The 56,761-nt window shown below is 48.6% G+C and carries 53 protein-coding genes and 7 pseudogenes (1 of these 60 cut by a window edge); 48 read left to right on the top strand and 12 right to left on the bottom strand.

Features of this window, described 5'->3' with window-relative positions; genetic code table 11:
- Window positions 1-439 carry the final stretch of an alpha/beta fold hydrolase gene (locus O9H85_RS20460; protein ID WP_269883273.1) on the top strand. The gene continues 590 nt to the left of window position 1, outside the view, so 439 of the gene's 1,029 nt are visible here — the last part of the coding sequence; the start codon falls outside the window, past its left edge; its stop codon occupies window positions 437-439.
- Between the two features lie 177 nt (window positions 440-616).
- On the opposite strand, the gene O9H85_RS20465 is transcribed toward O9H85_RS20460, so the two are convergent.
- A complete protein-coding gene (locus tag O9H85_RS20465) occupies window positions 617-1,264 on the bottom strand; it encodes an efflux RND transporter permease subunit (protein ID WP_269883274.1) in 648 nt (215 codons plus the stop codon).
- 106 nt (window positions 1,265-1,370) lie between these two features.
- Here O9H85_RS20465 and O9H85_RS37820 point away from each other — a divergent pair, with 106 nt between their 5' ends.
- Window positions 1,371-1,541 carry a DUF3973 domain-containing protein gene (locus O9H85_RS37820; protein WP_409348172.1) on the top strand — a complete coding sequence of 57 codons (171 nt, stop codon included), beginning with the start codon at window positions 1,371-1,373 and terminating at the stop codon, window positions 1,539-1,541.
- Window positions 1,542-1,671: 130 nt separating this feature from the next.
- On the opposite strand, the gene O9H85_RS20470 is transcribed toward O9H85_RS37820, so the two are convergent.
- Window positions 1,672-1,887, bottom strand: a complete 216-nt coding sequence (locus tag O9H85_RS20470) for a hypothetical protein (RefSeq protein ID WP_269883275.1) — start codon at window positions 1,885-1,887, stop codon at window positions 1,672-1,674.
- 265 nt (window positions 1,888-2,152) lie between these two features.
- Here O9H85_RS20470 and O9H85_RS20475 point away from each other — a divergent pair, with 265 nt between their 5' ends.
- Window positions 2,153-2,581 carry a hypothetical protein gene (locus tag O9H85_RS20475; protein WP_269883276.1) on the top strand — a complete coding sequence of 143 codons (429 nt, stop codon included), beginning with the start codon at window positions 2,153-2,155 and terminating at the stop codon, window positions 2,579-2,581.
- Window positions 2,582-2,984: 403 nt separating this feature from the next.
- Window positions 2,985-3,464: pseudogene (locus tag O9H85_RS20480) on the top strand (transposase); the annotation flags it as partial.
- A 183-nt stretch (window positions 3,465-3,647) separates the two neighbouring features.
- On the opposite strand, the gene O9H85_RS20485 reads toward O9H85_RS20480, so the two are convergent.
- Window positions 3,648-4,868, bottom strand: a complete 1,221-nt coding sequence (locus O9H85_RS20485) for an ROK family transcriptional regulator (protein WP_269883277.1) — start codon at window positions 4,866-4,868, stop codon at window positions 3,648-3,650.
- Between the two features lie 406 nt (window positions 4,869-5,274).
- Between O9H85_RS20485 and O9H85_RS20490 the strand changes: the two genes are divergently transcribed.
- The 19 genes and pseudogenes from O9H85_RS20490 to O9H85_RS20580 all read left to right on the top strand — a co-directional run bounded on the left by O9H85_RS20490 (window position 5,275) and on the right by O9H85_RS20580 (window position 24,698).
- On the top strand, window positions 5,275-6,999 hold the full coding sequence (locus tag O9H85_RS20490) for a type 2 periplasmic-binding domain-containing protein (protein ID WP_269883278.1): 1,725 nt from the start codon (window positions 5,275-5,277) through the stop codon (window positions 6,997-6,999).
- An 85-nt stretch (window positions 7,000-7,084) separates the two neighbouring features.
- The gene (locus O9H85_RS20495; protein ID WP_269883279.1) at window positions 7,085-8,047 is read left to right on the top strand and encodes an ABC transporter permease; all 963 of its coding nucleotides are present in this window, start codon (window positions 7,085-7,087) and stop codon (window positions 8,045-8,047) included.
- 18 nt (window positions 8,048-8,065) lie between these two features.
- Window positions 8,066-8,965 (top strand): carbohydrate ABC transporter permease, encoded by a 900-nt coding sequence (locus O9H85_RS20500; RefSeq protein ID WP_269883324.1) that lies wholly within the window; start codon window positions 8,066-8,068, stop codon window positions 8,963-8,965.
- Between the two features lie 35 nt (window positions 8,966-9,000).
- Window positions 9,001-10,332 carry a carbon-nitrogen hydrolase family protein gene (locus O9H85_RS20505; protein WP_269883280.1) on the top strand — a complete coding sequence of 444 codons (1,332 nt, stop codon included), beginning with the start codon at window positions 9,001-9,003 and terminating at the stop codon, window positions 10,330-10,332.
- Window positions 10,333-10,391: 59 nt separating this feature from the next.
- The gene (locus O9H85_RS20510) at window positions 10,392-10,826 is read left to right on the top strand and encodes an RbsD/FucU family protein (RefSeq protein WP_269883281.1); all 435 of its coding nucleotides are present in this window, start codon (window positions 10,392-10,394) and stop codon (window positions 10,824-10,826) included.
- Window positions 10,827-10,856: 30 nt separating this feature from the next.
- The gene (locus tag O9H85_RS20515; RefSeq protein ID WP_269883282.1) at window positions 10,857-11,906 is read left to right on the top strand and encodes an aldo/keto reductase; all 1,050 of its coding nucleotides are present in this window, start codon (window positions 10,857-10,859) and stop codon (window positions 11,904-11,906) included.
- 212 nt (window positions 11,907-12,118) lie between these two features.
- Window positions 12,119-12,910, top strand: coding sequence for a sugar phosphate isomerase/epimerase family protein (locus tag O9H85_RS20520; protein WP_269883283.1), 792 nt, complete (start codon window positions 12,119-12,121; stop codon window positions 12,908-12,910).
- Window positions 12,911-12,925: 15 nt separating this feature from the next.
- Window positions 12,926-13,894: a Gfo/Idh/MocA family protein gene (locus tag O9H85_RS20525; protein ID WP_269883284.1), complete on the top strand. Its 969-nt coding sequence runs from the start codon at window positions 12,926-12,928 to the stop codon at window positions 13,892-13,894.
- Window positions 13,895-13,933: 39 nt separating this feature from the next.
- Window positions 13,934-14,896, top strand: a complete 963-nt coding sequence (locus tag O9H85_RS20530; RefSeq protein ID WP_269883285.1) for an ABC transporter permease — start codon at window positions 13,934-13,936, stop codon at window positions 14,894-14,896.
- Window positions 14,897-14,911: 15 nt separating this feature from the next.
- Window positions 14,912-15,805 (top strand): carbohydrate ABC transporter permease, encoded by an 894-nt coding sequence (locus O9H85_RS20535; protein ID WP_269883286.1) that lies wholly within the window; start codon window positions 14,912-14,914, stop codon window positions 15,803-15,805.
- Window positions 15,806-15,862: 57 nt separating this feature from the next.
- Window positions 15,863-17,524 (top strand): ABC transporter substrate-binding protein, encoded by a 1,662-nt coding sequence (locus tag O9H85_RS20540; RefSeq protein ID WP_269883287.1) that lies wholly within the window; start codon window positions 15,863-15,865, stop codon window positions 17,522-17,524.
- A gap of 77 nt (window positions 17,525-17,601) precedes the next feature.
- Window positions 17,602-18,600 (top strand): hydroxyacid dehydrogenase, encoded by a 999-nt coding sequence (locus tag O9H85_RS20545; RefSeq protein ID WP_269883288.1) that lies wholly within the window; start codon window positions 17,602-17,604, stop codon window positions 18,598-18,600.
- 40 nt (window positions 18,601-18,640) lie between these two features.
- Window positions 18,641-19,438 (top strand): cysteine hydrolase family protein, encoded by a 798-nt coding sequence (locus O9H85_RS20550; RefSeq protein ID WP_269883289.1) that lies wholly within the window; start codon window positions 18,641-18,643, stop codon window positions 19,436-19,438.
- 108 nt (window positions 19,439-19,546) lie between these two features.
- Window positions 19,547-20,488 (top strand): aldo/keto reductase family protein, encoded by a 942-nt coding sequence (locus tag O9H85_RS20555; RefSeq protein WP_269883290.1) that lies wholly within the window; start codon window positions 19,547-19,549, stop codon window positions 20,486-20,488.
- Window positions 20,489-20,737: 249 nt separating this feature from the next.
- Window positions 20,738-20,972 (top strand): annotated as a pseudogene (locus O9H85_RS20560) (beta-methylgalactoside transporter); the annotation flags it as partial.
- An 18-nt stretch (window positions 20,973-20,990) separates the two neighbouring features.
- On the top strand, window positions 20,991-22,031 hold the full coding sequence (locus O9H85_RS20565; RefSeq protein WP_269883291.1) for a zinc-binding dehydrogenase: 1,041 nt from the start codon (window positions 20,991-20,993) through the stop codon (window positions 22,029-22,031).
- Window positions 22,032-22,058: 27 nt separating this feature from the next.
- Complete coding sequence (locus O9H85_RS20570) at window positions 22,059-22,736, top strand: orotidine 5'-phosphate decarboxylase / HUMPS family protein (protein WP_269883292.1); 678 nt, start codon at window positions 22,059-22,061, stop codon at window positions 22,734-22,736.
- 18 nt (window positions 22,737-22,754) lie between these two features.
- Complete coding sequence (locus O9H85_RS20575) at window positions 22,755-23,663, top strand: sugar phosphate isomerase/epimerase family protein (protein ID WP_269883293.1); 909 nt, start codon at window positions 22,755-22,757, stop codon at window positions 23,661-23,663.
- A gap of 3 nt (window positions 23,664-23,666) precedes the next feature.
- Window positions 23,667-24,698, top strand: a complete 1,032-nt coding sequence (locus O9H85_RS20580) for a zinc-dependent alcohol dehydrogenase (RefSeq protein WP_269883294.1) — start codon at window positions 23,667-23,669, stop codon at window positions 24,696-24,698.
- A gap of 765 nt (window positions 24,699-25,463) precedes the next feature.
- On the opposite strand, the gene O9H85_RS20590 is transcribed toward O9H85_RS20580, so the two are convergent.
- On the bottom strand, window positions 25,464-26,288 hold the full coding sequence (locus tag O9H85_RS20590; protein ID WP_409348173.1) for a peptidoglycan-binding protein: 825 nt from the start codon (window positions 26,286-26,288) through the stop codon (window positions 25,464-25,466).
- 526 nt (window positions 26,289-26,814) lie between these two features.
- Here O9H85_RS20590 and sigK point away from each other — a divergent pair.
- The 6 genes and pseudogenes from sigK (at window position 26,815) to O9H85_RS20620 (ending at window position 35,402) form a co-directional block, all read left to right on the top strand.
- Complete coding sequence (gene sigK / locus O9H85_RS20595) at window positions 26,815-27,516, top strand: RNA polymerase sporulation sigma factor SigK (RefSeq protein ID WP_269883295.1); 702 nt, start codon at window positions 26,815-26,817, stop codon at window positions 27,514-27,516.
- 398 nt (window positions 27,517-27,914) lie between these two features.
- Window positions 27,915-28,576: pseudogene (locus O9H85_RS20600) on the top strand (IS6 family transposase).
- Window positions 28,577-28,762: 186 nt separating this feature from the next.
- Entirely contained in the window at window positions 28,763-30,160 is a 1,398-nt protein-coding gene (locus tag O9H85_RS20605) for a cytochrome ubiquinol oxidase subunit I (protein ID WP_269883296.1), read from the top strand.
- Window positions 30,161-30,260: 100 nt separating this feature from the next.
- Window positions 30,261-31,271: a cytochrome d ubiquinol oxidase subunit II gene (cydB, locus tag O9H85_RS20610; protein WP_269883297.1), complete on the top strand. Its 1,011-nt coding sequence runs from the start codon at window positions 30,261-30,263 to the stop codon at window positions 31,269-31,271.
- Between the two features lie 12 nt (window positions 31,272-31,283).
- Window positions 31,284-34,934, top strand: a complete 3,651-nt coding sequence (gene cydD, locus O9H85_RS20615; protein WP_269883298.1) for a thiol reductant ABC exporter subunit CydD — start codon at window positions 31,284-31,286, stop codon at window positions 34,932-34,934.
- 111 nt (window positions 34,935-35,045) lie between these two features.
- Window positions 35,046-35,402 carry a hypothetical protein gene (locus O9H85_RS20620; protein WP_269883299.1) on the top strand — a complete coding sequence of 119 codons (357 nt, stop codon included), beginning with the start codon at window positions 35,046-35,048 and terminating at the stop codon, window positions 35,400-35,402.
- Between the two features lie 649 nt (window positions 35,403-36,051).
- On the opposite strand, the gene O9H85_RS20625 is transcribed toward O9H85_RS20620, so the two are convergent.
- On the bottom strand, window positions 36,052-36,810 hold the full coding sequence (locus O9H85_RS20625) for a Crp/Fnr family transcriptional regulator (protein WP_269883300.1): 759 nt from the start codon (window positions 36,808-36,810) through the stop codon (window positions 36,052-36,054).
- A 293-nt stretch (window positions 36,811-37,103) separates the two neighbouring features.
- Here O9H85_RS20625 and O9H85_RS20630 point away from each other — a divergent pair, with 293 nt between their 5' ends.
- From O9H85_RS20630 to O9H85_RS20640, 3 genes are all read left to right on the top strand, one after another.
- Window positions 37,104-37,544 carry a GAF domain-containing protein gene (locus O9H85_RS20630; protein WP_269883301.1) on the top strand — a complete coding sequence of 147 codons (441 nt, stop codon included), beginning with the start codon at window positions 37,104-37,106 and terminating at the stop codon, window positions 37,542-37,544.
- An 85-nt stretch (window positions 37,545-37,629) separates the two neighbouring features.
- Window positions 37,630-38,280, top strand: coding sequence for a response regulator transcription factor (locus O9H85_RS20635; RefSeq protein ID WP_269883302.1), 651 nt, complete (start codon window positions 37,630-37,632; stop codon window positions 38,278-38,280).
- Window positions 38,273-39,388 (top strand): PAS domain-containing sensor histidine kinase, encoded by a 1,116-nt coding sequence (locus O9H85_RS20640; RefSeq protein WP_409348174.1) that lies wholly within the window; start codon window positions 38,273-38,275, stop codon window positions 39,386-39,388. Before O9H85_RS20635 ends, O9H85_RS20640 begins: the two co-directional genes overlap by 8 nt.
- A 7-nt stretch (window positions 39,389-39,395) precedes the next feature.
- On the opposite strand, the gene O9H85_RS20645 is transcribed toward O9H85_RS20640, so the two are convergent.
- A complete protein-coding gene (locus tag O9H85_RS20645) occupies window positions 39,396-40,316 on the bottom strand; it encodes a sensor domain-containing diguanylate cyclase (protein ID WP_269883303.1) in 921 nt (306 codons plus the stop codon).
- 195 nt (window positions 40,317-40,511) lie between these two features.
- Between O9H85_RS20645 and O9H85_RS20650 the strand changes: the two are divergent.
- Window positions 40,512-40,891: pseudogene (locus O9H85_RS20650) on the top strand (globin domain-containing protein).
- A gap of 46 nt (window positions 40,892-40,937) precedes the next feature.
- Here O9H85_RS20650 and O9H85_RS20655 read toward each other — a convergent pair.
- Entirely contained in the window at window positions 40,938-41,954 is a 1,017-nt protein-coding gene (locus O9H85_RS20655; RefSeq protein WP_269883304.1) for an acyltransferase family protein, read from the bottom strand.
- Between the two features lie 171 nt (window positions 41,955-42,125).
- On the opposite strand from O9H85_RS20655, the pseudogene O9H85_RS37825 reads away from it, so the two are divergent.
- The 6 genes and pseudogenes from O9H85_RS37825 to hpf all read left to right on the top strand — a co-directional run.
- Window positions 42,126-42,314: pseudogene (locus tag O9H85_RS37825) on the top strand (universal stress protein); the annotation flags it as partial.
- A 34-nt stretch (window positions 42,315-42,348) separates the two neighbouring features.
- Window positions 42,349-42,579, top strand: a complete 231-nt coding sequence (locus O9H85_RS20660; protein ID WP_269883305.1) for a universal stress protein — start codon at window positions 42,349-42,351, stop codon at window positions 42,577-42,579.
- A 12-nt stretch (window positions 42,580-42,591) separates the two neighbouring features.
- A complete protein-coding gene (locus O9H85_RS20665) occupies window positions 42,592-43,062 on the top strand; it encodes a universal stress protein (RefSeq protein WP_269883306.1) in 471 nt (156 codons plus the stop codon).
- On the top strand, window positions 43,059-43,301 hold the full coding sequence (locus tag O9H85_RS20670) for a hypothetical protein (RefSeq protein WP_269883307.1): 243 nt from the start codon (window positions 43,059-43,061) through the stop codon (window positions 43,299-43,301). The genes O9H85_RS20665 and O9H85_RS20670 overlap by 4 nt, the downstream gene beginning before the upstream one ends.
- Before the next feature lie 12 nt (window positions 43,302-43,313).
- The gene (locus tag O9H85_RS20675; protein WP_269883308.1) at window positions 43,314-43,859 is read left to right on the top strand and encodes a hemerythrin domain-containing protein; all 546 of its coding nucleotides are present in this window, start codon (window positions 43,314-43,316) and stop codon (window positions 43,857-43,859) included.
- A gap of 16 nt (window positions 43,860-43,875) precedes the next feature.
- Complete coding sequence (hpf, locus tag O9H85_RS20680; protein ID WP_269883309.1) at window positions 43,876-44,403, top strand: ribosome hibernation-promoting factor, HPF/YfiA family; 528 nt, start codon at window positions 43,876-43,878, stop codon at window positions 44,401-44,403.
- Between the two features lie 45 nt (window positions 44,404-44,448).
- Here hpf and O9H85_RS37830 read toward each other — a convergent pair whose 3' ends face one another.
- From O9H85_RS37830 to O9H85_RS20685, 3 genes are all read right to left on the bottom strand, one after another.
- Window positions 44,449-44,640, bottom strand: coding sequence for a c-type cytochrome (locus tag O9H85_RS37830; protein WP_409348175.1), 192 nt, complete (start codon window positions 44,638-44,640; stop codon window positions 44,449-44,451).
- A gap of 254 nt (window positions 44,641-44,894) precedes the next feature.
- Window positions 44,895-45,164 (bottom strand): helix-turn-helix domain-containing protein, encoded by a 270-nt coding sequence (locus tag O9H85_RS37490; RefSeq protein ID WP_333474237.1) that lies wholly within the window; start codon window positions 45,162-45,164, stop codon window positions 44,895-44,897.
- Window positions 45,127-45,615: a Crp/Fnr family transcriptional regulator gene (locus O9H85_RS20685; protein WP_333474233.1), complete on the bottom strand. Its 489-nt coding sequence runs from the start codon at window positions 45,613-45,615 to the stop codon at window positions 45,127-45,129. Before O9H85_RS20685 ends, O9H85_RS37490 begins: the two co-directional genes overlap by 38 nt.
- Window positions 45,616-46,070: 455 nt before the next feature.
- Here O9H85_RS20685 and O9H85_RS37495 point away from each other — a divergent pair, with 455 nt between their 5' ends.
- The 9 genes and pseudogenes from O9H85_RS37495 to O9H85_RS20725 form a co-directional block, all read left to right on the top strand.
- Window positions 46,071-46,358: a hypothetical protein gene (locus O9H85_RS37495; RefSeq protein ID WP_333474234.1), complete on the top strand. Its 288-nt coding sequence runs from the start codon at window positions 46,071-46,073 to the stop codon at window positions 46,356-46,358.
- Window positions 46,359-46,371: 13 nt separating this feature from the next.
- Window positions 46,372-47,178: an acetate/propionate family kinase gene (locus tag O9H85_RS20690; RefSeq protein ID WP_333474235.1), complete on the top strand. Its 807-nt coding sequence runs from the start codon at window positions 46,372-46,374 to the stop codon at window positions 47,176-47,178.
- Between the two features lie 226 nt (window positions 47,179-47,404).
- The gene (locus O9H85_RS20695; protein WP_269883310.1) at window positions 47,405-47,575 is read left to right on the top strand and encodes a hypothetical protein; all 171 of its coding nucleotides are present in this window, start codon (window positions 47,405-47,407) and stop codon (window positions 47,573-47,575) included.
- Between the two features lie 53 nt (window positions 47,576-47,628).
- The gene (gene mobA / locus O9H85_RS20700) at window positions 47,629-48,285 is read left to right on the top strand and encodes a molybdenum cofactor guanylyltransferase (protein WP_269883311.1); all 657 of its coding nucleotides are present in this window, start codon (window positions 47,629-47,631) and stop codon (window positions 48,283-48,285) included.
- Window positions 48,286-48,358: 73 nt separating this feature from the next.
- The gene (gene adhE / locus O9H85_RS20705) at window positions 48,359-50,968 is read left to right on the top strand and encodes a bifunctional acetaldehyde-CoA/alcohol dehydrogenase (protein ID WP_409348176.1); all 2,610 of its coding nucleotides are present in this window, start codon (window positions 48,359-48,361) and stop codon (window positions 50,966-50,968) included.
- Between the two features lie 81 nt (window positions 50,969-51,049).
- Complete coding sequence (gene pflB / locus O9H85_RS20710) at window positions 51,050-53,296, top strand: formate C-acetyltransferase (protein ID WP_269883328.1); 2,247 nt, start codon at window positions 51,050-51,052, stop codon at window positions 53,294-53,296.
- Between the two features lie 48 nt (window positions 53,297-53,344).
- Window positions 53,345-54,118 (top strand): pyruvate formate-lyase-activating protein, encoded by a 774-nt coding sequence (gene pflA, locus O9H85_RS20715; protein WP_269883312.1) that lies wholly within the window; start codon window positions 53,345-53,347, stop codon window positions 54,116-54,118.
- A 632-nt stretch (window positions 54,119-54,750) separates the two neighbouring features.
- Window positions 54,751-54,978, top strand: a complete 228-nt coding sequence (locus O9H85_RS20720) for an SHOCT domain-containing protein (RefSeq protein ID WP_269883313.1) — start codon at window positions 54,751-54,753, stop codon at window positions 54,976-54,978.
- Window positions 54,979-55,103: 125 nt separating this feature from the next.
- Window positions 55,104-55,405, top strand: a pseudogene (locus O9H85_RS20725) (P-type ATPase); the annotation flags it as partial.
- 168 nt (window positions 55,406-55,573) lie between these two features.
- Here the strand turns inward: O9H85_RS20725 and O9H85_RS20730 are convergent.
- Window positions 55,574-55,950 (bottom strand): annotated as a pseudogene (locus tag O9H85_RS20730) (Crp/Fnr family transcriptional regulator); the annotation flags it as partial.
- 625 nt (window positions 55,951-56,575) lie between these two features.
- On the bottom strand, window positions 56,576-56,761 hold a 186-nt coding region (locus O9H85_RS20735; protein ID WP_269883329.1), incomplete at its 5' end, for a hypothetical protein.

Consider the following 56,761-nt stretch of genomic DNA (forward strand, 5'->3'; position numbering starts at 1 on the left):
GGTTCGGGCATTGGCTCGGGTTTATGCCGGTTGGGGACTATCACAAGCTTTTTATTACCAAAAACTTTATCTCGAGCATGGATATTCATCTCTTGAGGATTTCCTTATCAGTTTTTGGGAAGGGGCTTTCTTGAATAAGGATGCAAATAATTTATTATCCATGGCTTGGACCTGGCAGTATGGCGATATTGGCATGACACCCGGTTGTGACGGTAACCGCGAGAAAGCTTTAAGCCGCATAAAGGCAAAAGCAATGATTTTACCTGGGCTAACCGATCTTTATTTTCCACCAGAAGATATTCAATATGAAGCGAAATTTATTCCAAACGCAGAGGTTCGTGTCATTTCAAGTATTTACGGTCATTATGCCGGAGGAAGCTTTAACCAAACAGATATAAACTTCATCGATGAAGCCGTTAAAGAACTATTAAACGCATAAAAATCGGTTCAAGGGAGAACTTTTCTCCTTTCTGTTGTGACCCTTTTTTATCTTGAAACTTTGAATTATCTATGGCTAGAATTATGCTTGTTGCGGTTATGTTTTGTATCTCCATGTGTATGCTCTTTATTTCGGGCTGCGGTAAAAATCCATGCGGCGTTGAAATGAAAATCGCTCTTAAAATTTTTTTTTCAGTTTCCCAAACCTCGGGGTCATCGCCGTAAAAACTCGATGATATACGGGTTCGAAGGAAAGCGCGGAATGGTTCATTCGTCCCCGCCGCCAAAGATGGTAGAGCGCCGGCACTACAAACACGGCCACCAGCAGCGACGTCAGGAGCGCAATGGCGACAGACCAAGCAAATCCGGAAAAAGCGGAGCTGATCATGCCTCCAACCAAAGCGATCGGCAAGAAAACGGCGACCGTCGTCGCTGTGGAGGATACGATCGCGGGTATCATTTCCTTGACGGCTTCGACTAAAAGCGCCAAATGTACTTTTTCTCCGGCCTCTTGGGCTTTGCGGTACATGTTGTCGAGAATGACGATTGTATCGTCAATGACTCTTCCCATCGCCACGATCAGGCCGGATACGGTCAGGATGTTCAGGCTGACGCCCAGCGTTTTCAGCAGCCCGATTGTAGTCATGAGACAAATGGGAAGCGACAGGGCAATGAGCAGGGTGGATCGTATATTGCGAAAGAAGAGGAAGACGCACACCATCGAAAGAAGGCACCCCAGCAGCCCTTCTTCCCACAGACCGTTCAAAGCGGACTGTACCTGGCTGCCCTGGTCGAACAGAATGGACACCGGGACCAAGACGTTCATTTGCCGAAAATAGGATAAAAATCTCTTGAGAAATGGCATATTTCGTGAATAATAAAATATAATGAGACAAGAATCGCCCAAAAACTAAATGAAAAGTAGTCGAATCATGTATTATTGTATACAGTGTCAGACTCTCCACCCTGAAAATTACAGTATAAAAGAGAAAATATTTGTTTCCGGATATCGGTATGAAAAAGATACTCTTTACAATGTGGGGTTGTGTGAGGTACATAAATGTAACGGCCAGGCTAAAGAAAAGAAAGCGGTATCAGCTTAATTCTAGGGAAGGAAGAGGGAGGTTGTAGGAAACAACGCGATTGGGTGTAGCTTCATTCGTTTAACTTCTTTGCGTATTGATACCTATAAAGTTCAAATACTCCGCGCTTTCTTAGACTCAATACTCTCTTTCAGCAGGCCTGTTCTGTTTTGCCCAGGGCAAAAGCTAAGGTTCGGGCATCATCATAGTCCCAAAAGAAACATAGATATTCCATCTCTTCATCCGTAAAAGGTATACCATGCTTCGGGTGAAACACGGGATGGTATTTTATTCCACCACTTTGATCGTATTCAATTCCGTCCAATATATCGTCTTCTGTAAGTGTCCTCGATTTTCTATTGCTCATATCCTAATCACCCATAATGAAAAATGCTATAACCTATTATAATTCATAGGTCATTTTGGTTAAACTGGGAATAGGAGTTATTTAAACAGGTAATGACTTTCCTAATCATTATTTTACAGCGGGCTACCAGCTCCAGGCGGCGGAAGCGATCGTCAGCGGTCTGAAGGATTATTTCGGTGATTAGGCCATATGCCCGAGCCCTCACTAATAAGCCAACCCCCGAATAAAATTATTTAAAATCATTTTTAGGGGGATGCATTCATCCGTGAACAAGCATGTCTTAAAGATGAAAGACAGGAAGGTCATAGGAGAAGGCAGGGGAAGGATCGTGTTTCATCACGGCAAACGTCATGTGATGAAGATTGCCAAGAATGGATACGGCGTTCGAAGCAATAGGACCGAGATCTATCTCTATAATCACTGCCCGGCCAGCATCAGGAAATATCTTGGCCGCATTTTTGAATACGGTCAAGGCTGGGTTGTCATGAAAAAATATACCCGAAAATTCCCCGATTCCAAAAAGTACCGAAAAAAACTGTACCGCATCAAACGTAAATTTAAAAAATACGGGATTCTGCCCTTCGAAATTTATTCAGCCCGTTACAAAACGCCGAATTTAAGCAACCTGAGGCTCAACCGCAAGGGAAGAATCAAAGTCATCGATTTCGGGAATTTTCATATCCAACGGCATTAAGCTGGAATACCAGGCAAGTCAAGGAAGGGTATTTGGCTCAAGGCAATAGACGCTTTAACTGAAAGCGGCTACCAAACCCCCTTGAAAATTTTCAAAAAGACGTATTGACGGATGCTTGAACTTTTGGCGGTGTAGATAAACGCGATGGCTACGAATTCGCAAGGTTCAACATTACGGGAAAGGAATTAATGTTCCGAAAGATAGACCGGGGCTCGGCATGGATGTCACGACGGTGAATGCGGTGCTGCGCAGAGCTTACCGCGTGTGAGGATCGGCATCGGAGGCGGGTTCAAAGTTACTCCATCGCAAACAAAGAGACCGCCGGGGATGGCAGATCCCCGGCGGCATTCTTTGTCTTCCCCTTCACATAGCCGATAACGAAAAATCGGAGAATTGCTCTTTTCCAACGAAGGCGATTGAAACATTCCTGCGATTGATGTATCTCAAACGTCGCTATCATTTGGGCTATGAAACGCTTGTGCAAGAAGTTGGCGACAGCCTTACGTGGCGACGGTTTTGCCGTATCTCCATTGACGAACGCATGCCTGACTCTACGACGCTGATCAAAGCTCGTCAGTGCTATGGAGAAGAATGGATCGAGCAATTAAACGAACTGTTGCTTCAGAAATTGGATGAAGACAAGGTTCTCACACGACGCAAATTTCGTATGGACACCACCGTTGTGGAATCCGACGTCCATCATCCAACCGATGCGACCTTATTGCAAGATGGAATCAAGGTCATTACCAGGTGGGTCGGGAAAATCCGTAAAGTTGTATCCCATGCAACCAGACAGTTTGAGGACAAGACCAAAGAAGTGAGAGATCACGTCCTCTCCATTGCCAAACTGCTCCGCCGTCGTACGCAGGAATCTATGGTGGAGACCTGCTGGACTATTAGCCCTATTCTTTACGAAGTTTCTTTTTATACCATGGAGATGCATAGCGCAACTGTGTGGCGGATATTCGGAAAAAAGCTCTGATACAAACCTATATTACAACGAATAACCACCGGACTCTTAATTGAACAATTTAGTATTTCCAAATCGAGCATTTTTGCACAAACCTTAAGCTTTAACATAGCCAATTTTTAAGTGTGAATAAGTTAAATGTTTGTCTAAAGCAAAGGCTGCTGCTCCTAATGCACCACCAATCTCACCACAAGAAGCCTTTTTAACGGCTACATTTGCTGTTAGCGGGCTCATCGCCCGTTGATTCATCACTTGAGTAGCAACCTTTAGGTAATAATCGCATGAAGTTGGAATAGAACCACCCAAAATAATAGCTTCCGGGTTTAGTGTATTAACTAAATTAGCCATTGCAATTCCTAAAAAAGAAGCAGCTTTTTCAACGACTTGCATACAAATCTCGTCCCCGTTATCAGCCCCAAAACCAATCTTATCGGCTCCTATAAGCTGCAAGTCATAATTAGCATCAGGGTGAATTATAGACTTTTTCCCGGAGCGAAGAAGCATGCGTATCTCTTGTTCCATAGCTGGACCTGTCGATAATTGTTGGAGACATCCATGATTGCCGCAAGGACAAAGCGGCCCATTGGGATCGATGGTGATGTGTCCTATTTCTCCAGCTCCCCCAATAGCTCCTGAAAGTAGTTGCCGGTTATTTAGAAGGCCAGCGGCAATACCAGTACCTATACCTATATAAATTACTTGATTAAATTCTTTCCCCGCTCCAAACCTGCACTCTGCTAATCCTCGAGCACGATGTCTATTTATTACGACGGTTTGCCATCCAATTTTCTCATGTACCATTTTACTAATATCAACATCACACCAACCTAAATCAGCAGCACTATTGATGACTCCACGATGAATATCAACAAGGCCCGGCATGCCTAATCCAATTAAATTGATCAGCTTTGATTCTTGAGCTTTTATAAAGTCAGCCAAATGATCTGTTAGCGCTTCAACGACGGTTTGAGGAGAATTATCTTTTGAGGGAACTGTAACTTTATTGATTGCGTTGCCAAGTAAATCAAAAGCGCCTAATGTCCAAACTTGGTTGCTATAATCGGCACCGAGGATCATATTGGTATTTGGTGTTAATTCCAATAAAGTCGCTGGACGTCCCCCTGTTGAATACTTGGATTCGGTTTCCTGAACGAAATTCGACTCCAATAATTCGGCAATTGTTAAAGAAATCGTTGCGCGGCTTAATCCCGTAAGCTTAGTAAGCTCAATTCTTGAAACAGGACCATTTATGCGTAAAGCTTGAATAATATTGATTTTTGCCCCTTTTTGATCTCCGTGATTATTCATTCTACTCATTAGATGACTCCTTATGCATACTTTTCGACAAAAATAACAATAAAATGTTTAGGTTTGTTATTTATTTTAGAGTACACCAAATTTGTACAAAGACACAACACCTAATTGTTAAAAATCAAAAAAATAGCCGCTAAAATAAGAAAAAAGCTGATATGGCTTCCGTATGGGTCGACCTTCAGCAGAAAGTGATTTTAATGGTTCGAATATAAACCAAAATCAGTTAATTTAATTATTGACATAATTGCTGCAAAAGCCTATGATCTAAGTAACCAAATGGAAGCGCTTGCTAACATAAAGCGTTATGGGTCGTGAAATTTGAAGAGGAGAGGGGATGACTTTTTCAAAAAACTTATTTGTAGTGTCTAATGTTCCGTCAAAAAACATGCAAAAGAGGAGGTAGGTTTCCGTGATAAGTAAATCCTCACTCAAGTTATTTGCATCAGTGTTTATTGCTTTAACACTTATTATTGTCTCAGCATGCAGTAGTAATCCGGTTTCAAATTCCTCCGAAGCAAACCAGAATGCGGAAAAGAGCGCAAGCCAGAATGCAGATTCATCAAATTCGTCAGGATCTCAGAATCAAACAGGTAAATCAATAAACGTAACATTTTTCGCATCGCCTTCGCGGAACGTTATCGATCTAAAGACAAACTGGTTTACACAGTATGTTGAAAAGCAATTCAATCTTAAAATAAATTGGTTAATAACGCCAGCCAGTGACGTAACAACAAAGCAACCTCTACTTTTAGGAAGCGGCGATTATCCGGAGGTATTTTGGAATGGGAACTTTTCGCCATCCGATATTTTGAAATACTCTCAGCAAGGTATTCTTATCCCTCTTAACGATTTAATTAAACAGTATGCGCCTAATGTCCAGAAAGCAATCGATACGATACCCGGATTAAAAGAGATTTCAATGGCTCCGGACGGGAACATCTATGGTCTGCCTAATTACAATTGGTGCTTTCATTGTTTCTGGTCCTCAAAATTTTGGATAAATACGAAGCTGCTCCAGGATAATGGTTTACAGATGCCAACAACTACAGAGGAATTTGAACATGTCCTTCAAGTTTTTAAGGATAAAGGCTTGATACCGCTGACAGGTTCAGTTGATGGATGGCATCAAGACCCGACAGTCTTTTTAATGAATGCTTTTATTTATAATAATGGCACGGATTATTTAGATGTAAGTAATGGGCAAGTACGTTTTTCTCCTGCGCAGCCGGAATGGAAAGAAGGATTGCAATATATCCACGAATTGTATGCGAAAGGTTTATTGGATCAGCAAGCTTTAACTCAAAAGCAGGATATTGTTATAAGGGATCTCTCCCAGCATAAAGCAGGTGTTGTGGCTGCAGGTGGATCAAACAATGTTATTGAAAACGGCGATGCTAATCCGGAATTTAAGTATTGGCTGAGCGTTCCCCCTTTGAAAGGACCCAATGGTGTCCAATACGCTGGTTTCTTTGGTAATGCGCCTAATACCCTGACATTTGCAATTACGAATAGAGCTACAAAAGAACAAGAAATAGCTCTTATGAAACTTTTGAATTTTATTTGGACTCCTGAAGGAACCCAAATCTTAGATTTTGGACAGGAAGGAACATATTGGAAAAAGTCGAACCAAAACGAATTAGGTTTGGACGGCAAGCCTGGTTTGTTTAATACAGATTGGAATAAGTTTTATTCCGGAAACGCGCGCCAAAATGATGGATGGGATCAAATGGGGCCTATTTTCCAATCTATGGAATGGAGGAATGGAGGGGTTGCGATTCCGCCATTCGGCCCAGGTGGTGCACAAACCTTGCTGCATTTAGAAACAATGAGGAATTATGCCGGCCATCAACCAAAGCAGGTATATCCAGGGGCAGTTTGGATACCGGTAGATCAAAATCAACAGTATGCGATGTATAAAACCAATATCAATAAATACGTTCAACAATGGTCAACGGAATTTATTGCTGGGACAAAATCGATTGATAAAGATTGGGCTTCGTATCTAAAAGGACTTGAGGGACTCGGATTAAAGCAATTCATCGAAATGTCGCAAAAATATATGGGTAAACCCTTTGATACGAGCAGTTTTCAATCCGATCCGAGTGTAGTCGACTACCTTTTGAAACTAAAGTGATCTTTTAATCAAGGAATGTACGGATGTTAAGGGGTTCGTATTTCACCCTCGAGCATCCGTACATACTAAATTGGGGGAGGATAGTTTGGATCTCAACAAAATAATCGTTCCATCTAAGAGGTTAGATACAAGGTTCTCTTTGAACACTTATGCTAAAAAAATAAAGAGGCATTGGCAGTTGTACCTTATAATCGCATTGCCTTTAGCATTCTTAATAACATTCAACTACGTGCCTATGTTAGGTGTGCAAATTGCTTTTAAGAATTATTCTCCTATTAAGGGGATATGGAATAGTCCTTGGGTAGGTATGCAGCATTTTACGCTTTTCTTTAATTCGCCTTATTTTTGGCCTGTTATCAAAAACACTCTTAAAATAAGCATTTACGCTTTGCTTGTTGGAACACCGGCAACCATACTTCTCGCCCTGGCACTTAACGAAGTGAAAAATAGACGCTTTAAGCGGATCGTGCAGATGGCCACTTATGCGCCTTATTTTATATCAACCGTTGTGCTGGTGGGGATGATGGAGATCATCCTTTCTCCAACCACAGGACTCTATGGACAGTTTGCCCATGCCCTTAAGATCAGTACACCCCTAGACCTCATGGGAAGTCCTTCTGCTTTTCCCTCTCTATATGTTTGGTCCGGTGTATGGCAAGAGACCGGCTACGGCGCTGTGTTATATTTGGCAGCTTTATCTAATGTGAATCCTGAATTATACGAAGCAGCAAGAATCGACGGGGCATCGCGTCTGCAAAAAATTATCCATATTGATCTTCCGGCTATTCAATCCACCATTATCGTGCTTTTTATTTTATCAATCGGGGGGCTCCTAGGGGTGGGATTTGAAAAAGCTTTCCTCCTTCAGAATCCTCTTAATCTCAGTACGTCAGAAATCATCGCAACCTATGTATATAAAATCGGCTTGGTGGATGCAAATTTTAGTTTTGCTGTTGCAGTAGGTTTATTTAACTCCATCATTGGATTCATTTTAATTCTGTGTGCTAACTTTTTGGCGAAAAGATTAACCGATTCAAGTCTATTTTAATCGGAGGAAGCCAGATTGATATCAAATACGTTAATAAAAGAATCTACAGGCGATCGTGTGTTTTTGTGCATGCTTTATATTGGTTTGAGCATTATCCTTGTTCTTGTTGCCTATCCTTTAATTTACATTATAAGTTCATCTTTCAGTTCTTCGGAAGATGTCATTGGTGGCAAGGTCTGGTTGTGGCCGGTACATCCAACGCTGTACGGGTATAAGGCAGTTTTTATCTACCCAGAAGTTTGGAGCGGTTATTTGAATTCAGTAATATATACGATTTTAGGATCTTTTCTTAGTGTCATTCTGACGATATTTTTGGCCTATCCGGTATCTCGAACAACTTTTTTTGGTCGTAGATTTGTCATTTCTTTACTTTTGTTTGCCATGATTTTTCATGGAGGGCTGATACCGTTTTATTTAGTAGTAAAATCTCTAGGCATGATCAACACCATTTGGGCGGTATTCGTCCCAACATCTCTAAACATTTTTTCGGTACTAGTCGCAAAGACCTTCTTTCAGTCCACCGTTCCAAACGAACTTTATGAAGCTGCTCAAATTGATGGGTGCAATGATATTCGCTTTCTATTCCAGATCGTTATTCCTCTCTCTAAACCCATACTGGCTGTTTTAATTCTCTGGTCAGCTGTAGGCTTATGGAATTCTTACTTCAATGCACTTATCTTCTTAAACAACAAGTCTCTGTATCCTCTGCAACTGGTACTAAGGGAAATATTAGTGCTGAATAACGTACAAATGCAGTCCATGAATTTGACACCTGAATTGTTAAAACGCTTTGAAGATATGAAAAACTTGTTGAAGTATTCCGTTATCGTTGTCGCTAGTGTCCCCGTCTTGATGTTATATCCCCTAGCGCAAAAATATTTTGTTCAAGGAGCCATGATTGGTTCGGTAAAGGAATAGTTATTCAGGATCTGTATGAAAGGTGGAGGAACGATATGGGCCTGATTGGAAAAAATCTAATCAAGAACAACGATTTTTCAGAAGGGGTCATCGGTGAGATACCGTCATTTTGGCACGTTAAATCCCCTAGGGGTAACCTTGCCCCTCATTTTGAATTGGTGAAGACGGAATCCGCGACGCAAGAGTTAATGATTTACGGTAACAACAATGACAACTGTGTAGGCTGCATCTATTCATCGTCATTTGTGTTACGTGCCGGAAGAACCTATCGAATGAGCGCGCAATTTCGGATCTCAGATGAGATCAACCCTTATAAAAATTTACTTTTTGCTTTTTATTCAAAGGATTTTAATGATGGAATTTTTCAATTTACTTCAACAACAGGATTAATCGAAGGAGAAAATCGTTTCTATATTCCTGGAGATGGCGATATTACTAGTGAAATCCGTATCTATTTTAAATTAAGCGGTCATGGAAAGACTTGGATCCAGCGCATTTCTTTCGAGGAATGTGAATCCTTGCCGCCCAGAAGTGTAAAGGTAGCCTGTGTTGAAGGGAAGACGTCATTTGCAAATTGGGAGAAAGTACTGGATGTTGTCGGTCGAGAAAAGGTTGATCTGGTACTTCTGCCCGAAACCTTCCGGAGTACAGACACTTCTCAGTCAGAACCGATCGATGGACCAAGCGCGCAATTAATGTCATCAAAAGCACGACAATACCAGATGCATGTTGCTGGAACCTTCTATCATTTAGACCAGACGGATGGCAACCTATATAACACGGGGCTTATTTTCGATAGGAAAGGCAACCTCCTAGGAAAATACGATAAAAACCATCCTTTTAGCCCTGAATTATTAGATCGAGGCGTAACCCCTGGAACGGAAGTCCCAGTATTTCCCACCGATATTGGAAAAATCGGAATGATGATTTGTTATGATAGTTGGTTTACGGATATTGCCGAACTGTTGGCGTTAAAAGGAGCCGAGATCGTTTTATTTCCGAGTGCCGGGTATTACCAAAGCATTATGACCGCTCGAGCTTCCGATAATTGTATTCGAATTATGGCCAGCAGCCTTGGAAGCCCGTTAGGAATATGGGACACGTCTGGAGCAGAAGTCCAAAACCCTAACGCGGATCCAACTCGGCATTCAAATTGCGACACTACGTTCCATAATGTCTATCATTTGGAAGAAGCGGGAATAAAAATTCTTTTGGCCACGCTTGATCTAAACAAATCTCCTTCCCCGCATAATTGGGGGGGGCCTATGAGATCTGCGCCGGGTGGTCGGCGCAATCGCAGGGAACAAAAGGAGTTATTATTCAACGAGATTCAAAGGGAAATTGAAAACCCGACTAGAAGGAAATAAGCTTATATTGAATATCAATTCGAATAATTATTCGGGTTAAAAAGGAGAGAGACGCCGTCATGTTAAAAGGAATCCCGCCGATCATTTCGCCGGATTTGATCAAGATTTTGATGGAGATGGGCCACGGTGATGAAATCGTGCTGGCCGACGGCAATTTCCCCGCAGCGGCCAACACGCAGCGACTGCTTCGCTATGACGGGCATACGATCCCGGCGCTGCTTCAGGCAATCATGCCGCTCTTTCCGCTCGATCATGCGGTGGAGCGGTCCGCGGCCGTTATGTCGCTGCTTCCTGGTGATGCGGCGCCCCCGGTGTGGGAGCGATACCGCGAGGCGATTGAGCGGGAAAAGCCGGATTTCACGGATTTTGATTATGTGGAACGGTTCGCTTTTTACGAGCGGGCAAAGAAAGCGTATGCCATTGTGGCGACTAGCGACTCATCGTACAAAGGCAATTTGATTTTAAAAAAAGGCGTGGTCCGTAGCGGGATATAACACTTGAACAACATGGGGGTGTGGAATCTTATGAGAATGAGAAATCTGGGCTCGTCGGGGCTTAAGGTCAGTGTGCTGGGAATGGGCTGCTGGCAGTACGGCGGGGGCAAATATTGGGGCGATCAGAACCAAAATGACGTCGATGAGGTTGTACATAAGGCTCTCGATATGGGGATCAATTATTTCGATACCGCGGAAGTCTACAACGACGGCGAGAGCGAAAGATCGCTGGGAAGCGCGCTCAAGGGCAGAAGGCATGAAGCGGTCATCGGCAGCAAAATCAGCACCTCAAACGTACATAAGGCTAGGCTCAAAAAGCATTGTGAGGACAGCCTTCGGCGGCTGCAGACGGACTACATCGACGTATATATGCTGCATTGGCCGGTAAATCCGATTTCAGTCAAGCATTTTACGACGGATCCGGCCTTGATTGCCGTTCCGCCCAGTGTGGAGGACGTATTCGAGACGCTATTAGAGCTCAAACGGGATGGGAAAATCCGGCATATCGGCATAAGCAATCACGGTGTATTGCAGATGCGGGAGGTGCTGCAAACCGGGGCTGTGGTCGCTGCCAACGAGCTAGCTTACAGCCTGCTGTCGAGAGCAATCGAAACGGAGGTGTTGCCCTATTGCAAGGAGCAGGGCATCGGCATAATCGGGTATATGCCGATGCAGCAGGGGCTGTTATCCGGCAAATATACCAGCCTGGACGAGTTGAAGCCTATGCAGGCGCGTTCACGACATTTCCATTACAGCCGGGGTGAAGGGACGCGGCATGGCGAGGAAGGCGCCGAAGCGGAAGTCACCGAGGCACTTCGGCAAATCCGCGAACTGGCCATAGAACTCGACATTCAGATGACGGTGCTTTCACTGGCGTGGGCCATTGCAAACGAAGGGATTTCCACCACCATTGTCGGATCGCGAAATGTGCAGCAGCTGGAGATGAATATACAAGCGGCGGAATACCAGATCACCCCGGATGTGGTAGAGCGATTAAACCGAATCACGAACCCGGTTCTGCACAAGCTAGGGACCAATCCCGATTATTATGAGAACCGGCAGAACAGCCGAATGTATTAACTTTGAAAGTTCATATCATGACAAAAATCAATGGGAAAAAGGTTAGAATTAAAGGAATTACAAGGGATAATCGGCTGAAAAATGGCTGAAGCTGATATATATTCTATAACTTAATTTAAATATTGACGTAAATAATTACCATGAACTAAGATAAAGGTATAATTTGCAAGCGCTTTTGGAAAATCTCATGATAAGAAAGGGATGTGCGGCAAATGGCTGATAATCAATTGTCTTTTTCCGTATTTACTAAACCTTGGAAAACGATGTCTATTTGGGACTTGTGCACTTTCGTGAAAGGAATGGGTTTTGACGGTGTCGAGTTTCCCCTTCGAGCTGGTTATCAGTTGGAGCCGGAGGAAGCCGCCAAGCTGCCCGAGCTCGTCCACCAATTTGCCGACCACGGGCTGAAAATATTCTGCGTCGCGAGCTCGACGGATGAGCATATTTTCGCCGGATGCGCGGAAGCGGGAATTCCGATGATCCGGATCATGCCGCAGGTTAACCAGGAAGACGGTTATATGGCTTCCGAGAAAAAAGCGCGCCAGCAGCTCGAATCACTGCTTCCGCTTTGCGAGAAATACGGAGTTAAGGTCGGCGCCCAGCAGCATTACGGCAATAACGTCGTCGATTCGATGGGACTTTTACATCTGCTGGGTGGGTTGAATCCGCAGCACGCGGGGGCGATTTGGGATTCGGCGCACGATTCGCTGGCTGGCCAGCAGCCGGAGTACGGGCTGGACATCGTGTGGCCTTACCTGTGCATGGTGAATTTTAAAAATGCCTATTACAAACGGGTTAACGGTCCGGAAGCGGAGCAAGCGGAGTGGAAGCGTTACTTCACCTCTGGCAGACAAGGGCTTGCCTCATGGCCGAGAGCTGCCGCATATTTGAAAAAGCGTGGCTATCAAGGGGTTATTTGTTTAACGGCCGAATACACGAACGAGCACGACGTCGACCGCTTGATCGCAGCTGACATTCAATACGCGCGATCGCTATTTGCCTAAAGGGGGGTCAATACGATGAGCAGCAAAATTAGAATCGCCATGATAGGCGCTGGCAAAATGGCCAATATGGTACATTATCCCTCACTTGCCTCATTCGAGGATGTGGAGATTGTGGCCATTTGCGACAAAGCGCCGCAGGTGCTGAATGAAACAGCCGACAAATACAACGTGTCCCGCAGATACGAGGACTACCGGCAGATGGTCGAGGAACTCAAGCCGGACGCGGTGTACGCCATAGGACAGCCTCATTTGATGTTTGACATCTGGATGTGGTGTCTGGAACGCGGCGTCAACCTGTATATCGAAAAACCGCTCGGTATCACGATTCATCAAGCCCGGGCGCTCGCCTATACTGCGGAAAAAAACAACTGTATTACGCAAGTCAGCTTCCAGCGCCGCAGTACGCCGATGGTCATGAAGCTTCGGGAAGAATGCTTAAAACGGGGACCGATCACACATGCCGTATGCAAGTTTTACAAGGCGGAAATGCAGCCGTACCTGAACGCCCGAGACCGCATGATGGACGATACCGTTCATTCGATCGATACGGTCCGCTGGATGTGTGGCGGCAAAGTTGTAAAGGTAGAGAGCATGACGAAACGGGTGCGGGTGCCTGATATCAATTTCATTTCGGCGACACTGCACTTTGACAACGGCTCTACCGGTTATCTTATTAACAGCTGGTCGAGCGGACGGCGTATCTTTGCCGTTGAGATGCACGCCCCCGGTATTTGCGCGGAGGCGGAGCACGAACACAAAGGCGTGCTGTACGCCGACGGAGATACACATGGAGTCGAATACGATGCACGGGAAATTGCCGGAGGCACCGAGCTCTACGAATTTGCCGGGTTTAAGACGAAAAACCGGGAGTTTATCGATTGTCTGAAGTCCGGAACGATTCCTTCCTCCCATTTCGGGGATGCGCTAAAAACGATGGAAGTGGCTGAAATCATTCTGGCGCAGTCGCTGCTTGCGGGTAGATGAACATAACACCCTGACAAGAGTCCCGATGGAGGTGTGAACATGGAAATAGCTGGCGTAAAGGAACGGCCGGCGGTCCGCTCGAAGAGCAGGGCCGCCCGGCTAACCAAAGCTATGCTGCGGGTATGGCAGCTGTATTTGCTCATGGCGCTCCCCTTTGTTTACATTATCGTGTTTAAGTATGTGCCGATGTACGGCGCGCAGATCGCCTTCCGCAATTTTGTTGCAAGTAAGGGGATCTGGGGCAGCCCATGGGTCGGTTTCTCAAATTTTATCCGGTTTTTTGAGTCGTATGAGTTTTGGAATATTATGTGGAACACGATCGCCCTCAGCTTTTATCAGCTGGTGGCGGGGTTTCCGTTTCCGATATTGCTCGCGCTCAGCCTAAATTATGTCATGCATGAAAAGTTCAAGAAGACAGTGCAGATGGTGACCTATGCGCCGCACTTCATTTCCGTTGTAGTGATGGTCGGCATCATTTTTCAAGCGCTCGACCCCCGAATCGGGATCGTGAATGAAATTTTGAAATTTTTCGGTTTCGAGCCCGTCAACTGGATGGGGAACCCCGACTACTTCCGCAGCATTTATGTGTGGTCGGGCGTTTGGCAAAATGTTGGCTTCAGCTGCATTATTTATTTAGCAGCATTGTCCGGTATCGATCCGTCGCTGCACGAGGCGGCGGTCGTCGATGGAGCCAGCAAGCTGCGCCGAATGTGGCATATCGATTTACCAGGGATTTTACCTATTGCTATTATTCTTCTCATCCTGGATGTAGGGCGCATGCTCGAGATCGGATTTGAAAAATCGTTCCTCATGCAAAATCCGCTGAATCTTCGCACCTCCGAAATTGTCGACACTTATGTATACAAGGTGGGTTTAGCCTCGAACGTCGTCAACTTTTCCTATTCATCAGCCATCGGCCTATTTAAGAACATTGTCAATTTGATTTTGCTCGTCACCGTTAATCGCATCGCAAAAAAGCTCGGCCAGAGCAGCTTATGGTAAACGGGGGAGACGCAGGTGGACAGTCGTGTCAAAGAAGCGACCGGCGATCGCATATTCAATGTCGTCAATTATGTCGTATTAAGTCTGTTTTTTCTCACCGTGCTCTATCCTCTCGTTTATATTGTTAGCGCTTCCTTTAGCTCCAGCGAAGCGGTCATTTCCGGGAAAGTGTGGTTGTGGCCGGTCGATCCGGGGCTAAAAGGATATAAAGCGGTGTTCGAGTACAAAGCCATCTGGACCGGGTTCGGTAATTCGCTGATTTACACGGTGGTCGGTACGGTGATCAATGTTTTTATAACCATTATCGCCGCCTATCCGCTGTCCCGCAAAGATTTTGTATTCCGGGGCGCCATCATGTTTATTTTCGTGTTTACCATCATGTTTTCTGGCGGCATTATTCCGAACTATTTGCTGGTGAAGGACCTCGGGCTGCTGAATACCCGATGGGCGATGATCATTCCGTCCGCGCTTAGCGTATTCAATGTGATCATCACCCGGACCTATTTTCAAACGAACATTCCGCACGAAATGCTGGAGGCCGCGCAGGTCGACGGCTGTACCGACTGGAAGTTTCTGACCCGTATCGTCATCCCATTGTCCGGACCGATCGTCGCGGTCATTGCGCTGTTTTATGCCGTTGGCCATTGGAATTCCTATTTCAATGCGCTTCTATATTTGAAGGACCGGGGGTTATATCCGCTTCAGCTGGTGCTGCGCAGCATTTTGATCCAGAACCAAATCGACCCGAGTATGGTGACGAACGAAGAAGACCTTATCGCACGGCAGGGGCTCGCGGATCTGCTCAAATATTCGTTGATCGTCGTCGCCACCGTGCCGGTGTTGATCATTTACCCGTTTGTGCAAAAGTATTTCGTTAAAGGGATAATGATCGGTTCCATCAAGGGATAACCGGAAGGAGTATCGTGCAGGAAGCCTACGAATGAATCGATAGGGAGGTCGAAAAACATGAGAAAAACCACAAAACTGGGGCTTTTGGCGGTGCTGACGATGTCACTTGTTTTGTCTGCGTGCAGCAAAGATCAACCGGCTGCGGAGCAAAACGGGAGTAAGGAAAGTCCGAACACATCCAAAGTAAATTCGCCGGGCAAGTTTCCGATCGTCAACGACAAAATTACGCTGAAGGTATTTGTTGCCGGTAACGCACTCGTAGAGGACTTCAACACGAACAGGTATACCAAATGGCTGGAGGATAAGACGAACATTCATGTCGATTGGATTGTCGCTGACGTAAAAAACTACAAGGACCAGCTAAATCTGACGTTGGCGAGCGGTGATTTGCCGGACGTTATCATGAATATGGGCGTCTCACCCGAGCAACAAATGATTTACGGCGATCAGGGCGTCTTCGTATCCTTTACCGATCTGATTGAAAAATATGGGGAAAATACGAAAAAGATTTTCCAAGAGATGCCAGAGGTGAAAGATGCCATCACGGCTCCCGGCAATAAAATTTACAGCCTTCCTTACATTAACGATTGCTACCACTGCTCGCTCGATTACAAAATGTACGTATTTAAGCCGTGGCTCGACAAGCTCGGCTTGAAAGAACCGACCACCACCGAAGAGTTTTATCAGATGCTTAAGGCGTTTAAGGAGAAAGATCCGAACGGCAACGGCAAGCCGGATGAAATCCCGCTCGTCGGCTCGACCAATCAAAAATCCCAAATCGATGTATGGATCATGAACTCGTTTATTTATGATGACGGCGATAAACGGATGTTTGTCAAAAACGGCAAAATTGACGTGGCCTACAATAAGAACGAGTGGAAAGACGGCCTGAAATTCATGAACCGTTTATTTAAGGAAGGGCTGCTTTCCAAAGAATCATTCACGCTGGACAAGGATGGTTTGAAAAAAATCGCCGAAAATCCGGACATCGCGATCGGCGGAGCTCTCCCGGCCCACTCGCCTTCGGACATTACGATCGTTGAAGGCAAAAGCAACCGTTGGGTAGACTACCAGCCAATCGCTCCGGTCAAAGGCCCAAACGGCTTCCAAAAAACGACGTGGCTCGCTTACGATAAAATTCGTGGCGGCAACTTCATTATGACCAGCGCCAACAAATATCCGGAAGCGACCATGCGATGGGCCGATGCGATGTACGATTTCGAAGCGAACCTGTATTCCAACTTCGGGGTACAGGGCTCGTCGTGGGAGTGGGCGAAGCAAGGCGATGTCGGCCGCGACGGCAATCCCGCGAAATACCGACTTCTCATTCCGTTCGGACGGGTGCAAAACGAATCCTGGGCGCAGTTCGGTTTGAACTACAGGACCGACAAGGATTGGTACGCTGGGCAGGCGGTGCTGAAGCAGCCGGATAAAGAGAAAATGTACTACGACGTTACGAAAAAAAATTATGAGCCGTACAAACCGAAAATTAACGAAATCGTGCCTCCGCTGTTTTTTGCTCAGGCGGACGCCCAGCAGCTTGCGGAGCTCGATAAAACGATCAATGATTACGTGATGACGATGACGGCCCGTTTTGTAACGGGCGATGCCGACATTGACAAGGAATGGAACGATTACGTGAGCACACTCGATAAAATGAATCTTAAGAAGTATATCGAGATTTATCAAAAGGCTTATGATGCCAAAGCCAAGAAATAACTTGCTGCAAGTAGCAAAGGGGAGATGGATTCGCGTCTGCCCTTTCTTCCTATTATGAAAATAAAGGAGAGAATCCCATGCGTACTATTTTGGTGCAAATCCCGCATCACCTCATTCCTTCGTTTATGACAGAGAGCACATTAGCCAAACTCGATTCACTCGGCCGTGTCGAATGGAATCCTTTCGACCGACCGTTTACGGAGGATGAGCTGAAATCCCGCATCCGCGGAGTGGACACCTTGATCACCTCCTGGCGCTGTACTCCGGTTAGCGACGCAGTGCTGGATGAAGCGGACCAGCTTGCTCTCGTTGCCCATATGGCCGGCTCGATTCGCCCGGTATTTCCAACGTGGTCGGTGTATGACCGCGGCATCAAGGTGCTCAACAGCAACTATGCGATCGCCGTGTCGGTGAGCGAGTCGGTATTGGCGCTCATTTTGGCGATAGGGCACAAGATCTTGGCGGTGGACCGGGAGATGAAGGCCGGGATCACATCGAAGCATGTCGGAATGGAAACTTATGAGCTGAGGGGGAAAACGGTCGGTCTCGTCGGTCTCGGCATGGTGGCGCGCGAGGTTATCAAGCTGCTGCAGCCCTTCGGAACAACCATTTTGGGGTATGATCCCTTTATGTCGGAGGAAAAAGCCCAAGAGCTTGGGGTGCGTCTGCTTTCGCTGCAAGAGCTGCTAACGCAGTCCGATATCGTATCGCTGCACGCGCCCAAGGTACCGGAAACCTACCATATGATTGGACGGGAGGAGCTCGCACTCATCAAAGACGGCGCGATCTTCATCAATACGGCACGCGGGGACTTGATCAATGAAGAGGCGCTGCTCGCCGAATTGAAAAAAAATCGCTTTTATGCCGGGCTCGATGTGTTTACCCGCGAGCCGCTCGCGGTGGATAGCGAATTCCGTAGAATGAACAATGTGATTGTCCGGCCGCATTTGGCCGGCGTGAATCCGGATTCGTGTCTGCGCATCGGAAAACTTATGGTGGAAGATATGGAAAGGTTATATAAGGGAGATGCGGTGTATTTCGAGGTCAAACGCGAGCAGCTAGCCATTATGACTTGATCTTGGTCTAGCCTTAAAAGGAAAAAGGAGGAGTGGTTAAATGCAATCTGAGGATATGAACAAAGGTTTGGCGCTATCTCTGCTTTGGCAAAAGAGGCTCCTAGATGGAACGTTTGATAGCGTCACAGAAGAAGTACACTGGGATCCAATACAAACGGCAGTGATCATATGCGACATGTGGGATCAGCATTGGTGCAAAGCGGCTTCTGAGCGTGTCGGAGAAATGGCTTCACACCTGAATGAGGTCGTTATGAAACTACGGGAAAAAGGTACGTTTATTATTCATGCGCCAAGCGACACTTTAAAGTATTATGAGCATCATCCTGCAAGATTGACTGCCTTAAACGCGCCTCGCATTGAAACAGAAGAACCCCTTCAGAACTGGGTGAGACATGACATCAAACGGGAAGGGGTATTTCCGATCGATGATTCCGATGGTGGGTGCGGATGTGAGCCGAGATGTTTAGAAGGGAAACTTTGGTCGCATCAACATAAGGCGATCGTCATTATGAATGAAGATGCCATAACCGATAACTTTGAAGCCATCTATTTATTAAAACAGCGCTGCATCAAGAATGTTTTAATAATGGGCGTTCATACCAACATGTGTGTCTTAGGCCGGCCGTTTGGCATTCGCCAATTAGTCACACAAGGCTTTCATGTTGTATTGCTACGAGATTTAACTGACACCATGTATAATCCGAAAATGTGGCCATATGTCGATCATTTTAGTGGGACGGATTTGGTATTGCAACACATCGAAAGATATTGGTGCCCAACCATATCAAGTAACCAGATCATCGGAGAGCCCTTTCGTTTTAAGGGCAATCTTCGTTGAGAAACACTGCTTACTTACAGATCTCTCGCTTGGGAAAGTTTACTTCTATACTTAACGGTTTATACGGTATAATGGAATGGAAAAAAATGAGAGGACAGGTGAGTGAGCATGAAGTATAGAAATATGGGCAGGACGGGACTGAAAGTCAGCGAGATCAGCTTGGGAAGCTGGTTAACTTACGGCGGTTACGTGGAAAAGGAGCGGGCCGTACAGTCGATCCATCAAGCTTATGAACTAGGCGTCAATTTTTTTGATACGGCCAACGTTTACGAGCGGGGCGAAGCGGAACGCGTGGTGGGGGAAGCGCTGCGTCAATATCCCCGCGATTCTTATGTGCTGGCTACCAAGGTATTTGGCAATATGGGGGATGGCCCGAACGACCGCGGATTGTCGCGCAAGCATGTCACGGAACAATGCCATGCAAGCTTGAAGCGGCTCGGAATGGATTATATCGATGTGTACTACTGCCACCGCTTCGACGAGAACGCGCCGCTGGAAGAAACGCTGCGAGCGCTTGACGATCTCGTGACCCAGGGCAAGGTGCTTTATGTCGGGGTCAGTATGTGGACCGCGGCCCAGATGCTGGAAGCGCATGCTATTGCCGACCGTCTGCTGCTGGACCGGATTGTCGTCAATCAACCGGCTTATAATATGTTCAGGCGCAGTATTGAAGAAGAAGTCATTCCGGTAGGAACAAAATTGGGAATCGGCCAAGTCGTATATTCGCCACTGGCCCAAGGCATCTTGACCGGTAAGTATCGCAAAGGTCAGGCGGCTCCGGAAGGTAGCCGTGCGGTAAGCAAGAACTGGAACAGCGATCAATTGAAGGAAGAACAGCTGGACAAAGTGGAACAGCTGGACAAAATCGCAGCCGAATTAGGGATCAAGATGTCGCAGCTGGCGATCGCCTGGGTGCTGCGGCAAGCCAACGTCGCCAGCGCCATCATCGGAGCAAGCCGGCCGGAGCAAGTCGAAGAGAATTGTCGGGCGGTAGACATCACCCTGACGGACGATACGCTGCGGGCGATAGAAGAGATTTTGAAATCATGACGCATCTGGCATGGCCATAATTGCCTAAATGGAGCCGTCTCTGGTCACGAAGTAGAGGGCGGCTCTTGGTTTATTCAAATGGAAACAAGAAACAAGCGTTTTTGGTTTGTCCGGCGACACAAACATAGGTGCTTTAAGATCCCAGTAATTTCAAAGCACATATTTTTGTGTCGTGAAGCCACGACAAAAACATATGTGCATAATCGTTTTACGACACAAACATATGCGCATAATCGCGAATGAAATTTGGACTACGGCAACATGTACGAGCTGGGCGACATCGCGGCTTGCGTCGTCGTCGGCGTGTCAACGACAGGGAATCGGAACGGTTCCCGGTATTTTGGCGGGTGTGCTGATTTTCGGCGTCATCAACTACGGCTTGACCTTTATCGGGGTGAGTCCGAACTGGCAGTTGATCATCAAAGGATTGATCATCTTCGATGCCGTTGCTTTCGATATCCGCAAATACTTGGCCAGAAAATAAACGAGGAGGAACAAGGAAATGAAGGCAGTAGTAAATTACCAGGCCGGCCCTAAGATGGTAGAGATTCGCGACGTTGAGGTGCCGTCCGAGCTCGGGCCGAAAGAGGTTTTAATCCAGGTCAAAGCTGCGGGTGTATGCGGCAGCGATCTCCATATGTATCACGACATCCAGGGCTTTCCGGTTAAAAGGCCGGTCACGCTTGGGCACGAATACTCGGGGATTGTGGCGGATGTAGGGTCCGAAGTTACTCTTTTCAAAAAGGGAGACAGGGTCGTCAGTGAAACCCCCGCTTATATATGCGAAAAGTGCATTTATTGTCGCTCCGGCCAATATAATCTGTGTCCGGACCGTAGAGGCTTCGGCGTACTCGAAGACGGCGCCATGGCGGAATACGTTAGAACGAGGGAGGCCATCGTTCACAAAGTGCCTGACAACGTTTCCTTTGAAAAGGCGGCTATGACGGAACCAACCTGCGTGGCCTATAACGCGGTCGCCCATCATTCCCATATTCGCCCAGGTGACTATGTCGTTGTATTCGGGCCAGGTCCGATCGGACTCATGTGTGTACAGATCGCCAAACTGTTTTCCCCAGGCAGATTGACCATCGTCGGAACGAGCAAGGATAAAAACCGTTTGGAGATCGCCAAACAATTCGGTGCAGACGCCGTTATAGTCGGCGATGAGCAGGATGTCGTGAAAGAAATCATGTCCTACGGAGACGGCTTCGGTCCTGATCTAGTAGTCGATGCTGTGGGCATTTCCGTCACATTGAAGCAAAGCATCGAAGCGGTTCGCCCGGCAGGACAAATCACCAAAGTTGGATGGGGCCCGGCTCCGGTCGGATTTACGCTCGACCCGTTGATCCAGAAAGCGGCCCGCCTGCAGGGCTCCTTCAGCCACAACTATCCCATGTGGGAAAAAGTGCTGCTGATGATGGGCAAAGACGAGATCGACCCGCTTCCGATGACGAAGTCTTACGACATCAAGGACTGGAAAGCGGCGTTTGACGTAATGGATTCTTTGGCTCATGCCAAGTCGATCATTTTGCCGAATTCCTAAACAAAAATAAAAATAGGAGAGATACCCATGAAGCCGATTGTACAGATATCCCTGGATTTGACGAATATCAAGGAAGCAGTCGAAATGGCGGAGATTGCGGTGGAAGCCGGCATCGATTGGATTGAGGCCGGGACGCCGCTGCTGCTGGGAGAAGGTCTCCATGCGGTGGCAGCGTTAAGAAAAGCGTTTCCCAATCATCCGATTGTTGCCGATTTGAAAACGATGGACGGAGGTTATCTGGAAGCTGAAATGATGGCGAAGGCCGGCGCAACCCACGTTGTCGTAATGGGCGTTGCTCATCCGGCCACCATTCGGGCAGTCGTCAAGGCTGCCAGAGATTTCAACATCCAGGTCATGGGCGATATCATGGCCGCTCCGGACAAGGTGGCCTGCGCCAAAATGCTCGAGGCAAACAGTGTCGATTATATCATCGTACATACCGGTTTTGACGAAAGAGGAGAAGATCCGGAAAGAAGTCCGTTCGATCACTTGCGGGAGGTTGTTGAGGCGGTTTCCATCCCGGTGCAGGCTGTCGGTGGCCTTTCTGTGGCACAGGCGGCGGAAATGCCTAAACATGGTGCTCCGCTTGTCGTTGTCGGTGCGCCGCTTGTCATCGACAAAAAAGTATTCCGCCCCAGCACGGACAAGTCTGAATTAAAAGCAGTACTGGAAGACTTTGTAGCCAAAGTGAAAAGTAATAACTAAGAAAAGGGGTCTCTCAAGATGAGAGGAAAAGAAACTGCCCGCATCGCCGTATTTCCGAAAGGCTACATGGATGAATTGAGTGACGGTAGAATGACTTTGTTCGAATGGATTAAAATGGCGGGCACCCTGGGTGCCTCCGGTCTGGAATTATATCCGCTATTCTTGAAACAGACCGATGAGGGATATTTACGCCAAGTGAAGGAGGCCGCCCAAAAGCAGGGGCTGGAAATCCCCATGATGTGCTCGTCACCGGACTTTACGCATCCGGACCCCGCTTACCGCAACCAGGAAGTCGTGAAAATGAAACAGATGATCGATGTAATGGCCTATCTGGGACCGGAGTCATTCCGAAGCTGCCGGGTGTTGTCGGGGCAGAAAAGGCCGGAGGTATCGAGGGAAGATGGGATTCGCTGGACGGTAGAAGGTATCAAGCAGCTTCTTCCGTACGCGGAGGAAAACAGGGTCCATCTGGTCATGGAAAATCATTACAAGGACGGATTTTGGCTCTTTCCCGAGTTCGCCCAGCAATCTGATATTTACCTGGAGATCATCCGCCAGATTTCCTCCCCTTGGTTCGGCGTAAATTACGATCCTTCGAACGCGACCTTTGCGGGGGAGGACCCGCTGAAGCTTCTCGGTGAGGTCAAACACCGACTCATTACGATGCACGCAAGCGACCGATACTTGAAGGAAGGATACACCCTGGACGACCTTAAGGACTATTCCCTGCAGGGTTACTCGGAAGCACTGGCCCACGGCGTTATCGGAAGAGGCATCAACGATTACGACGCGATTTTTCAGGAGCTTCAACATATCCATTTCCGCGGCTGGATTTCAATCGAGGACGGTATGAATGGGCTTGGCGATTTGAGAGAGTCCGTGGTCTTCCTGAAAGAGAAAATTGCCGGATATTTGGGAGGAGAATAATACGTGAAGGCGTTTATGATACACGAGCCCGAACATTATTCGGTTGTCGATGTTCCCGTTTCCGAACCAGGGGAAGGCGAAGTACTGGTGCGCTCTATGTACGCGGGCATCTGCGGAACGGACGTGGAGCTTGCAAAAGGGATGGTCCGAGCGGATGCGGTAAATTATCCGTGTATCCCCGGTCATGAGTGGAGTGGCATTGTGGAAAAGATCGGACCTGGCGTCAAAGGGCTTAAACCAGGAGACAGGGTAGTGTCAGAAGGCGTCCAGCACTGCGGTCACTGCCGGTTTTGCCGGCAGGGGCAGACCAATCTGTGCGAAAATATGAAGGAGCTGGGCTTTACGAAGCCGGGCGGCTTATCCGAATATGTCGTCACCAACGCCATGATGGTTCACCGATTGCCGGATAACTTCCCGCTGGATATGGCAGCATTGATCGAACCTACCGCCGTCGTGACTCGCGGGGTTTGGCGGGCCAAACCGAAACCGGGCGAGATCGTTGCGGTCATCGGACCGGGGACTGTAGGCCTTTTAGCGGTGATGATCTCCAAGCTGTTCACCCCGCGCAAAATCATCCTGATCGGCGTCACCGACGAGACGCTGGAGCTCGGCCTAAGCTTGGGCGCAACGGATACCGTCAACTTAACGAAGGAGGATGCCGCAGCCAAAGTCTCGGAGCTCACGGCCGGGTACGGTGCGGATATAGTCATCGAATGCGCGGGCAAGAGCAGCGCAGTAGATATGGCTTTTAATCTGGTTCGAAGAGGCGGCAAGACCGTTCTGCTCGGAGCGGCCGGCACAGAAGCAAAAATGGAACTCTACAGCGATATTTTTCATGTCAAGGATATGGAGATTCACGGGATTCTATCCTACACGAAAGAGACTTGGCAGGATGCCGTCAATCTCGTGACGAATCGCTTGATTCCGGTAGAAAAGTTAATTCGGAACCGATTTGCGCTTCAGGATACAGACCAAGCCTTGAAGCTGCTGGAATCGGGTAAAGGAATCGGAAAATCGTTAATTGAGCTTGTGTAAGAAGGAACATCAACCAGGCGGCTACGGCTGCCTGGTTTTTTGGAGACACAGGGGAAATTCTGGAGCGGGTGAGCTTTCCAACCACAACGCCGGAGGAAACGTTGGCGCGGGTGATCGGCTTTTTTCGGGACAAACCAATACAGGTGATCGGCATCGGCACATTCGGCCCCATCGATTTGGACCGAAACAGACCGACTTACGGGGGTCAATTACCACGACGCCGAACATTTTAATGAAGAGAAACTTTTCATTTAAAGACAAAGCACATATGTTTGTGTCGGCGGACATCTTGTCAACTGTCGGGTGACAAGAACATTATCTCATTAATTGCCGCGTAATTCGCGGCTTTTTAGTTTTATGGGCTAAAGTTCTTGTCAAAACCAGATGACAAGAACTTTAGCCCATTCCCGATTTTGACAAGAACATATCTCATTCCCGACTGGTAATGGGGAGTGTACCCCGTGTGTACTTAACCAAATTCAAATATTACTGAACGCGGAGCCAAACCGGAAGGGGAACGCAGGGAGATAACGCAGGAGTCAACGTGTGAGTCCAACGGAAGGGAACGCTATGGAAAGCTAACGTGAGTCAACTACGAGTCAACGTGGAGCTAACGTTTGAGTCCAATTGTATAAACGTTGTTGTCAGGCGCTCCCTGCCATCGAAAATCATAATTTACTTCATACATTTTTTACAGGTTAGTCCAGAAGGCAAACATACCCGCCCACCCCTTGGGGCAGTCTGTCGATTTCACACGTTGACTTGCTATGCCGGCGGTCGAACGCCGTTAAGCAAATCCCACGTATTTAATCCGAATGTGTTTTGGAAGTGCGGGTAATCCACAAGACTGATGAATGTTCCGCCCCATTCGAGCCCAGCTTGCTGTCCTAACCTGCCCATTCTTATAAACTGCTGCGTATCGGTCGACATTTCGTCATTCTCGAAAGGCGCCGCGTCGAAAGCAAATCCCCAGTTATGATAAGAGTCTCCGCCTCTCGCATTCGTCACGATTTGGCCCGGAGCCCATCTGCCTTGTGCAAACAGCCGATCCTGCTCATCCCAGCTGCGGAACGCCGCATAGATGCGAACATCCATGCCGGCTGCACGCGTTAATTCAAGAAATCTTCTCGCTTGTGCCTCGACGCGAGGGTGAAGGGAGCTAATTGTACTCGAGCTCATAAGGGTTTCATAGTTGTCCCTGGCATTCGGGTCAAACAATCTGCGCCTTGTCCTCGGTTCGATAATGCCGGATGGGTAAAGTCCGTGGTCTCTTTGAAATCTCTGGACCGCACTTGTCGTGGCCGGGCCGAACCAACCGTCTACGGCGCCGACGGAGTAGCCCCTCGTATTCAGCAATTTCTGCACGGCCATTACATTATCGATCAGCACTTTCCAGGTCAACGGCCCGACGATCCCATCCCGGTTCAATTGAAACCGGTCTTGAAAGTTTTTGACCGCATCGCTCGTTCTTTCATCGAAATAACCGCTTATCGGAAACCCGTTATAATTTAGCGCCAATCCGTTCATATTTATCTGAAGCAATGATACATAGCGGCTCGAAGAGCCTACCCTTAAGACCGGCAGCACCAAGATGCAACACCCTTTCCTTAGTACAAACATTACATTATGTACTCTTATCCATAGTTTACGGAAGGATGTCGTTGTCCGTGCTAGGGGGAGCGTAAATTATTTTGTGTAAATGGGATTTGCCAACAAAGTTTCTCATGAAGGCTTTATATGGAGGGGCGGGCATGCCTATTTGTAATTGAAGAATTGAAGATTTGGCTCGGAGAATCGTTCCTCCCAAAGCTTCTCCTCCTAATATAAAAAAATGAAAGAAGCAATGGCACATGTTCGAGATTTTATTGAAAATGGTGGGAAGCAGTTGGCCATCGATGAAAAGAGATATGTTCTTGATCTCTTAGTTGACACTTGGAAGAACTTTCGAATAAACCGGGTGTTATCCTTCAGAAGAAATTTAAGCTGATACAGTCAAAACCTAGAAATGAAAAGATTATTGTAGAGTTAACGAATGAATAGTTTTTTTAACAGTACAGGCACGGATAGACAGAAGCCCACATAAAATGATACTAATCTCATCGTGGGGGTGGCTGACGTGCCTGGATTTTTTTCAGCAATAGCGTTATTCATTAAAGAATTAATGCTGCTGGTTTCATATGTGAAAAATAATGCTTTTCCCCAACCGCTCGCCGAAGATGAAGAAGAGAAACATTTGAGGTTAATGGCTCAAGGGAACCAACATTCCCGGAATTTGTTGATTGAACATAATCTTCGTCTGGTCGCCCATATAGTAAAAAAATTCGACAATACTGGGGAAGATCTAGAGGATCTTATCTCTATAGGAACGATTGGATTAATCAAAGCAATCGAATCGTTTTCGCCTGATAAAGGGACAAAATTAGCAACGTTCGCGGCGCGATGTATTGAGAACGAGATTCTGATGCATCTGAGGTCGCTTAAGAAAACGCGCAAAGACGTCTCGCTTCATGACCCCATCGGTACGGACAAGGAGGGAAATGAAATTACATTGATCGATATCCTCGGTACGGAAGCCGATGATGTCGTGGAAAAAGTGCAGCTGAAGATCGAGAAGTCGAAAATATATAAGAATCTGGACATTCTAGATGAACGGGAAAAAGAAGTTGTAGTTGGTCGCTTCGGTCTGGAACACGGCGGGGAAGAGCGGACGCAGAGGGAGATTGCTAAGGAGCTTGGCATCTCGCGCTCTTATGTATCACGGATCGAAAAAAGGGCGCTCATGAAGCTGTATCATGAGTTTTATAAGGCGAAACGTTAGTTCATTTCAATGATGAGGCAGCTTACCGGTGTGGGCAAGCTGCCTCAGTATATGGAAAAGGAAGGTATGTAAAAATGGACGAGCTTATTAAATTGGTAGGGGATAAAATAAATTCCCTAAGATCCTCAGTAGATTATAACAAAAAATATTTTGATTTCCCTTTTACGAACAATTGCGATCACTACTACAAATTGATGCTGTTGCACAACAGGCTGGAAGTCTGGGAACAATTCGAGAGAATTTTATTATCTTTTAGAAATTCTCGGTGCAAAGAAATTAGGATTGTGGTGCAAAGCTCTTAAATCCATGATAACATGATTGAAATGAAGTCATGAGATGGAGAAATTACATTGGAAAAGGAATTAGATTTGTTTAAGTAGAAGCAGTATGAATCAGAGATGATCTTGCTGACAATAAGATGGTATTTAAAATATAGCCTTAGTTATCGTAATCTAGTGGAGATGATGGAAGAACGAGGACTACATATGGCTCATACAACCATCATGCGATGGGTTCACCAGTTTGGCCGGAATTAAACAAGCGAATTCGTCCCTTTCTAAAACCGACCAACGATTCCTACCGAACGGATGAAACCTACATCAAAGTCAAAGGACAATGGAAATATCTTAACAGGGCAGTGGATTCAAACGGAAATACGATTGATTTCATGCTTTCTGAAAATCGAGATACTTCCGCGGCCAGACGATTCTTCAAGAAAGCGTTGACCTCACCACACAATCAATCGCCGCGTGTGATCACCGTCGATAAAAATCCAGCTTACCCTATCGCAGTCCAACAATTGAAAGACGAGAAAGCCTTGAATCAAGAAACATTACTACGACAACAGAAATATCTAAACAACATAATTGAACAAGACCATCGATTCATAAAGAAAGTTATTAAACCAATGATGGGATTTAAGTCTTTTAATACTGCAGAGAAAACAATTGCCGGAATCGAAGTCATGCATATGATAAAGAAAGGGCAGGTCGAATGCATTCATTCGTCTGTCCTTTCTGCAGTACAATTAATCAATAATATGTTTGGTTTAACAGCATAATCAAACAACAATAAGGCGACTATCTTTGATCCATTTTAATAGTTGCACCAAAACCACTCGAACTCATCGTTCGGGTTTTTCTATTTTCACGGAATTTTCATCATTTTAACGTACGTGTGTGAAAAATATCACATATTACTTTTTACCAAGTGTTACAATGAGATGGAATACAAAGGAGCTGATACCATGGAAGCTTTGGAACTAGCAAGATGGCAGTTCGGCATTACGACCATCTACCACTTTTTATTTGTGCCGCTATCGGTTGGCATGGCCTACTTAATCGCTTTTATGCAGACGATGTATGTATTCAAGAAGGATGACCGGTACAAGCAATTAGCCAAGTTCTGGGGCAAAATCTTTCTCTTGAACTTTGCCATCGGTGTTATAACCGGAATTATGCAGGAATTTCAGTTCGGGATGAACTGGGCGGATTATTCCCGGTTCGTAGGCGCCGTATTTGGCGGTCCTCTGGCGGTGGAAGCGCTGGTGGCTTTTTTTCTGGAATCGACGTTTCTTGGCATTTGGATATTCGGATGGGAGCGCTTGTCCAAAAAGCTGCACCTGGCTTGCATCTGGCTTGTAGCGCTGTCGGCAACGGTGTCCGCGTTCTGGATCTTAAGCGCCAACTCGTTTATGCAGGAGCCGGTCGGTTATGAGATTGTAAACGGCCGCGCGGAGATGACGAGCTTTTTCTCCCTGCTTGCCAACAAGCAGCTGTGGGTCGAATTCCCGCACGTCATTTTCGGGGCACTATCTACAGGCGCATTGTTCGTTACGGGCATCAGCGCCTACAAAATATTGCGCCGCCAGCAGACAGAGCTATTCAAAAAGTCATTTTCGATCGGCATTGTCCTGGCGCTTGTGTCCAGCTTGCTGACTGCCTTTGCCGGACACGATCAAGCGCAGCATCTGATGAAATCCCAGCCAATGAAGATGGCTGCGTCCGAGGCACTCTGGCACACGAGCGGAGAAAGCGCGCCGTGGACGGTGATCGCCGCGATCGATCCGAAGAAGCAGGAAAATAGCTTCCAGGTCGACATCCCTTATGCGCTCAGCATATTGTCCAACAACAAGCTGTACGGTCGTGTACCCGGCATACTGGACCTGCAGGCGCAGTATGAACAGAAGTACGGACCCGGCAACTATATTCCCCCTGTACGCACCTCGTTCTGGAGCTTCCGGATTATGGTGGCAGCCGGGATGGCTATGATTGCGCTCGGCCTATTCGGCACCATAGCGGTCGCACGGGGCCGGCTGGAATGGCATCGCCAATATTTGAAATGGATGCTTCCCGCGATCGCGCTGCCGTATATCGCCAATACGACGGGCTGGATTATGACCGAGGTGGGCCGTCAGCCATGGATTGTATTCGGATTGCAGAAGACAGAAGCCGGCGTATCGCCACTCGTCAGCAACGGGATGGTCGCCACGACTTTAATCGGATTTACGCTAGTATACGGGATACTCGCAGTAATCTTTGTTTACCTGGTCATGCGAGAAGTGCGTAAAGGTGCCGAAGACCCGGCTCATGACGATTCGGATGGCGTACAACAAGCCGATCAGCGTCATCTGGCCTCACTGTAGCTGGCGACCTGCCGTCTGGATATGTTCGGAGAATGGATGTTTTGACATGGCGGATGCTTCGCGTTCGGTCATGAAGATATGAAAGTGGGGCGAATGGATCATGCTGGAAACCTTGTGGTTTATATTGATAGCCGTGTTGTTTGTCGGCTTTTTCTTTCTCGAGGGCTTTGACTTTGGAGTAGGCATGTTATCGCGGTTCCTCGGCAGGACGGATAAGGAGCGCAGGGTGCTGATCAATACGATCGGCCCGTTCTGGGACGCTAATGAAGTGTGGCTGATTACGGCCGGCGGCGCGATGTTCGCCGCTTTCCCGAATTGGTATGCTACGTTGTTCAGCGGTTTTTATATTGCGCTGTTCTTCATGCTGCTCGCCTTGATCGGACGCGGAGTCGCCTTCGAATTCCGTAGCAAGCTGGATAGTCCGAGGTGGCGTAATACTTGGGATTGGGTGATTTTCTTCGGCAGCCTGCTGCCGCCGCTGCTGTGGGGCGTTGCGCTGGCCAACTTGATGAAGGGCGTCCCAATCGACCGGAATATGAATTACGTCGGCACCTTTTGGGATCTGATCTCCCTTTATTCACTGACGGCCGGCGCCAGCATCGTACTTCTGTTCCTGCTTCATGGGGCGTTATTCCTGTCGCTCAAGACGGAAGGGGAGCTGCGTGACAGGGCTCGCGGCGTAGCGCTCAAAATCGGGGCCTGGACGAGTGCGGTCATGTTCTTGTTTGTTATTCTCAGCTATTTTCAAACGGACATGTTTACCTCGAATGGAATCGATCCGGGGATGGTTCCGATTCTCGCAGGGATGGCGCTATTTTCCGTTCACTTCTTTATCAAGTCGGGCCGTGACGGTTGGGCGTTTGTGGCGACCGGAGCGACGATCGTCTTGTCGACGATTACGGTATTCATGCTGCTGTTCCCGAACGTGATGATTTCGTCGCTGAATCCGGACTGGAACTTGACGATTTACAATGCTGCGTCTAATGCTTACACGTTAAAGGTTATGACCATCGTCGCCCTGACGGTTATTCCGTTTGTGCTGGCCTACCAGATTTGGACGTACTGGGTATTCCGCAAACGGGTCAGCGCGTCGGATCATCTGGATTATTAAAGGACTTCCCTTATGATAAAAAAATTGATGCAGCACGTAAAAGGGACCCGCAAGCTGTTCGCAGCAAGTGTTCTGACCGGGACGGTCGGCGGGCTCCTGCTGATTGGCCAGGCCATCTATTTAGCCAGGATCGTGGACGGGGCATTTCTCGGCGGACGAAGCCTAGCTTCGTTATGGACGGACCTTATCGTCATGCTGGTCATTATTGCAGCCAGGTCGGCGCTTCACGCAGCCGGTGAATATGCTTCCGCACATATGGCGCAGCGTATCAAAAGCGATTTGCGCCTTAGGCTGATCCGCAAGCTGTCGGAGCTAGGCCCCCATTACGCGAGGGGAGAGCGGAGCGGGGAGCTGATCAGTACGGTGTACGAAGGCGTTGAGCAGCTGGAGAGCTATCTGGCCAAATATTTGCCTCAAATTGCGCTCTCCGCATTCATTCCTGCGGCTGTATTCGTGATTGTCGCCGGAGAGGATTGGATATCGGCCGCCGTATTTGCGATTACGCTTCCGCTGCTCGTATTTCTAATGATTTTGATCGGAAAAGCGGCGAAGGACAAGACGGACAAACAGTTTCACCTGCTCGGCCGGTTGGGCGGGCATTTCCACGAGATGCTCCGGGGCTTGCCTACGCTCAAAATGTTCAACCGTAGCCGGGCACAGATCGGGATCGTCGCGCAGATAAGCGAAGAGTACCGCCGCTCGACGATGGGCACGCTGCGGCTTGCTTTTTTGTCTGCTCTTGTTATGGAGCTGTTCGCAGCGCTCAGCACGGCGATCGTAGCCGTATTTCTCGGCTTGCGCTTGATTGAGGGAGATATTGGCTTTGAAGCGGCTTTTCTGGTGCTGTTGCTCGCTCCGGAGTTTTATACGCCGATCCGGACGCTCGGTACGCAGTTTCATGCGGGGATGAACGGAGTGACGGCTGCCGAACGCATATTCGATATTTTGCAAACCGAGCCTGCGGGTTGGACAGAGAAGGAGACGGGCCTGCGGCTGCCCACAAGACGCGAAGGGTACCGGATTACGTTCGACAACGTCAGCGTCCGTTATCCCGGAACCGACATTGCGGCGTTGTCCGGCTTGTCGCTGACGATCGAGCCGGGCGAGCGTGTTGCGGTAGTGGGACCGACCGGTGCGGGCAAAAGCACGCTAGTCGATTTGCTGCAAGGCTTCATCAAGCCGACGGAAGGGTTTATTTATATTGACGGCATCGAGATGTCGCAAATTTCCATCGCCTGGTGGCGAGAGCAGCTGTCGGTGCTGGAGCAGCGGGTGCATTTGTTCCACGGGACAATCAGCGACAATATTCGATTGAGCCGGCCGGAGGCTACCGATGCGGAGCTGGTTGCCGCTTGTCAGGCGGCCCAGGCAGACGTCTTTATCCAATCGCTGCCGAACGGCTATAACACCAGGATAGGGGAAGCGGTAAGGTTGTCGGGCGGGCAGGCGCAGCGGGTCGCTATGGCTCGGGCCCTGCTCCGGGATTGTCCGGTATTGCTGCTGGATGAGCCGACGAACGGACTGGATCTTGCGAATGAGGCTGCCGTAACCTACGCGATGGAGCCGCTGCTGCAAGGCCGTATGTCGATCACCGTGTCGCACCGGCTGGATACGATTCGCGCTGCCGACCGGATCGTTGTGCTTGCGGAAGGAAAGCTCGTTGAAGCGGGCATGACCGAAGAACTGCTCGCTGCAGGCGGGCTCTATGCCCGGATGCTTCAGGCGGCTCATCCGGAACGGACGGCGGATGAGCGGATCGCGGGGAAGGAGGAGCCGCTTTTCGCACATCCTGCCCTTGAAGCACCGGCCGGTCCGGCGGTGCATCCTCCTTCCGCTGGTGCGGCTGACGGGCCTTCGTCAAACGAGAGGCCGGCCGCAGGCAGTTGGCGGACGTTCGTCCGTCTGCTGCAGTTTATCCGACCATACAAGTGGCGGGCGATGCTGGCCGTGCTGCTCGGCATCATGACCGTGACGATGAACGTAGGCCTGATGGGCACGTCCGGCTATTTGATCGCGAAAGCGGCGCTGCGTCCGGAGACGGTGCTGCTGCTGTACGTCCCTATTGTGGGGGTGCGATTTTTCGGCATCGCGCGGGGGGTATCCCGTTATGTAGAGAGACTTGTTTCGCATGACGTAACCTTCCGTATTCTAAAAAGTGTGCGCGTCTGGCTCTATGAGCGGTTGGAGCCAAGAGGGATGCGGCTGTTCGAGAGCAGGCGCATCGGCGATGTGCTGGGCTCGGTGATCAGCGATGTGGAGCAGCTGCAAAACTTGTATTTGCGTGTCATTGCGCCGCCGCTCGTTGCCGTATTCACGATGCTGCTGGGCTTTGCGTTTTTGGCTAATGTACAGCTTCAGTTTGGTCTACTGCTTGTCGGCATGATGGTGATGGCCGGACTTGTCGTCCCGTGGCTCAGTCATCGGCTCGGGCAAAGAAGCGGAGCAGGCCTTGTGCAGTCGCGTTCGGTAATGTATGATGAAACGTCCGATCTCGTAACCGGACTGCCGGTGTTGGCCGTTTACGGTCAGCTTGGCGAGAGGGAAGCGCGCATGGCGGAGACTCAGCGTCGTCAGGATTCGTTCCAGAAGACGCAGTACCGGCTCGCCGCCTGTACGGGAGGGGCGATGACCGGATTGTCTCATCTGACGATGTGGCTCGTGCTGGTGGCGGCTGTTTCGTTTACCGCAGCGGGTCGAATCGACAGCGTGCTCATTCCGGCGCTTGTGCTGGTCACACTTGCCTGCTTTGAAGCCGTGATGCCCTTGCCTCTGTCGTTTCAGCAAGTTGGCCAGACTTTATATGCTGGCGACCGACTGTTCCGGCTTGCGGACGAGGAAGCGGCGCCGGCAGTGCAGACCGCGCAGGCGTCCCAAGCAGCCGGCGTTCGGTCAACATCGGACCCGGCTCCTTGGCAGGTGACGGTGAGCAGCTTGTCGTTCCGCTACGGACCGGATGAGCCTTACGTCCTGCGCAACCTCTCTCTGTCGCTCGAACAAGGCAGACGCGTTGCCATTGTAGGAGAGAGCGGCGCTGGCAAAAGCACGCTGCTGCATGCGCTGTTGAAGCTGCGTCTGTATGAGGAAGGCTCCATCGCCATCAATGGGACGGATCTGCGTGCGATGGACGAAGAGAAGGTTCGCGATCAGTTCTCCGTTGTCTCACAGCGGGTTCAACTGTTTAACGCAACAGTGGCGGACAATTTGCGGCTTGGCCGTTCCGATGCGACTATGGCGGAACTACAGGAAGCTTGCCGTATCGCAAGAATCGAGGAGACGATCCAGCAGCTGCCGGACGGCTATCATACGATCATTGGCGAATGGGGAGCCAAGCTGTCGGGCGGTGAATGTCAACGGCTGGCGCTTGCGAGGGCGCTAGTTCGCCGGACGCCCGCAATATTGTTCGATGAGCCATCAACCGGACTCGATCCGCTGACCGAGCAGGCATTCACTGTGAATCTGGAACCGCTGCTTGAGGGTAAAGCGGTGCTATGGATTACGCACAAATTGTCTGGTCTGGAGAAGATGGATGAGATTATCGTTCTTCATAACGGAACCGTATATGAGAGAGGGACGCACGATGAGCTGCTGGCGCTCGGAGGGATGTATCGGAAGCTTTGGGAATTCCAAAATAGAGACCGGAGCCTGTTTGCCGACATCACATAGAACATAGGTAGTTCCTTGATAACGAATGCATCTGAGATTGGTATGACAATCGCAATTAAACAGGAAGTAAGAACGCACAGCCCGATCCGTTGGTTCGGGGGAGGAGGTTCAGTGACTTGTGCCAAGCCGAGAAGCAAGGTCGAAATATTCAATGATCTGGACAATGAACTACTTCATTTCCTTTGGACCCTTCGCAATAACAAGCAGGAACTAATGGCAGCGCTGGCATCGATGCCTACAAGCCGAAGCTTGTTTCATCAGATTCTCAACTCGCCTACGCCTTCAGACCCGGTGGAGAGGGCCGCATACTGGTTTTATCTGCTGCGACAGCGGATTATTCCGACCAACGGAGCGCCAAGCGGATTTCGGTACGGTAAAATCAAGAACAGCGCGCAAGATTTCCAGAACGCGGTGGCCCGGCTGGATTCCTTCGAAAAAAGAAGCCACCGTGCTGCTGGAATGTCTTGATTTTCGTGACGTCATTTCTAAATATGACTCAAGAGAAAGTTTGTTCCTGATTGATCCACCTTATTGGGGCAAAGAAAAGCACTATTTTGGCGGTTTTTCGAAGTTTGATCACATGGAACTAGCTCAGATGCTCCATAAGATTCAAGGAAAATGTCTCGTGACGTACTACGGCGACCCGTTTTTTCTTGGACTTGTACAGTGACTTTCATGTTCGAACGGTGAGCAGCCGGGTGGGCGCCGTCGTTAAGGCTGAGCTCGGCCAGGAATGCCGCAAGGAAACAGAATTTTTCTTTATGAACTATGATCCGGATTCCCTTACGTAAAAGGATTTATATTCTTAAGCAGGAATGGGTTTCCATTCCTGCTTTTTTATTACGTCAAGATAGTTTTTTTAGATTTTTAAGGTGTGAAATATTGCACAAAGTAAGCTTTATATGCCCTCGGAAGAGTGTAGCAGACACTCGCCCGAGTTGAAAATAATGGGTATGTAACAAGCTTAACACCGCACTTTCTATGGTATTTGACTTACTAATTTATACCATATTAACGCGGTGTCGTGATAAAATTGTTGAGCAAATAGAAGACTGTCGAGGAGTTTCTCGACAGTCTGAACGAAGGCCTACATTCGGAGAATTAAGGCCTTCGTTTTTTATATTCTGCATATTTCACGCGGGCAAGCCGGGTAGGACGGGCATTGGCAAATGGCTTTCAGCTCGTTGAGTGTTTTTACGATGATGAACCCGCCGTCCATATCGATGATGTCGTGCGCCTTCAAATCGGCAAGCATCCGATTGACGCTTTCCCTCGTAGCGCCGATGAAATCGCCAAGCTCCGTATTCGTCAGCTTCATGGCCAGCTTAATGCCGTCCTTGGTGGCAACTCCGCAGGTGTTGCATAACCGGATGAGCGTCGAAGCCAGTGCGCCTGGCTTGCCGAACAGCAGCAGGTCGCGGAATTTGGATTGGGTTGTGCGATGCTGCAGCGCCATCCATTTCGTGAAAGCCACCGCAAAGTCGCCGTGCCGATGCAGCAATATTTCCAGGTCTTTCTCTTGAATGACGCCGAACTCTGCATCTTCGATCACTTCGGCGCTGTACCCGTACACACCGCTGCCGGTCATATCCAGCTCGCCGATCAGATCCCCTTGACGCTGAATCGACAAATTAATCGTTTTCCCTTCCTCGGTCGTCTTCGTCAACTTCACGCGTCCCGAGCGTACATAATACAGCTTGCCGGTTTCATCGCCTTCCCAGAACAGATGGGAATGAGCTTCCGCTTTTTTCGGATACATCAGACCTTCCAATTGCTTTCTATGCTCCGCAGTAAAGAACGCATCCGCCCCCCATTGCTGCAATTCGCTGCAACCTCTGGCAGCGCAACCTTGCTTTTCTATCATTGTCGACATCATATTGCCGTCCCCTCTCGTTCATTCCTTGCCTTTATCATACCTCTCTGAGGCGATGTCTCCCATCGGGAGATCCCCTGAATTTTCAAGAGGAACTCACCTATTTATTTGTGAGGAAAATCACTCCCGGACGTCAGGGAATTCATCGCGAGCCCAGTTAAATCACACCTTAAACAAAAAGGGAATTCCCTTAGCGATTTCTCATGGTATTCCCCGAATGAATTTTAGATGGTTTCAAGTTACAATAGGAAGAAGAATAGGATCGGCTGACTACGCTCGTGAAGGAGGTGAGACGGATGGACAGCTTCGATTCCAGACTGGCAAGCGAGCTGCAGCGGCTTCGCGATGAAACCGGGAGCGATCTTGTCGCTTTCGCCGTGCCGGTTTCGCAACTGTCGCAGTGGCGATGGGTACGGGTTATCGGAGCAGAGAGCGAGCGGATATTACGGCTTGCCGTTCAAACGGGCCGGGGCATTGCCGGCGCCGCGCTCCGAACGGGACGAACAATCGTGCTTGACCGGCACAAGAATGCCAACGATCTGCGGAAAGAAGATGCTTCGCTGCTGTTAGCGGAACGGTTGTCCTCCGTCGCTGCCGCTCCGGTTATATATGATGGAAATGCGGTTGGTCTTATATTGATCGGTTCCCGTTCCGAGAAGGACTACGACAACGCGGCTGTCCAATTGTTGGGGGACACATCTTCCAGGCTCGCGGCCGTAGGAACCATTAACCGATAATCATGAAGGAATCTCCATAGTGAGGTTCCTTTTCTTTTGTGATAAAATGGTAGTAACACGTAAGTTAGCGGGAGTTGGTGTTCTCATGAAACTGATCATTGTAGACGACCACGCAGTCGTACGTTCTGGCTTAGCCTCGTTATTGAACGGTAAACACGGCATCGAGGTCATCGGAGAAGCGGCGGACGGCGACGAAGGAATAGCGAAAGCTCTGGAGCTGAGGCCCGATGTCGTGCTGATGGATTTAAGCATGCCTCACGGCAAGGACGGGATGGCCGCCACAGCTGAGCTAAAACAGCAGGCTCCCGATATCGCGGTACTCATTCTTACTATGCATGATGACGACGAATATTTGTTCCGAGCCATCCATGCCGGGGCCGCGGGTTACATCCTGAAGAGTGCCCCGCATGATGAACTGGTGTCGGCTATTCAATCCGTTGCAAGCGGCAATGCGTATTTATACCCGACAGCTACCAAACGGCTGATGAAGGAATATTTGGATCGACAAAACAAAGGCGAAAACACCGGCACCTTCGAGAAATTATCCGACCGGGAGAAGGAAATATTGAGCTGGACGGCAAAAGGCTACTCCAACAAAGAAATAGCCGAACATCTGATTCTCAGCGTCAAAACAGTCGAAACCCATAAAGCGAATCTTATGGAAAAGCTCGGCCTTAAGACGCGTCCGGATCTTATCAAATATGCCGTTAAGAAAGGACTGTTAACCTTTGAGTGACGAATCCAAACCATTTGAAGCACCCGAAATCATTGGCGAGAACGTAGTATCGCTGCTGACGCAGCTTGAAGAAGAAGCGATCGAAGCACAGCTGAGGGATGAATTGAAGCATTCGTTGAGACAGCTTGCGAACGTCAAATTCGCCCTGGACGAATCCTCGATTGTAGCACTGACTGACCGCAGAGGAATCATCCTATATGTAAACGATAAATTTTGCGAAATATCCCGGTATAAGCGGGAGGAGCTCCTCGGGCAAGACCATCGGATCATTAATTCGGGATATCATGATAAAAGCTTCATGCAGAACTTATGGAGAACGATCGGCTCGGGGAACGTATGGCGGGGCGATATCAAGAATCGCGCAAAGGACGGATCCCATTACTGGGTTCATACGACCATTGTGCCGTTATTGGACGAAAATGGGAAGCCCTATCAATTTTTGGCCATTCGTAACGATGTGACCCGCATGAAGGAGGTCGAAGAAGACCTTCAGCAGGTGCTGGCCGATATGATGCAAATCCAGGAGGAAGAGCGACGCCGTTTCTCGCGTGAATTGCACGACGGCATCGGGCAAAGCTTATTCTCACTGCTGATTCAGGTCGATCGGATCTTAAGCGACGAGCCAAGATCGGATTTGCAGCAGCTTCGCGGCAGCATATCAGGTATTATTGAAGAAGTACGAGGTCTCGCTTGGGAGCTGCGGCCTTCCGTCCTCGACGATTTGGGAGTCGTTCCTGCCATTCGCACCTATCTGGATAATTACTCGGAGCATTATGGAATCGACATCAGCTTCGAGAATGAGCTGCGCGGCCGCCTCGACATTCAGGCAGAAACCGTGATCTATCGGACCATTCAAGAGGCTTTGACCAACGTCATGAAATACTCCCTGGTGAACGAGGCTTTTGTCCGGATCTGTGAAAAAGAAGATATGGTCGAGGTGCAGGTAGAGGATCGCGGCCGAGGCTTCTCCCGCGAGAGCATGGGCAAAGGCGTCGGATTGTTCAGTATGGAGGAAAGAGCCAAGTCCGTCGGAGGACAGCTCAAGGTCGATTCCGCACCGAAGAAGGGAACTGTCGTAACGCTTAAAATTCCTAGAAAAAAGCCATGAAACCCTTCTAAAATTTTATTGCTTTACTTTGATTTCTTCCGCTAGTCTTTGCTCTATATAAAGCGACGTCAGCCTGCTCAAGAAGCATTATTGGATCATCAGCCTCCTTCGGAGTAACGGTAGAACATCCAATACTTATGGTTACAACGTCTATTGTCCTAGAACTCTGATGAGGAATGGCAAGCTGCTGTACGCTGTTCAAAAGCTTTTCTGCAATTGCTATTGAAGCATCGCTCCCTGTGCCGGGTAAAATGATCGCGAATTCCTCGCCGCCGTATCTTGCAAGGAATCCTTCCGTTAATGTATTACGGAGAGCAGTTGCGACGGTATGAAGGCATTCATCCCCCATGGGGTGACCGTAGGTATCATTGTATTCTTTGAAGTGATCAATATCGATCATTAATAGCGATAGCGGTTTATTGATGCGTCGAGCAGTTTCCCATTCATTTCTCAGAGTTTCGTTAAAATATCTTCGATTCGGATTTTCGGTCAAAGCATCGTGTGTGGCCAACTGTTCTAATTTTGTATTCATCGTCTTTAGCTTGGTTTCATGCATCATTCTGTCGGTAATATCGGAGAAAATAGACGCATAATGGCTGACTTTCCCGGACTTATCTCGTAAGGCGAAGATATTTTGCCATTCAATTAACTGCTCGCCCGACTTCCTTTTATTCCATATTTCTCCCTGCCATTGATCGGTTCTATGAATCGTGTCCCACATTTCCTTATAAAAATCCGCACTGTGCAGGCCTGATTGCAATATTTTAGGGTTCATTCCATACACGTCTTTCAGCGTGTAGCCGGTTGTTGAAGTAAAAGGCTGATTCACATAAATGATGCAGTTATTGCTATCCGTGACGATGATCCCGTTCAAAGTTTGTTCAGCTAGCTTGTAGAATAACTCTAATTCTACCGGTCTATTTATCATAAACTCTTAACCCCCAGTTACACTAGTCCTATTATTCCAATATATTATATATTATCATTCGACCTTTTCGCTGAATTTTTCCTTAAGAATCGCGAAAATAGCATGTCGCTCATGACATGCTGTTTTTTACGTTTGGTGTGATGGAGATCACATATATTGATGAGAAGATAGCGTTTAATAAAGGGAGCATAGAATATGAAAGGAGATACTCGAATGGAATTGTATGAATACATCGGAGGAGCATCGACAGTTCGAAACATAGTGGATGCGTTTTATCCGAAGGTCTAAAGCCGATTTTTCCGAATGATATAAATTCTCTTATTGAGAAACAGTATCAGTTTTTAACCCAATTTTTTGGCGGACCTGCTCTTTATACTGTTCAGCATGGCCATCCGATGATGAGGGCGAGGCATTTGCCCTTTCCGATCACGCCGCAAAGAGCGGAAGCATGGCTAGATTGTATGCAAAGAACACTGGATGAGGTGATACCGTCCGAAGAAATTCGCACCGTCATTCTCGAGAGATTGAAAGGTCCTGCTCATTTTTTCGTGAATACAGCGGATGTGGAAGCATAATTCCGAAGGTCGACCAGTGAACTCTGGCCGACCTGTTTTTTTTTCTTTATTTCCAAACGCTCTTACCATGCATTCGTAAGCCTTTCGGAAGCCGAAGAGATGGCTCGAACATGGGACGCGTGAAACGTTCGACTTTTCCTATTGACAACAAAATGATGAGCGCCGCGGCCAGGAGGAATGCGAGGGACATGTGCAGCGGCGTCTCCAAGCCTTGATAAAATCCCGAGGCGATGATTGTTTTTAGAAGCAGGCCGTGAAGCAGGAACACGTAAACCGTTCGTTTGCCCCAACCGGTCCAGCTTTTCAAAGTCCACGGAATCCAGCTTAGAAACGCTATGGAGACGACTGCCTGAACGCTGTATAGTGCGAGTCGGTACAAGCCGGAATACCATTGAGATACTCCCATCTCGAGATAAGTGGCGTTTCCGTACAGCCAAGGGGACGGAAGCCAGCTTCTGAAGATAGCGAGCGCCAAGAACCATAACGCGGCGAGAGCTGTGGAAAAGAGGCGCCATTTCCGCAACCGAACGAAAAGCTTACGGTCTATTCGGCAATAATATCCCGCCAGAAAGAACGGGAAATACACGAACGTCCGCGATAAACTGAGAATCGCCCCTGACCAAGGCATGTAACCGACGGCAATACCGAGCAATATTGCTGGCAGAAGAGGATGCTTTAATCGCAGGAACGGAACGAGCAGGATCCGCCAGCAAAAATGGCTGCAAAGAAACCATAACAGCGAGTATGGCATAAAGAACGAATAAACGACGTTAGGAGCGTGAAAGTAAGTGGTGTCTAGGAGAGAGTAAGCGGTCTGGAACAATACATATTGCCAAGCGATAATCGTTAGCACACGCAGACCGCGGTGCTCCAGCTTGAATTCTTTGGCTAGAAGTCCCATTGCAAACACGAACATCGGGATGTGAAAGGTATAAATTCCTTGATACAGCATATGTAATCCTACGCTTTTGCCGATTAAAGGTTCGATCGAATTGGCCACTACGACGAAACAGATCAGCACAAATTTTAAATTATTGACGAAAACCACTGAGGGTTTGTTCATATTCAACGCTCCAATCATTCAACTAGAAACTGCTGCACTGCTTCCAAATAATGATCCCTCTTCAATTTTTCATTGTACGCTTCCATCCTAATATCCAGTGTTAAATTTACCACAAACTATAGGTGGTCTATGTGATGTTTTTCACAACTGAACATTGTAATTAGTTATACAATGAAGTCAAGCAGGAGGAGGAAGACCGATGCTCAGCTTTATTCTAAAGTTGTAGTCCCGTACGATGGCTCCGAACTATCCGAAAAAGCACTTCGTACAGCAATCAAACTGGTTTCCGCCGACAAACGCATCGAGCTTCACGTACTTCATATCATAAAGCCGTTCAATACGCTCGAAATGCTTGAAAAAAATTATAAGGCCGCCTTTTATATGAGAGTCGAGCGTGCTATGTCGATGCTTCGAGAAGTCCTTATACGATCTTGGCAATCCGCTTTATGTTCGACTGAAAGAAGGAGATGCCGGCAAAGAAATCGTCAAATACAGCGAGGAAGCCGGCTGTGACCTGATTGTCATGGGCAGCAGGGGCCTAAGCGGCTTGAGAGAATGGTGGCTCGGCAGTGTCAGCCATCATGTAATGCAGCATACGAAGCGTTTGGTCTTAATCGTGAAATAGGAGGAGAGTCTTGTGGCATACAAACATATTTTGGTCGTTTATGACGGATCGGATTTGGCCAAATCGGCATTAGACCAAGCGGTGCGTATCGTCCGGGAACATCCGGTGACGAGATTGACCGTACTGCATGTATTCCATTTTCCAAACATTCTGGTTGGAGGAGTATTCTACACAGCCCTTTCAGGATTGGAAAATGAGTATTTGGATTACGCAGAAACTTTGATCGAGGATGCCCGAAAAGCGATTGAGGGACTACCATATGCAACTGTACAAATGCGAGAAGGGTTCCCTGTGGAAACAATACTGGAGGTTTCCGAAGAAGGGGGATGCGATCTGGTCATCATGGGCAGCAGGGGCCTAAGCGGCTTAAAGGAATTCATGCTCGGAAGCGTCAGCCATGCGGTAGTTCAGAAGGCAAAAATGCCTGTCATGATCATCAAAGGGACTGGAGCTATCATACAAAATAGAGGTGTGACGGTATGATCGACAAAGTGAACGGACATGCAGTGGATCGCGAACATGACGAAGCGGAACTGGAAACGTACGGAGTGGCCGTCTGTCAAAAGTGTGGAGCTGAGCTTCCGCTGATGGCGGAATGCTATCCGACCGTATGCGGCGAGTGTGGCGGCAATACGTTTTATCCGATCCAGCCGAAGCCGCGAAAGCCCGATAAGGCAGCGTTCTTGCCTTATGTCGGTGTTATTGATGACTACATTTTGTAGGAGGGGCTCTGTATGTCCTTAACCAAAGAACGGCATGTTCTCGAACTTGATAGCGTTGCCCGGTATACGCCATGGTGGCAATCCACGAAGAGATTGAAAGAGGAACACGATGCACTTACCGAACGATTGGACCATATGAAAGCTTTGGTGAAATCCGTATATGATGAGAAAGATCCTGCTCGGTCCAGAATCACATTGAAAATATTAAAACTGCGAGTGAATGATTTTATAAGTGCGCTAAAGGAGCACTCCGAATGGGAGGAAAGGGACGTATTTCCCGTTATCGATTTGTATTTCCGCCGATTGATGAAACCTTCCATCACGCCTTCCATTTGGGTGATGGAAAGGGATCATGAGCTCGCCGTTTTGTTTGTGAATTCCTTTGTTGACGCAGTAGATGCCCTACCCGAGAAAAGCACGTTGGAGCAAAACCGCCAGACTGCGGCTCACCTGATGCAAGCATGCCTGATCTTGTCGGAGCATTTCGAACTGGAGGAAGATTTAATTTATCCTCTTGCGGACGAAATGCTGACCGATATCGACTACTTTTATTCTTGATAAGGGGATGACGGAGATGAACTTTATTTTCCACAACAAGCAAATGGAAGTAACGGATGCTCTCAAGGAGTATGCAGAGCAAAAAATCAGACGAGTTGAAACGATTGCGCCAGTCGAAGAAGCGGTTGTGACGTTTATTGTGAACGGCCATAAGCACGATACGCACAAGGTGGAGGTGATCCTGCATCTGGAAGGCGGTTTGATAAGGGCAGAGGAACGTACGGGCGATATGTACGCTTCGGTGGACGAGGTTGCCGAGAAGCTGGAGCGAAAGCTGCGCAAACTGAAGGAGAAGCTTCGCAGACGAGTTCGCCGCGGCGGTTTGCCGGAGCTTGCTTTGGATCGATTGCCGGAAGAAGAAACGGAACCTTATGAGATCGTGCGAGTGAAACGGGTGGGCCTCAAGCCAGTCGATTTGGAGGAAGCGATTCTCGAAATGAATTTGCTGGACCATAACTTCCACGTTTTTATCAATAGCGTGACACGGTCCACTAATGTTGTATATAGGCGTATCGATGGCACGTATGGACTGATCACCTCTTGAGTGGCAGACGGCGGACCGGTTCCCGACAGGGGACCGGCCTGTTTATTATTTATTAGCTGCCAGCCAATCAGCAAGTGCATTTATATCCGGATTTTTTAATGTCCCCTTAAATGGCGGCATGGCACCTTTACCATTGCTGATTTGAGTGACGATTTGATCTCTGGAGAATCGGGAACCTAATTTTTGAAGATTGGGTCCGGCGCCACCGGAAAATCGGCTCCGTGACAAGCCATACAATTCTGCTTATAAAGCGCCTGGGCATTAGTGGTGGTTGCAGTACCCCCGGTTGTTCCTGTGGCTGCGCCCGGAGCGTTCGACCCTGAAGGGGCGGGTGATGGAGCATTACTAGCACAAGCCGTCGTCGATATCATTAGGGTGAAAAAAGTCATCGTAATCAACCACTTTTTCAAGGAATCCTCCCTAAGTGAATTGTATCTCCGATGTAATGTATCCTTAAATCGATTATTCATGCAAATGTAAAATAAGCTTTTTTACATGCGGCAAATATCAGTCGAACTGTTTTCACAATGGCAAATATCCTTTAAGTAATTCTGATCATTAACTATTAAATAGCTGTCGACGAAGTCGATCGTGTTGTGTTTTTTCATGTCCGACAGCATTCGATTGACGCTTTCCTGAGTCGCTCCGATCATATCGGCCAAATCCGTATTCGTCAGCTTCCTGGAGATGCGAACACCTGCCTCTTCCTGAACTCCATATGTGTTAACAAGCCTGATTATAATTCGAGCATAGCGCCCCAGTCTTCTCGAACATCATCAGATCTCGGAATTTCGTTTGCGTCATGCGGTGGACGAGACCCATCCACTTCATGAACTCAATGGCTAGTTCTCCGTGCTGCCAAAGCAGGATTTCCAAATCCCGCTGCTGAATGACCCCGACTATGCTATCCTCCACCACTTCTGCATTAAAGCCTTGCGTTAATGTGCGGAATGGATCGACCTGTCCGAATAAATCGCCTTCTTTGTACAAGTACAGAACGAAATGACGGCCGTCATCGGACGATTTCGTAATACGAAAACTGCCTTTTTTAATGTAGTACAACTTATCGGCCTTATCATACTCCCAGAACAAACGAGTACCATAGCTTATTTTCATCTCATACATAATGCCTGTTAGTTTTCTAAGGCTTTCGGCCGAGAAGCAACCCGTATTCCTTGGATCGTTATTCATTTGCGCTCCACTCTTATTCATATTGGATCTTATCCTTTCCTGCATGAATGGAACAGTCCCAGTATTGCTTTCTGACAATGACTTCTTCTAAGCGTAGCGAAAATAGTGTTGTCTTGTGGTGATTTTTATCACAGTCGTTAGTCCGGCCTTCAGGTCGGTTATCGTAAATCTTATTTAATTTGTTTATGGCTTTATGTGATTTTTATTCACAACCATGAACGGTTTCCGAGGTTAAAATCATGGCAAGAAGCGGAGATAACCAACGCTCAGCGTTTACTCTCAAGTTAGTTATTATCCTGTCACCGAAGAGCAGTCATCGTGACGGGTTGCACAGAGGGGACCTCAAAATAAGATGAGCTTGACGAAGGAGTGGTTTAACCATGAATGCGCCCGTTACCCAATCTGACCGAACTATTCAACCCACTCGGAAACATACGGATGTATATGTACTGGTATTAAATTGCGGAAGCAGTTCGGTGAAATACAAGCTTATTGAAATGCCCTCCGAGACAGTGCTCTTGCAGGGGAATGAAAAGCGGTATATGGACCAGCCTCTGAAAGAGATGATGGATGCCATTTTCGAGAAAATTAACTATCGGGTGGATATCGATGCACACCGCGTCGTTCATGGGGCTGATCTGTTCGATTCCTCCGTGCTTGTTTCAAATGAAGTGATGGAGCGGATCGAATCCATTTCCTACCTGGCGCCGCTTCATAATCCGATCAACCTCGAAGGCATTCATCTCGCACAGCAAAAGGTATGAGGGAGTGCCACAGGTGGCGGTTTTCGATACAAGCTTTCATCAGACAATGCCGCCCACATCTTTTCTTTATTCGATCCCTTATGAATACTATGAGAGACATAAGATCCGAAAGTATGGGTTTCATGGAACGAGCCACCGCTATGTAATGTCGCGAGCCGCGGAGTTGATGGGCAGACCGGCCGAAAATTTCCGGTTGATCAGCTGCCATATCGGGAACGGGGTCAGCGTCACGGCCATTCGCTATGGAGAATCCTACGATACATCCATGGGATTGACTCCACTCGCCGGAGTGACGATGGGCACTCGCAGCGGGAATCTGGATCCCGCCGTCATCCCTTATCTGGAACAGTTAGAAGGCCTTGAATCGGATGAAGTAATGCGCGTGTTGAATCATCACAGCGGTCTGCTCGGCATCTCCGGTGTCAGCAACGACATCCGCGATTTGTTGAAGCTTAGCAAAGAAGGCCATCATCGCTCCCAGCTGGCAATCGAATTATTCGTTTCGAAGCTGCATCAATATATCGGACTCTATATGGCGCGTCTCAACGGAACCGACGGGATCATCTTTACGGCTGGGGTGGGCGAGAATAGCCCGGAAATTCGGGAATTGATTTGTCAAGGACTGGAATATGCCGGCGTTTTTTTGGATGCGTACGCGAACTGGCTCGGGAAGGAAGACAGAATCATTTCCACGGCTTATTCGCCGGTCAAAGTGATGGTGATTCCCACGGATGAAGAAATCGTGATGGCGCGGGATGCATATCAAATTGTCATTACGGATCAAACCAGGTCTCTGGGTATATTGGAAACGGCGGGTTGATTGAACTAATCGTACGAGAACGGCTTGTCAGCGGTAATCGGGGGCTATTTTTTTACCGAGGGCACTGGATCCCAGGAGGGACCGGTGCTTCTTTATCTGGAACTGTGCTGTGATTTTTATCACACTGCTGGGCCGGTAGTCCGTGAGATTGATCACTGTGAAAACGGTCGACGTGATGTTTAATGAAGTCAGGAAGGAAAAAGTTTGAAAGAGGAGGTGAAACGCCATGATTACTTGCGATCGCTGCGGCCGCGTAAATGGGCGCGGGGCTAAAGGCGACAGCTGGATTTGTGGAGATTGCCGGATGAAGCCGATACCGGAAAGCCACGAAGAACGGGAACAATCGGAGTCCTCGGCGGAACACTCCATTACAAGAGATAGCCGGCCAGGGCCATGACGCCATTTATAGGTTATAGAAGGTAAATCGATCTCGGAAAGGAGGAATTGCTTATGCTAACGGGGGTTATTTTGGCCGGCGGAAAAGACCGAAGAATGCAGGGAAATCCGAAGGCGCTTCTGCCTTTTGGTCCAGAGAAGCTGATTCAGCGCCAGCTACGCCTAATGCAACCGGTTTGCAGCGAGCTTATCGTGGTAACGAATGATCCGAAGCCGTTTTTGCGACTACTAGAGCCGGAGATCAGAATCATAACGGATTTCGTACCGAATCAGGGGCCGCTTGGCGGTATGCATGCGGGACTAAGCTTAGCCAGAAATCGTGACGTTTGGCTTGTCGGAAACCATATGCCGTTTATCTCTTCCCAAGCCGCGGAGCTGCTGCAGGAGAGGAAACACGAAGGCTTTGACGCTGCGCTTCCATTGGTACAAGGAGGGATTTATCCGCTGCATGGAATTTACGACCGATCTTGCGCCGATCTCATATGGTCTCTGTTGCAAGGCGGGGAACCAACACTGAATCGGTTTCTAAAGGTGCTGTATTGGGGCGAGCTTCACGAAACCATCTTCCAAGAGAATGGTATTGGATCGGGCTTTATCGAAAGCTTCAGCAGGCAGGAGGAATATGAACGGCTGCTTCGGCAGTACGATGCTTCCTTCTGTGATTTAGAAAAGTTTGATTCAAGTGACATAAATCACCATGGGAGACTTTAGAGAGAGTTACACTGAGAGAGTAAATTTCGCCGCAGGGACGCACCCGGCGAGCGTTCAAGGAGGATGAGGAACGGTGGCGGGACAAGAAAGCAAATTATCGGAACGGAACCTGCCGCAGGAGGAAGTCAATCAGCTTGCGGCAAGGGCGAGGAAAGCGCACGATGCATATCTGAAGCTGGATCAGGAACAGATTGACAGGATTGTTCAAGCGATGGCGCTTGCCGGTCTTGACAAGCATATGCTGCTGGCCAAAATGGCCGTCGAAGAGACGGGGCGCGGCGTTTATGAAGACAAGATCACGAAAAACATTTTCGCGACGGAATACATTTATCACAGCATCAAACATGATAAGACGGTCGGCATCATTGAGGATAATCCGTACGAGCATGTTCAGAAGGTCGCCGAGCCGATCGGCATTATCGCCGGAGTAACCCCGGTTACGAATCCGACGTCGACGACGATGTTCAAGGCGCTGATTGCCGCCAAGACGCGGAACCCGATCATTTTCGCCTTCCACCCTTCCGCGCAGCGCTCTAGCGCCATGGCAGCACAGACACTGCTGGAGGCAGCTGTGAAGGAAGGGGCGCCGGCCCATTGCATCCAATGGATTGAGTACCCCTCCGTCGAAGCAACGCAGCTCTTGATGAATCACCCGGACGTGGCGCTCGTGCTCGCGACCGGCGGCTCGTCCATGGTGAAGGCCGCCTACAGCACCGGCAAGCCGGCACTCGGCGTCGGTCCCGGCAACGTCCCTTGCTTTATCGAAAAGACAGCCGATTTGCAGCAAGCTGTCACCGATCTCATTCTTTCTAAAACGTTCGACAACGGCATGATTTGCGCTTCCGAGCAAGCCGTCATTCTTGAAGAGCCGATTTACGAGAAGGCCAAGAAGCTGATGACCGAGCTTGGATGCTACTTCTTGAACGCGGAGGAAACAGCTGCTGTATCCAAGCTTGTCATTAATCCGGAAAAATGCGCGGTCAATGCGGTCATCGTCGGCCAGCCGGCTGTCAAAATCGCCGAAATGGCGGGAATTGAAGTTCCGGCTTCCACGAAGGTGCTGGTCGCTGAGCTGAAGGGCGTGGGTGAAGGGTATCCTCTTTCCGCGGAGAAGCTGAGTCCGGTACTCGCTTGTTATAAGGTGAAAACGCCCGAGCAGGGTATTGAACGTGCGGTTGAAATCGTCCAATTTGGCGGGATGGGCCACTCTTCGGTCATCCATTCCAAGAACCGCGCCGTCATCGACGCTTTCTCCGCCCGGCTCAAAACAGGCCGCATTATCGTCAATTCGCCTTCTACGCACGGAGCTATCGGCGACATCTACAATACGAATTTGCCGTCGCTCACGCTCGGCTGTGGGTCTTACGGCCATAATTCGACGACTGCGAACGTATCCGCCGTCAACCTGATCAATATTAAACGTGTCGCATACCGGACTGTGAACATGCAATGGTTCAAAGTGCCCCCAAAGGTGTATTTCGAGCGAGGTGCCACACAGTATCTCGAGAAAATGCCGGACATCTCGCGCGTCCTGGTCGTTACCGACCCGATGATGGTGAAGCTCGGCTATGTCGAGAAGCTTGAATATTACCTCCGAAAACGGCAGCATCCGGTTTCTATCGAAGTATTTTCCGAGGTGGAGCCGGATCCGTCCGTTGATACGGTACTGCGCGGTACGACGCTGATGGACTCGTTCCAGCCGGACTGCATCATCGCCTTAGGTGGAGGGTCCCCGATGGATGCGGCAAAAGCGATGTGGCTGTTCTACGAATATCCGGATACGAGCTTCGACTCGCTAAAGCAGAAGTTCCTAGATATCCGCAAGCGCGTCTACAAGTATCCGCGTCTTGGACGGAAAGCGAAATTCGTCGCGATTCCGACGACCTCGGGCACGGGCTCGGAAGTGACATCGTTCGCCGTTATTACGGATAAAGAGAAGGGGAACACGAAATATCCGTTAGCAGACTATGAGCTGACCCCCGACGTGGCGATCGTCGATCCTGAGTTCGTGTACAGCTTGCCGAAGACGGCCGTCGCCGACACGGGAATGGACGTGCTCACGCACGCGATTGAGGCTTACGTCTCCGTGATGGCCAACGACTATACGGATGGTCTTGCGCTACAGGCAATCCGGCTTGTATTCCAAAACATCGAGAAGTCGTATCATGAAGCCGATCCAGTCGCCCGGGAAAAAATGCACAATGCTTCGACGATTGCCGGCATGGCCTTCGCCAACGCGTTCCTCGGCATCAATCACAGCCTGGCGCACAAGTGGGGCGGACAATATCATACGGCACACGGACGGACGAACGCGATTTTGATGCCGCACGTCATCCGCTACAACGCGCAAAAGCCGACAAAATTCGCATCGTTCCCGAAATACGGCCATTTCATCGCGGATCAGCGATATGCAGAGATCGCCCGTATGCTCGGACTGCCGGCGAAGACTACGGAGGAGGGCGTGAACAGCCTGATCGCCGCGATTCGCAGGCTGAATCAGTCGCTTGGCATTCCGGAGAAGTTCGCCGACTTAGGCTTCGATTCGAAGGACTTCGAAGCGATGGTCGATTATTTGGCGGATCGTGCGTTTGAAGACCAGTGTACGACGGCGAACCCGCGTATGCCGCTTGTAACGGAGCTAGCCGATATTTACCGAAATGCGTTTTATAGAATATTCGAATAAATCGATTAACGGGATAGGAGGAAGTATGGTATGTCTTTAAAAGAAAAAGATATTCGTCAGGGAGTCCAGACACCTCAGGCTATGGCCGAGCCGACGGCTCCGGCGGGCTGGCGTGGATTCCGGGGAGGCAAATGGCAGCAGCTCATTGACGTCAAGGATTTTCTAGACCGCAATCTGATTTCGTACGAAGGCGACGATACCTTCCTGGCGGGTCCTACGGAGGCTACGGCCGCATTATGGCGGCAAGTCAGCGATCTGCTGAAGCGTGAGCGGGAGAACGGCGGCATTCTTGACGTTGACGTAAACACCTTGTCGACGATTACGTCCCATGGACCCGGTTATCTGAACCGCGATTTAGAGCAGGTCGTCGGGCTGCAGACGGATGCCCCGTTGAAGCGTTCCGTGCAGCCGTTTGGCGGCATCAAGATGGCGGCGGATGCGTGCAAAGCGTACGGCTTTCAACTACCGGACGAGATGCTCCGGCTGTTTACGGACATTCGCAAGACACATAACCAGGGAGTATTCGACGCTTATACGAGCGAGATGCGCAAGGCCCGCAAAGCAGGCATCATTACGGGGCTGCCGGATGCCTACGGCCGCGGCCGGATCATCGGCGATTACCGCAGGCTCGCACTATACGGCGCTGATCGCCTGACCGAGGATAAGAAAAAGGATTTACTGCAGCTGGAAGTCGACGAGATGACGGAGGATGCGATCCGCGCCCGTGAGGAATTGTCAGAGCAGCTGCGCGCGCTCGATGAACTGAAGCTGATGGCCGCCTCGTACGGCTTCGACGTATCGGAGCCGGCTCGGAATGCTCGCGAGGCGGTTCAGTGGGTGTACTTCGCTTATTTGGCGGCGATCAAGGAGCAAAACGGCGCCGCGATGAGCCTTGGCCGCGTCTCTTCGTTCCTGGACATTTATATCGAACGGGATATCGCGGAAGGAGCACTCAGCGAAGAGGAGGCGCAGGAGCTTGTCGACCATTTCGTCATGAAGCTGCGGCTCGTCAAATTTCTGCGTACCCCTGATTATAACGAGCTGTTCAGCGGCGACCCGACCTGGGTGACGGAGTCGATCGGCGGCATGGCGCTGAACGGTTCGACACGCGTAACCCGGACATCGTTCCGTTTCTTGCATACCTTGTACAATCTGGGCCCTGGTCCAGAACCGAACTTGACCGTTCTGTGGTCTAAGCAGCTTCCGGAATCGTTCAAGAAGTTTTGCGCCAAAGTATCGATCGAAACAAGCTCGATCCAATACGAGAATGACGATCTGATGCGGCCGTATTATGGCGACGACTACGGGATCGCCTGCTGCGTTTCGGCGATGCGAATCGGCAAGCAGATGCAGTTTTTCGGGGCACGGGCGAATTTGGCGAAGGCGCTACTCTATGCGATTAACGGCGGTGTCGACGAGAAGCTCGGTATCCAGGTCGGCCCGGCGACGGCTCCGATTACTGCCGAGACGCTGGAATATGACGATGTGATGAAGCGGTACAACGCCATGCTGGAGTGGCTCGCCAAGCTGTACATGAACACGCTTAATGTGATCCACTATATGCACGACAAATACTGCTACGAACGGATTGAGATGGCTTTGCACGACCGCGAGATTTTGCGTACGATGGCTTGCGGTATCGCCGGCTTGTCGGTCGTCGCCGACAGCTTGAGCGCAATCAAGTATGCGAAGGTGAAGTCGATTCGTAATGAGAATGGAGTCGCCGTTGATTTCGAAATCGAGGGCGAGTATCCGCAATACGGCAACAATGACGACCGGGTCGACCGGCTCGCCGTCGAGCTCGTCGAGACGTTCATGAATAAGCTGCGCAAACATAAGGCGTATAGAAACGCATTGCCGACGCTGTCGGTGCTGACCATTACGTCGAACGTCGTGTACGGTAAGAAAACCGGTTCGACGCCGGATGGGCGCAAAGCGGGAGAGCCGTTTGCACCAGGCGCGAATCCGATGCACGGCCGCGACCGCATGGGGGCTCTTGCCTCGCTCGCTTCCGTTGCGAAGCTGCCATACGAGCATAGCCTCGATGGCATCTCGAACACGTTCTCGATTGTGCCGAAGGCGCTCGGGCGCGAGACGGAACAGCGCATCGCAAATCTGGTCGCGCTGATGGACGTTTATTTTGCCAAAGGGGCTCACCATTTGAACGTTAACGTGTTTGACCGCGAACAGCTGCTGGACGCAATGGAGCACCCGGAGAACTATCCGCAGTTGACGATCCGGGTATCCGGCTATGCGGTCAATTTCATCAAGCTGACCCGCGAGCAGCAGCTTGACGTTATCAACAGGACGTTCCACGGCCAGATGTAGGGGATATCCCGTGCCTTAGGCGGTTCGGAGAGAAAAGGGGGAGACCGCATGATCGGACGCATACATTCCATGGAGACATTCGGCACCGTCGACGGCCCGGGCATCCGCTTCGTCCTTTTTATGCAAGGCTGCGCGCTGCAGTGCAAATTTTGCCATAACCCTGATACGTGGGAAACGAATACGGGCAGGCTTATGTCTGTCGATGAGGTAGCGGACGCAATCGAGCTTTACGTCGACTACTATCGGCGTTCCGGTGGAGGCCTAACGGTTACGGGGGGAGAACCGACGCTTCAGGCGCCTTTCGTCGAAGCTCTATTCAGCGAAGTAAAGCGGCGCTTCGGTCTCCATACGGCGCTCGATTCCTCGGGCTTTTGTGATCCTGACCACGCTATGGGATTGCTTGAAACGACGGATCTGGTGCTGCTGGATTTAAAACAGATGAATGACGCGAGACATACGTTGCTGACGAGCCAGCCTAATGGACGTATTCTGCGGTTTGCCGAACGGCTGTCTGAGCTGGGTAAGCCGATGTGGATCCGGCACGTGCTTATACCCGGTGTTACCGACGGATATGAGGATTTGCACGCTCTCGGTAAATTCATCGGAGGGCTGCAGGGCGTCGAGAAGCTGGAGTTACTGCCTTACCACCGCATGGGTGTGTATAAATGGCAGCAGCTCGGCAAATCGTACCTGCTCAACGGGGTGCCGGAGCCCAGCTATCGTGAGATGGAACGTGCCCGTTCTATCGTTGAAGCAGGCCGCGAAGCCGCGACAAGACGTTCGGTAGATGGTTCGGCCATTCAACAGGCATTAGAAGAATAAACCGGCGATTGAGACTGCCGTTTTATTTGTTGATATGAAGCAAGAAATCAAGGAGTCTTTATATGGAATGGGAAACCCGATTATTGTTGAAATTGTTGAAGGGCATCCGGCCGTAGAAGAGAATAGTAGAGTATGCTAAGAAACAAAACGGTGACTTGATCGTTAAGGGCAGCCGAGGGTTAAGGTGGACTAAAAGAAGCTTCTCTTGGTAGTGTTAGCTATAATGTGGTACACCATAATTATCAAGTAGTCTCCATTGAATGTAACAATGAGTGAATGGTGCACGGCTTGGTCGTTCTGGCGGTACTGGTCTTATTGCCGTTCTCTTCGGCGATTCCGTTAGCGAGCATGGCGCCAATCCTGATGGTGGTTACATGGACAGTGTACGCAAAGCGATTCAAGGCAATAAAACTAGGGTGTCCAGCGAATCTCCATTGATTGTGACACACAAGTGCAGCAGTTTGCAAGACTACTTGAATTATTTTGGCCAAAGCATTACAGGCTGCTTCTTTGGGTTACGCCTAAACAGAGAATTACCGGGCGTTACCACGAACTGCATAGGTCATGTATGACTTCTAAACAGCTTCTTCACATCTCGATGCTATATTAAAGATACGAAAGGAGTGGTTGATATGATGATGGGATATGGATATGGCTATGGAATGGGTTGGATCGGAATGCTGGTTCATCTGCTTTTTATTGTTGGGGTTATTTACTTAGTCATTAAATTGGTAGTTGGTAACGGCATCGGATCGCGAAGGGATGAAAAACAGGCAGAAAATATTCTTGCTGATCGCTTTGCACGTGGCGAAATTACGGAAGAAGAATATATGCGGATGAAGGATGTATTGCGCAAATAGCTTAATAAAAAATATAAAAGTGTGATTGATATGCAATGGTGATTTCAAGCCTTACTGCTGCTTGTATGTCTAATCATGATGCTTTTTGATGAGAGGTATGCACGGAGGACATAAGCACGGAATGAACTGTCATTAATAAAAATGGGTCACTGAAAGTAAAGGCAACTCGCGTAGGCAAAGAACCACGCTTGCGCAAATCATTAAAGTGGTCGAAGAAGCACAGGGCTCGAAAGCGCTGACGCATTGCAGCTTCGATCTCCGGCATCTTTGTTCCAATTGTGGTAGGCATTTCGGTGATTCCATTCTTTATTTGGTTTATCTTTGTTGCCCCCGGTGAGTTTGCTTCGGCTTTAGATAAAGCCATTGCGTTCTAGTCATCGCATGTCCTTTTGCTCTTGGTCTTGCCACACCGACATCCATCATGGCCTCGCTGAAGCTATTGCCGCGGTATGTGCCCATAGCTTCGAGGCATAGAGTAATGACGGATATAACGATTAGGATTAAATATGGAGCAAAAAGTGGTCGCTGGTATGGTCGGTTAAGCATTCGAGTTCCAAGTACTGCCATTATCAACAATCTTTTATTTTATCTTCACACCTGCCATGAAGATAATCCAACCGATCAAAAACATCCAAGGGTTCGTGCTCACAGTTCCGGCGAACAAGAACATGAGGTTCATTAGAAGTCCGAAGAATGCGGCCGCGGCAGTAAAACCCCCAAGAATCAAACCGAGACCTATCAGAAATTCTGGCAGGGCTACGTTGTTGACGAAAACGGTAAAGGTCGGATAAACGAGTTCGTTCGTCGCTTTGTCGATAATTGGCTTGGTGACTGCATTTTTTAGGAATCCACCGGAAAGCCGTCGGTAAATTTCTGCCAAGCTGCGGTAATCCATTTATATCCCAGATACAATCGAACGAAGAGCAAGAAGCCTGCGACATATTTATTTTCTCTAAGCCATTTTGCAACCATGAATATCATTCCCTAATTAAATTTTGGTGAAAACTTTCACAAAGTTTTCTGGAAGATTATGCATTACATAATCAAGATCGTTTTTATGATGGTTTTATGGTTCATTTTCCTTTCTATGTTTGCTACCTTTAAAACAATTCCGCAATACTACGGCCCATCGTACCAGCCCCAATGACACCTATTTTCTTAATATCCATAATATATTCACACTCCTCATAATCTCATTAAATCAGAAATGGCAGCATACGACTGTGACGCTATTCACATAAAACCAAATAAAACGTGATAAACCCGTGCACATGTTCATGCAGTGATTAATTTCACATCCTTATTTATGGTCTGCAACTATACTGAAAGGCATAGAGCAAGTTTGACAGGAGGTCAGCTATATGAAAGCAAACTCAAAATAAAAGCTGGTACTTATGGGTAACGGAATGGCAGGTATGAGTGTCATTGAACAGATCGTAAACTTGCCCCTCAGCGCTACGATATTACGGTGGTAGGTCAGGTGCCATATCCTTGCTATAACCGAATTCAATTATCTTATGTGCGTTGGCTGAGCGTGCAAAAGGCGCGCTCTTTTAATGTAACTCAACCTTATAGAGCCTGTTCAAAAAGCACCATTTCAATATTGAAAGCAGCAGTTTAGGGGGCTAAAAGCAACTCCAGAATTGGAAATGAAAGGTTGGTAGCTGTGATGAACAACCTTTAGCAGTACCCATTCAATTTCTCCCCCTAAATTTGGACAGACGTATCCCTTGTGCGGTGAATGGTTTTTTTCGGCTGCATGTTGGAAGAGCTTATCCTGCCA

It is taken from the genome of Paenibacillus gyeongsangnamensis (assembly GCF_027533625.1).
GTDB lineage: Bacteria > Bacillota > Bacilli > Paenibacillales > NBRC-103111 > Paenibacillus_G > Paenibacillus_G gyeongsangnamensis.

What these genes read in the sequence shown, in the direction of transcription:
- O9H85_RS20465 (WP_269883274.1), bottom strand. Translation starts at nt 1,264, where the DNA reads ATGAACGTCTTGGTCCCGGTGTCCATTCTGTTCGACCAGGGCAGCCAG.
- O9H85_RS37820 (WP_409348172.1), top strand. Translation starts at nt 1,371, where the DNA reads ATGTATTATTGTATACAGTGTCAGACTCTCCACCCTGAAAATTACAGT.
- O9H85_RS20470 (WP_269883275.1), bottom strand. Translation starts at nt 1,887, where the DNA reads ATGAGCAATAGAAAATCGAGGACACTTACAGAAGACGATATATTGGAC.
- O9H85_RS20485 (WP_269883277.1), bottom strand. Translation starts at nt 4,868, where the DNA reads ATGAGTAGAATGAATAATCACGGAGATCAAAAAGGGGCAAAAATCAAT.
- O9H85_RS20505 (WP_269883280.1), top strand. Translation starts at nt 9,001, where the DNA reads ATGGGCCTGATTGGAAAAAATCTAATCAAGAACAACGATTTTTCAGAA.
- O9H85_RS20510 (WP_269883281.1), top strand. Translation starts at nt 10,392, where the DNA reads ATGTTAAAAGGAATCCCGCCGATCATTTCGCCGGATTTGATCAAGATT.
- O9H85_RS20515 (WP_269883282.1), top strand. Translation starts at nt 10,857, where the DNA reads ATGAGAATGAGAAATCTGGGCTCGTCGGGGCTTAAGGTCAGTGTGCTG.
- O9H85_RS20520 (WP_269883283.1), top strand. Translation starts at nt 12,119, where the DNA reads ATGGCTGATAATCAATTGTCTTTTTCCGTATTTACTAAACCTTGGAAA.
- O9H85_RS20525 (WP_269883284.1), top strand. Translation starts at nt 12,926, where the DNA reads ATGAGCAGCAAAATTAGAATCGCCATGATAGGCGCTGGCAAAATGGCC.
- O9H85_RS20530 (WP_269883285.1), top strand. Translation starts at nt 13,934, where the DNA reads ATGGAAATAGCTGGCGTAAAGGAACGGCCGGCGGTCCGCTCGAAGAGC.
- O9H85_RS20540 (WP_269883287.1), top strand. Translation starts at nt 15,863, where the DNA reads ATGAGAAAAACCACAAAACTGGGGCTTTTGGCGGTGCTGACGATGTCA.
- O9H85_RS20545 (WP_269883288.1), top strand. Translation starts at nt 17,602, where the DNA reads ATGCGTACTATTTTGGTGCAAATCCCGCATCACCTCATTCCTTCGTTT.
- O9H85_RS20550 (WP_269883289.1), top strand. Translation starts at nt 18,641, where the DNA reads ATGCAATCTGAGGATATGAACAAAGGTTTGGCGCTATCTCTGCTTTGG.
- O9H85_RS20555 (WP_269883290.1), top strand. Translation starts at nt 19,547, where the DNA reads ATGAAGTATAGAAATATGGGCAGGACGGGACTGAAAGTCAGCGAGATC.
- O9H85_RS20565 (WP_269883291.1), top strand. Translation starts at nt 20,991, where the DNA reads ATGAAGGCAGTAGTAAATTACCAGGCCGGCCCTAAGATGGTAGAGATT.
- O9H85_RS20570 (WP_269883292.1), top strand. Translation starts at nt 22,059, where the DNA reads ATGAAGCCGATTGTACAGATATCCCTGGATTTGACGAATATCAAGGAA.
- O9H85_RS20575 (WP_269883293.1), top strand. Translation starts at nt 22,755, where the DNA reads ATGAGAGGAAAAGAAACTGCCCGCATCGCCGTATTTCCGAAAGGCTAC.
- O9H85_RS20605 (WP_269883296.1), top strand. Translation starts at nt 28,763, where the DNA reads ATGGAAGCTTTGGAACTAGCAAGATGGCAGTTCGGCATTACGACCATC.
- cydB (WP_269883297.1), top strand. Translation starts at nt 30,261, where the DNA reads ATGCTGGAAACCTTGTGGTTTATATTGATAGCCGTGTTGTTTGTCGGC.
- cydD (WP_269883298.1), top strand. Translation starts at nt 31,284, where the DNA reads ATGATAAAAAAATTGATGCAGCACGTAAAAGGGACCCGCAAGCTGTTC.
- O9H85_RS20625 (WP_269883300.1), bottom strand. Translation starts at nt 36,810, where the DNA reads ATGATGTCGACAATGATAGAAAAGCAAGGTTGCGCTGCCAGAGGTTGC.
- O9H85_RS20630 (WP_269883301.1), top strand. Translation starts at nt 37,104, where the DNA reads ATGGACAGCTTCGATTCCAGACTGGCAAGCGAGCTGCAGCGGCTTCGC.
- O9H85_RS20635 (WP_269883302.1), top strand. Translation starts at nt 37,630, where the DNA reads ATGAAACTGATCATTGTAGACGACCACGCAGTCGTACGTTCTGGCTTA.
- O9H85_RS20645 (WP_269883303.1), bottom strand. Translation starts at nt 40,316, where the DNA reads ATGATAAATAGACCGGTAGAATTAGAGTTATTCTACAAGCTAGCTGAA.
- O9H85_RS20655 (WP_269883304.1), bottom strand. Translation starts at nt 41,954, where the DNA reads ATGAACAAACCCTCAGTGGTTTTCGTCAATAATTTAAAATTTGTGCTG.
- O9H85_RS20670 (WP_269883307.1), top strand. Translation starts at nt 43,059, where the DNA reads ATGATCGACAAAGTGAACGGACATGCAGTGGATCGCGAACATGACGAA.
- O9H85_RS20675 (WP_269883308.1), top strand. Translation starts at nt 43,314, where the DNA reads ATGTCCTTAACCAAAGAACGGCATGTTCTCGAACTTGATAGCGTTGCC.
- hpf (WP_269883309.1), top strand. Translation starts at nt 43,876, where the DNA reads ATGAACTTTATTTTCCACAACAAGCAAATGGAAGTAACGGATGCTCTC.
- O9H85_RS20685 (WP_333474233.1), bottom strand. Translation starts at nt 45,615, where the DNA reads ATGAATAAGAGTGGAGCGCAAATGAATAACGATCCAAGGAATACGGGT.
- O9H85_RS20695 (WP_269883310.1), top strand. Translation starts at nt 47,405, where the DNA reads ATGATTACTTGCGATCGCTGCGGCCGCGTAAATGGGCGCGGGGCTAAA.
- mobA (WP_269883311.1), top strand. Translation starts at nt 47,629, where the DNA reads ATGCTAACGGGGGTTATTTTGGCCGGCGGAAAAGACCGAAGAATGCAG.
- pflB (WP_269883328.1), top strand. Translation starts at nt 51,050, where the DNA reads ATGGCCGAGCCGACGGCTCCGGCGGGCTGGCGTGGATTCCGGGGAGGC.
- pflA (WP_269883312.1), top strand. Translation starts at nt 53,345, where the DNA reads ATGATCGGACGCATACATTCCATGGAGACATTCGGCACCGTCGACGGC.
- O9H85_RS20720 (WP_269883313.1), top strand. Translation starts at nt 54,751, where the DNA reads ATGATGATGGGATATGGATATGGCTATGGAATGGGTTGGATCGGAATG.